This window comes from Microvirga sp. KLBC 81, from assembly GCF_003075415.1.
Lineage (GTDB): Bacteria > Pseudomonadota > Alphaproteobacteria > Rhizobiales > Beijerinckiaceae > Microvirga.
The window spans coordinates 1-57,127 of the sequence record NZ_QDAH01000021.1 but is presented as its reverse complement, the minus strand read 5'-3'; the positions used below and the strand labels follow the sequence as shown (position 1 = coordinate 57,127).

Here is a 57,127-nt window from a genome sequence, read left to right as displayed (position 1 = left end):
CTATGAGGTTTATATCGTGCCGGGCTTGGCCGGGATGATGCTGCTGTTTCACGGGATGCAGGGCTCCCTCTCCATGGTCTATGACCGGGAGATGGGCTCCATGCGGGTCCTTCTGACTGCGCCGCTGCCGCGGTGGTGGCTGCTCGGGGCCCGGCTTCTCGCAAACACCGTCACGGTGCTGCCTGTTGTCTATCTGTTCCTGCTGCTCGCCCGCTTCTGGGACGTACGGCCGCCGCCTCTGGGCTATGTGGCGGCCCTGCCAGCGCTCACCATCGCTGGATTGACGCTCGCCGCTTTCGGCCTGGCGCTCTCGTCCATGATCCGCCAGCTCGAGAATTTCGCGGGTGTGATGAATTTCGTTATCTTCCCGCTCTTCTTCGCCTCGACGGCGCTCTATCCTCTCTGGCGCCTGGAGGAGGTGAGCCCGGCACTGGCGGCCATCGCCTGGCTCAACCCGTTCTCTCATGCTGTCGAGCTGGTCCGGTTTGCGCTCTATCTCCAGTTTGAGCCGGTGGCATTTGCCGTTTGTGTTTTGGCCTTGGTCGTCTTCTTAGGGCTCGCGGTTTGGGGCTACGATCCTGGCCGTGGCTTCTGGGCGCGCCGGGTGGCCGAGTGATCTTGATCGCTCTCCATGGAACACGGGCCTGGCTTCCCGGTTGCATCCAAGGGATGAATCTCACGGATGATCGACGATGACGGAGCCAGCCGGCAGCTCGTTGCGAAAAGACTTCCGCGTCTTTCGCGATCCAGGTTTCCTGGTCACGCTGTTCCTGATTGGATTCCTGATGGCCATCGGGGCTTATGTCCTTGTCCACGCATCCAACGAGTACGGCATCCCGGTTCAGGACTATTGGCGATGACGGCTCACCCGTCCGAGATCCGTTCCATCCATTCTTGATCACGTTTTCGGGAACATAGTGGAAGCGCGGCGATTAGAATCGAGCCGATGCCGAGGCGGCGCGTCCTGGCGTTCCGGAGAACACATTTTGGGTGGAGCTCGTCTTGCCCTCGTCTTGGCAGTCTCGCTGATCCTTCAGCCGGCCACTCCGATTCTGGCCCAACCGACCCCATCTCAGCCCGCCGCACCTTCCTTCGCCACAAGTCCCGAAGACGGGCAGTGGACCATTCCGCAGAAGAATTTCGCCTCGACCCGCTACAGCGATCTCTCGGAAATCAACACCGCGAACGTGAAGAGCCTCCAGGTGGCCTTCACCTTCTCGACCGGTGTGAACCGGGGGCAGGAATCCGCACCGCTCGTGGTCGGCGGTACGATGTATGTGCTCTCGCCCTATCCCAACATCCTCTACGCTCTGGACCTGACCCAGCCCGGGGCGCCGATGAAGTGGCAGTACAACCCGAAGCCGGCCGCGGCCGCGCAGGGAGTGGCGTGCTGCGATGTGGTCAATCGCGGTCCGACCTTTGCCAACGGCCGGATCTTCTTTACGACCCTCGATGCCCACGTCGCGGCCGTGAATGCCGAGACGGGAGAGGAGGTCTGGAAGACCAAACTCGGCGACATCAACAGGGGCGAGACCATGACCATGGCGCCCCTGATCGCGAAGGACAAGGTGATAGTCGGCATCTCCGGCGGTGAATACGGGGTGCGGGGCTGGATCCAGGCCCTCGACATCGATGACGGTACGAGCGCTTGGAAAGCCTACAGCACCGGCCCCGATCAGGACGTGAAGATCGGTCCGAACTTCAAGCCATTCTATGAGAGTGACAAGGGAAAGGACCTCGGCGTCACCACGTGGCCGGCGGATGCATGGCAACAGGGCGGGGGAACGGTCTGGGGCTGGCTTTCCTACGATCCGGACCTGAACCTGCTCTATCATGGCACCGGCAATCCGGGTCCCTGGAACCCCAACCAGCGCCCCGGCGACAACAAGTGGACTGCCGGCATCTTTGCCCGTGACGCCGACACCGGCGAGGCGCGATGGTTCTATCAGACGGCGCCCCATGATCTTCATGATTGGGACAACATCAACGAGATGATCCTGCTCGACATGGAGTGGGAAGGGCAGCCCCGCAAAGTGCTCGTGCATCCGGGGCGGACCGGCTTCGTTTATGTCATCGATCGGACGACTGGGGAGGTACTGTCGGCCAAGCCCTACCATGCGCTCACCGCCGTGACAGGTGTCGACGTCAAGACCGGGCGCCTTCAATACAATTCTGAAAAAGAGCCGGTGAACAACCGCGTGATCCGCGACATCTGCCCGACGGCACCCGGTGCGAAGGACTGGAACCCGAGCGCCTTCTCCCACAAGACCGGGCTTCTCTACATCCCGCATATGAACATGTGCATGGACTGGGAGAGTGTCGAGCCGAACTACATCGCCGGGACGCCCTATGTCGGCGCAGAGGTGCGCATGTATCCCGGACCGGGCGGTCACATGGGCGAGTTCACCGCCTGGGACATTAGGGAAGGCAGAGAGCTCTGGACGATCAACGAGCGCTTTCCGCTCTGGAGTGGTGCGCTCGCAACAGCGGGAGATGTCGTCTTCTACGGCACCATGGATGGCTGGTTCAAAGCCGTGCATGCGCGCACCGGCGAGGTGCTGTGGCAGTTCAAGGTCGATTCCGGGATTATCGGACAGCCGACCACCTATCGCGGGCCTGACGGGAAGCAATACGTCGCCATCCTGTCGGGCGTGGGTGGCTGGGCGGGGGCCATCGTCTCCGGCGATCTCGACCCGCGCGACGGCACGGCTGCCAAAGGCTTCGTGAATGCCATGCGCGAGTTGAAGAACGTCACGACCAAGGGAGGAACGCTCTATGTGTTCAAGCTTCCTTAGGGGGGCCGTTCTTGCCGGCTTGGTGATTGCTGGAGGCGTTCAGGCGCGTGAGCTTCGGGTCTGTGCCGATCCCAACAACATGCCGTTCTCCAACGAGGCGGGCGAGGGGTTCGAGAACAAGCTCGTTTCCTTGATTGCAGACGAGCTCGGGGCGGAGGTTCGGTACACGTGGTGGGCGCAGCGCCGTGGCTTCCTGCGCAACACATTGAAAGCCGGGGCCTGCGATCTGGTGCCCGGCCTTCCGGCTAACCTCGAGGGTGTGCGCACGACAGCGCCTTACTACCGCTCGTCTTATGTCTTCGTGACCCGCCGCAATGGTCCCGAGATCAAGTCCTTCAACGATCCGGCTCTTCGCGACCTGACGATCGGCGTTCATCTTATCGGCGATGACGGTTCGAACACGCCGCCGGCTCACGCGCTCTCCCGCCGCGGGATTGTCGGGAACGTACGCGGCTACATGATCTACGGCAACTACAACGATCCCAATCCGCCGGCACGCATCTTGAAGGCCGTAGCAGATGATGAAATCGATGTGGCTGTCGTCTGGGGACCTCTCGGCGGATATTTTGCGGAGCGTGAAAACGTGCCGCTCAAGGTCATGCCTGTGCGGCCGATCTTCGACGGGCCGCAGCTTCCCATGGTGTTCGATATTTCCATGGCCGTGCGCAAGGAGGACGAGGCGTTGCGCCAGGAGATCGATGCGGCGCTTTCCCGCAGGCGGACAGAGGTGAATGCCATCCTTGCAGCCTACCGAATTCCGCGTCTCGATGCTGGCCTGGAACAGGCGGGGCGCACCCGATGAGGCGGTTCCTGATCCTATCCACGATCGTACTGATCCTCGCCGCTTGCGAGCGGGAAGATCGTGAGTTCCGGGCCAATCCGGTGACGGCCGAGACGCAGGAGAAGATCGCCCTTGCACCTCTCTCCGCCGGGCCGGGCGGACCGACGGAACAACGCTCGGGCCTTGGTAAAGAATACGAGGAGAACGCCTATCACATCTCGCAGGGCCAGCGGCTTTACACCTGGTTCAACTGCAACGGCTGCCACGCCAATGGCGGCGGCGATTCCGGGCCTGCGCTGATGGATGACCGCTGGATCTATGGCGGGCAGATCGAGAACATCGTGCAGACGATCCGCGAGGGGCGGCCGAACGGCATGCCGTCATTCCGCGGCAAGATCCCGGATGACCAAATCTGGCAGATTGCCGCCTATATCCGCTCGATGGGGCGCAATGTGCCGAAGGCCGCCGCACCTGGTCGCAGGGACGACCTGAGTCCGGGACCAGCCGAGCAGCGCCGACCGCCAGGCGAGGTGATCGATGGAGGCCAGATCCCACCTTCCGCCCAGATGCCGCAGTGAGGAAGGGATGAGGAGAAACGTCCCATTTCTTCTGCTCATGGCTCTGCCTCTGGGAGGTTGCCAGGGCTGGCAATCGGCTCTCGATGCTCACGGACCTGCGGCGAGTAGCTTGGCCCGCATGTTCTGGATCTTCGTCGCTGTGCTGGTCACGGTGTGGGCCCTGACCATGATCGCGCTTCTCCTGTCACTGCGCAGGCGGCGCCCCGCTGATGCTGATCCGCTCGCAACCGATCCTCGGACAGAGCGGCGCATGACCATCACGGTTTCCGTGGCGATCGGTCTGACGCTTCTGACCGTCATTTCCCTAACGGGCCTGAGCTACGCGGCCCAGAAGGTGCTGTTCGCCTATAAGGATGGCACGCTGACGTTGCTCGTCACGGGTCGCCAATGGTGGTGGCAAATCACTTACGAACATTCAGAGTCGAACCGCGTCTTCACCACGGCTAACGAGATCCACATTCCGGTGGGCGAGCCGGTGCTGATCAAGCTCGAATCCTCCGACGTGATCCACTCGTTCTGGATCCCGAGCCTCACCGGCAAGATGGATGCGATCACAGGGCGACAGAACCAGATCCAGATTCAGGCGGATCGTCCAGGGATCTACCGCGGCCAGTGCGCCGAATACTGCGGCCTCCAGCATGCGCATATGGGCCTGCTCGTCATTGCAGAGAGCAAGGAGGATTTCGAGCGCTGGCGGGAGCACCAGACCGCGTCCGCCATTCCGCCGCAGGACGAGGAGCGCCAGCGTGGCATGGAGATCTTCCTCTCCAAGCCCTGTGTCATGTGCCACCAGATCCGTGGCACGGATGCTGGCGGCAAGGTCGCTCCGGATCTTACCCATGTGGGCAGTCGCCGCACCATTGGTGCCGGAACTCTGGAAACAACGCGCGGCAACATCGCGGCTTGGATCGTCGATCCCCACGGCGTCAAGCCGGGTGTGAACATGCCGACCATCCAACTCGAACCTGACGAGGTTCAACCTCTCGCAAGCTATCTGGAGGGGTTGAAGTGACCCGAGCCATTACCTCGCATGAATTCGATGCCGTTCCTGAGGTGAGTCGCCTCGCCACCGGTGAACGTGGCGGTCTTCCGGGCGTGCAGAGCGAGGCGGATGTGCCGCCGAGCCCGGATGAGCTGCGCGACGACCAAGTCGATGGGCCGGAACTATCGGCGCGACTCGCCAAGACCTGGGGCACGGACAAGGGACTGATCGGTGCGCTCTCCACGGTGGATCACAAGATCATCGGCCGCCGCTACATCATCACCGCCATCATCTTTCTCTTTCTCGGCGGCCTGTCGGCCGTGGCCATGCGCCTGCAGCTGGCTCAGCCCGAGAGCAAGCTGATCGGGCCGGATCTCTACAACCAGCTCTTCACGATGCACGGTACGACGATGATGTTCCTCTTCGGCGTGCCCATCGGCGAAGCCTTCGCGGTCTATCTCGTGCCGCTCATGGTCGGCACCCGCAACATCGCCTTCCCGCGCCTGAACGCCTATTCCTATTACGTGTACCTGTTCGGCGGCCTCATGATCTGGGTCGCCTTCATGCTGAATATTGGGCCGGATGTCGGCTGGTTCGCCTATGTGCCTCTGTCCGGGCCCGAATTTTCCCCGGGCAAACGAGCAGACTTCTGGGCCCAGATGATCACCTTCACGGAGGTGGCAGGCATCGCCGTTGCGATCTCGGTCATCACCACGGTGTTCAAGCTGCGTGCGCCGGGCATGACGCTCGACCGGATCCCGCTCTTCGTCTGGGCCGAACTGGTGAACTCATTCGTGATTGTCTTCGCCCTGCCGGCGGTGGTGACAGCCTCCGCCATGCTGATCCTCGATCGGCTCGTGGGCACGCATTTCTTCAACCCTGCGGAGGGCGGAGACGCGCTGCTTTACCAGCATCTGTTCTGGTTCTTCGGCCACCCGGAGGTCTACATCATCTTCCTGCCGGCCACGGGCTGGGTCTCCGCCATCGTGGTCACCTTCGCCCGGCGACAGGCTTTCGGCTACATCCCTTTGGTGCTCTCCCTTATTGCGACAGGCTTCCTCTCTTTCGGCCTGTGGGTACACCACATGTTCACGACGGGCTTGCCACAACTAGGAGCCAGCTTTTTCACGGCGTCGAGTATGCTGATTGCCATCCCGAACGGGATCCAGATCTTCTGCTGGATCGCGACGCTCTGGGACGGACGGCCCGTGTTCCGCACGCCGCTCCTCTTCATCATCGGATTTTTCTTCATCTTCGTCGCGGGCGGCCTGTCGGGGATCATGCTCGCCTCCGTGCCTCTCGACACCCAAGTGCACGACACCTTCTTCGTCGTGGCGCATTTCCACTACGTGCTCATCGGCGGCAATGTCTTCCCGCTGCTTGCCGCCGTCTATTACTGGTTCCCGAAATTCACCGGTCGCATGATGAGCGAGCGCATTGGCAAGTGGCATTTTGGGCTCGCCTTCATCGGCTTCAACGTGGCGTTCTTCCCCATGCACATCACGGGCCTGATGGGTATGCCGCGGCGGGTCTATACCTATCTTCCCGAAATGGGCTGGGGGAACCTCAACCTGATCTCGACCATCGGTGCGGTCCTGTTCTTCGCAAGCTTCGTCCTCTTCCTCTACAACATCGTCTCGAGCGCCCGCCGCGGTCCCCTGGCGGGACCGAACCCGTGGGATGCAGGAACCCTCGAATGGGCAGCCGCGTCGCCGCCGCTGCCCCAGAATTTCGACCGCATTCCCGTCGTGACGAACCGGGAGCCGCTCTGGGCCAATCGCGGCAGCCTGCCTGTCGTGGCCGGATTGAGCGTCGAAAACCGGGAGCAGCTCGTGTCTACGATCACCCACGGCCGCGCTGATCTCAGGGAATCCGCGCCTGAACCCTCGATCTGGCCGTTCATCGCGGCGGTGGCTACGGCCATTCTCTTCATCGGCTCGATGTTTACCCCCTGGGCTGTGGTGTGGGGCAGCGTGCCTCTGGCCGTCGCTTTGTTGGGATGGTTCTGGCCGAAGGCGAGCACGGAGGATGAGCGATGACGGCAGGCCCTTCTCACTCTGATCCCGGCGGGGCGCCTCTGCCGCACAGAATCGTGCTGAATGCTCGTCATATGCCGAGCTACGCTTATGATCACCGCAGCCCGATCTGGTGGGGAACCCTCGGCTTCGCGGCGGCCGAAGGCATGGGCTTCGCGCTGGCGATCGGCGCTTATTTCTATCTCGTCTTCATCAACGGTAATTGGCCTCTCAGTGCGCCTCCGCCTGATCTTCTCTGGTCGAGCCTTTTCACCCTTGTCATGCTCGCCAGCCTTTGGCCAAACCACATGGCGAAGCGGGATGGCGAGCGGGAGGATCTCGCCCGTTCCCGCCGTGATCTCGTGATTATGAGCCTGATCGGCCTCGCTCTCGTGGGCCTGCGCGTCCTGGAACTCGGCTTCCTTCACGTGCGGTGGGATCAAAACGCCTATGGCTCGATCCTGTGGTTCCTTCTCGGATTGCACACGCTGCATCTCGTCACAGACCTCGGCGATACCATCGTTCTGGCCGTGCTGATGTTCACGCGACACGGGCACGGCAAGCGCTTCTCGGACATCGGCGACAATGCCTTCTACTGGTACTTTGTCATTGCCTCGTGGCTGCCGATCTATCTGCTCATCTATTGGTTCCCCAGGTGGTGGTGAGATCATGGCGGCATGGCTCTCCCGCGGTATTCCGTCGGCTGGCATCTATGCCGGACCGGTGGCTTGGCTGATCGACACGCAGTTCAACTACGCTGCCGTGCCTTGGGTCTGCGCCCATCAGGTGCCGCTTGTTCCCATCTTCGCTATCGCCATGGCTGCGGTAAGCCTCTTCGGCGGCTTTCTCTCCTGGCGTGGCTATGCCACTGCCACGCCGACGCCGAGACCAGACTCGACGGGAGCAGGCCGGCCGCACCGCTTCACGGCGCTGATCGGCATCGCGATGGCCGCCCTGTTCACGGTCATCATTCTGCTCCACGGCACGGCAGGCCTCGTCTTCCACGGATGTGAACGATGAGAGCCCTTGCCATCCTCCTTGCGCTTGTCGTTGCCACCGAGGTCAATGCCCATGCTGGCCACGTGCACTGGCTGGATACCGGGACGACCTGGACATGGAGCCCCTGGGTCACACTCCCGCTTGCCGTGTCAGGCGGGCTCTATCTGTCGGGCGTGATCCGTCTGTGGCAACGGGCCGGCATCGGGCGGGGCGTGAGGCGCTGGCAGGCTTCCTGCTTCGCCGGCGGATGGGGGCTTCTGGTCCTTGCCCTCGTCACGCCGCTTCACTGGCTCGGCGAGCGCTTGTTCGTGGCTCACATGATCGAGCACGAGATCCTCATGGCTCTCGCTGCGCCACTCCTGGTCGTCGGCCGCCCAGTCGCCATGCTCTGGGCCTTGCCTTCCTCCATGCGGCACAAGGTTGGAGGCATCGGTCAGAAGCCATCTGTCGCACGGTCATGGCGAGCGATGACCAATCCACCCGTCGCGACTTTGATCCATGGCGCCGCGCTCTGGATCTGGCACGCTCCCGCGCTCTATGAGGCTGCCCTGGCGGATTCCCAGGTGCACTGGCTGCAGCATCTCAGCTTCTTCGTCACGGCCCTTCTGTTCTGGCGCGCGCTCCTGCAGGGGCGGGAGCAGGCATATGGACCTGCGGTCTTCTACCTGTTCGTCACTTCGCTTCACACGGGCTTTCTCGGGATCCTGCTCGCCTTCCTCCGGCGCCCGATCTATCCGACCCAGACCTCGGGCGCCGCCAAGTGGGGCCTGACGCCTCTCGAGGACCAGCAACTGGCCGGCCTCTTCATGTGGATCCCGGCAGGGATCGTCTATGCCAGTGTAGCCCTCGTTCTGGCCGGTCTGTGGATCGCCCGCTCAGGACATTCCCATTCAAGAGGAGGGCAGCATGCCGGCGCTGCGCGGTAAAGCTCTCATTCCTGTGGCCGCGGTGCTGATCCTGCGGGTTGTCGGGATGGTGCTGGGCCTCGGAGGCCAAGTCCCCTCAGGACGGACAAGAACCGCCCGTCGCGAGGAGTTCGATGCGCATGCTCACCTTGCCGGCGTGCTTCTACCCGAGCCGAGCCGTGTCGGACGCAGATCCGTTCTCATCGGCGTTGCTCTTGTTCTTCTGGCCGGTGCAGGCATCTATGCGGGTTATCAGATCAAGTTTGCTCGCGAGGCTCGGGCCCGCGCCATTGCTCTGACGGATGGCGATCCGGATCTTGGACGTGATCTGACCCAGCGCTATGGTTGCGCCGGTTGCCACACCATTCCCGGCGTTCCCCGAGCACAGGGCAATGTCGGCCCGACCCTTCAGGGCTTTGCAGCGCGGGTCTATATCGGTGGCGTGGTGACGAACTCGCCGGAGGCTCTCATCCAGTGGATCGAGAATCCACGTTCCATCGATCCCAAAACGGCCATGCCCATCACCGGCATTTCCCGCGCCGAGGCGCGGCATGTCGCAGCTTACCTGTACACGCTGCGCTAACCGCACCGCTCTGGCCAAATAGGAGTCGGAAAGCGGCAGGGCTGCCGATTATCGGATCGTGTGGATTTCACTCGTTCGAGTTGATTCCGAGTTTGCCCAGCACGGCCTCCGTGATCCTGGCGCAGCGGGTGCCGGCACATGGGAAGACATCCACCAACGTGGAGGACAGCCTTTCATGCAGTGACTGCCGCAGGAGACGCCGGGCGCGATGGAGTCTGGTCTTGACCGTCTCAGGGCGCAGGCCCAGATGCGATGCGGTCTCCTCGATGCTCATCTCCTCGATGTCCCGGAGCACGAAGACCATGCGAAATGGATCGGGCAGCTGGTCCACCGCGCGTTCGAGCAGACGTCGCACCTCGGCCCGAGTGGCTGCGGCTTCCGGGTCGCTGTCCTGGCGCGCCGTCGGCAGGTAGATCACGCAGGTCTCTCCTTGATCCTTGATCGCATCAATGTCCTTCAGACCGACTGTGAGACGTCGTCGTCGGAGTCGACCCAGCGCCTCATTCAGCGCAATGCGCGTGAGCCAGGTTGAGAGCTGTGACTCACCGCGGAAGCCGTCCAGATGGGTGAAGGCGCGAACGTAGGTCTCCTGAACCACATCCTCGGCTTCAGCATCATCGTGCAGGACACTGCGGGCAACACGGTAGAGCCGGCGGTTGTGTCTCTGCATGATGAGCCGAACCGCTGTCCCGTCCCGTTTGCGGGCCCGCTCAACCAAAGCTCTGTCATCGAGCCCATCCAATCCTGTTGCCGCAACGGCTGCTGTTTGCATGGCCAAGCTCCCATCTCCGGCTATTAGATAGGTCATTCTCAGAAAGGTTCCCGAATCGGACGGAGAATGAGGATCCTTTTCAGCGTGACGGGCGACCGGAGGAGGGGAGCCGCCGAAGCATCCTCGTCTGGGCCGCCGCCTCCGGTCCCGGACAGAGGGACGCCAAGCGTGATCGGTTCTCCAGGCTCACATGCAGATGACGGTGGATGAGGGGGAACACCACACCCGTTACCAATCCCCAGAGCAGCTGGGCCAGCAGCAATCCAGCAGCGGGGTAGCCACGCAGGATGGGCTGGTCCGGCAGCCATTGCAGCAGCGGGACCGGCCCCAGCATCCAGAGGACGAAACCATACGCCATCCCGAAGAGCCAGCCGCCCTGCACATCGTTGGCCGCCCGCTGGAACAGCCAGCCATAAAGGATTCCGCCGAAGAGCATCAGGGCGGCATAAGCGAGACTGGCAGAGAACACGGACGTGCCGGCGGCCTTGGCAGGCGCGTCGAGCGCCTGGAATCCAGCGAGGATCGCCAGGGCCGGGAGGGCGGCAATTACGCCCGCTGTGGCACCTGCGAAAAGCGGCCGTTGGGTTGGGCCGGCATCAAGGCCATGGGCCCGGAGCATTCTAAGCATGGTGTCGTTTCGCCTCCCGTGTTGCGATCTCCGAGGTTGCCTCCAGGGCCGCCTCGATGGATGGAGCCTCGCCGAGGTCAGCCTGGAACAGATCCACCAGGTGCTGGTAGGCGAGGCCCACGGTTCGCGGATCGCGGTTGAGGTCGAACAGCCCGACCGGATTGACGTTGCCGAGCGGCTCCCGCAGCGCGATATCCCAATCGACCTGATCCGTGAGCGAGTACCAGGTGAAGCCCACGACCGGCACGCCTGCCTGACGGATCAGCTCCACATTGTGCCACTGCCGCCAGAGCCAGCGTGGCCCGTCGCGGGCGTCCATGCGGTTGGTCTCGGTGTGCATCATCGGCCGCCGGTAGCGCTGGTAGTACTGGCTGGCGATGGCATACCACCCGAACAGCTCACCCAGCGTCTGCGCATGCCCGTTGCTGTCGATGAGCTTTTCGTTCCACTCGTAATAGTCGACACCCAGAATGGCCCGCCTGCGCACGTCCTGATGCATGAACCACGCGTATTCCTCAGCTGGCATGCCGTGCTGGAAGAGATAGGCGCGCGTGTCCTCGTGCACGGGATGAGCATAAAGGAGGTCCAGCGGCAGGAAGCGCCGCTCGTTTTCGAAGGCGGCGATGCGGCGGATTTCGGGATCGGGGCAGCAGGGCTGATAGAACTCACCGCTCTCGCTGTTGACGAAGATCGCATCGGGGCGCTCGTCCGCAATTGCTTGCATCATGAGCACACTGGCCCTGGCGAGATGGCGCACAGCTGTGACGAAGGCGCGCTCGTCTCGGCGCTGCTCGTTCCACAATCCTTCGAGGGCGCTCAGCTTGGCGCAGACATACATCTCGTTCACGGGAGTGTAGAACCGCACCCACGGATAGCGCCGGGTGAAGGCCCGGGCATAGTCGGCAAGCGCCTGCGGCACCTCCGGGTTCTGGAAATTCTGCAGCCAGTCGGGCAGGCCGAAGTGGCACAGGTCCATGATCGGCACGATTCCGAGCCGCTGCATCTCGGCGGCAACCTCGTCCAGAAAGGCCCAGTCATACTGGTCGGGGCCGCGATGGATGAGATGCAGGGGAGGACCATAGCGTAAGTATCGAAGGCCGAGGTCCCGCGTGAGCTGTAGGTCGGTGCGCCAGTGGCGGTAATGGCCGCAGGCCGCCATCTGATCCATGCGCCACCGCCCGCCCTCAAGGGTGGGATAACTGCACTCGATGCCGGTAGCAAACATAAACCGGTGATCGACCGGTTCGGGAGCTAAACGGCAGGACGGCCCTGAGCCGCCGGGTCGGGGGCTCAGTCGCAGGGGCCGATCCACCGGGTAGCCGACGGGCCGGGTGTAGAGCAGGCCCAGCACGGTGCCCCAGATCAGGTGGCCGGCGGCAATGGTGAGCGGCTCGTGCGCCCCGCCGCTCAAACCGAACAGTCCGGAAGAGGGCAGCTGCCCGCTCTGGACGAGCGGGTGCATGAGGTCGAATTGCGGATGCATGATGAAAATCGCCAGGGGCATGGGCACGAAGGCGAACACCAAGCCCTGGAGAGCAGGGCGCAGCGGCAAGACGGACCAGAAGAAGTAGGCGTAGAAGACGGCCCAGATTGCGCCGACCAGCAGGTGCAACAGCATGCCGACGGTCCAGGATGCCCAGGCGCCTGCGTGCGGCAGAGCCAGGGATCCGAGCGTGCCGACGATGTCAAAGACCGGCAGGCCGGCCCAGATGAGAAGTCGGGCCACGACTTCCCAAGCCATTGCGCCTGCCATGCCGGCGAGAACCGCCTTTGAGTAGGCAACCGAGCGGATCATGGCGCCCTCAGGTGTATTGGCCTGCCTTGGCTGCTTCCGCACCGGACGCGGGCCCAGCGGCTGGCCATTGGATCAGCGAGGACCCGGAAGGTTCCCGCCGCTGTCCGGTCGGCCATTATACACGCTTGATAATGCCTCTGCGCATGATCTCATCGATGGACGGGAAGGCACGGAGTGCGATTTCGGGAACTGGTTCTCCGCCCGCTGCTTGCGCCGACAAGCTACTGGATCGGGACCGGTCGGGTCGGCCGACGACAATCCGCCCGACCATCCCGGCATGCTCGTGCGGAACGCAGAAGAAGTCGTAGACGCCTTCCACGGTGAGCGTGACGGAGAAGGTCTCATTCGGCAGAAGGTAGTCCGAGTTCCATGGCTCGGCTCCTTCAGGAATGCGCAGTGGGCGCTCGAAGTTCTCTGGGTGGTAGGCTGTGGCTGTGTGGGAGTTACCGGAATCCAGGTTAACCCAGCGGATGGTCTGACCAGGCTCGATGCGCAGGCCGATAGGATCAAACCACACGTGCGACCCATCTGTGTTGCCCTGCATCCGGATCTCGACCGGTTCACCGGCGAGCGGGGATCGAGGCCCTGCCAGACCGGCAAGGAGTCCCCCGCCGATCCGCAGGAAGTGTCTGCGCGAGATCATCACTTCGCGGCCACCCGCATCTCGTCGGCCTTCGGAACATGCCACAGGACAATGTGCGCATGAGGCTTCTCGACGCCGGGATGGCCGGCGTTGAAGTAGACGTCCACGTGGTCAACCGTGCCGCCAGGCGCGGCGAGATCATCGAAGCGCTTGTCCTTGTTGGAGAGGTCCTCGACAGGAAGCATGTAGACCGTGCTGACGAGACGTCCGTCGCGGTCGTAAGCCAGGAACGGGCCGGCAGGCAGGGTTTTCGGATCGACATAGAGCTGGCCGAGGCCCGGCAAGAAATCGGGCAGCTTCACGAGTTCGCTCACCTTCTTGTACGCGCCTGTGGGCGGGGCTTTCTCGACTTGGTCGGCAGCCAGGGCCGGAAGGCTGAAAGCGGCGACCAGGGCAAGTGTGGTGACAGCAGTCCTCATGGCATCCTCCGTTGACACGCCAGACCTGTTTTGGCCTGCGCGTCCTCATTGGATGGGGGCGAACCCGAAAGGTTCCCGAGTTATTACTTACCGTGCGGCCGAGGATGCGCGCGTGTTGGCTCGTGCCATGTCGGCTGCAAGCGCTGACCAGCTGCGCAGATCGCGTTGAGCGCTCCTGTAGCTCTCGACCATACGACCGGCGAGGGCGGACGTGGAGGCGATCTCGGAGAGGAGCTCCACCGAGGCTGTCTGAGCCGCGTCCATGATGGACCGGGGGAATGCTTCGAGGCTTACCGGATACTTGCCGAGAATTTCCGTGAGGGCTACCGCGTTTGTCTGATATGCGTCGGCGAGACCGAGCGTGTGTTCGGCTCTGCAGGCTTCCATGATCACTCTCTGCAGATCCGGCGTGAGACGATCCCATGCAGCCAGCGAGATCAGGAGCTCGCTGGCACCGTTCGGCTTGTTGAACCCAGGTGCGTAATAGAAGGATGCGTATTTCGGCAGGCCGGTCTCCAGATCCGTCGCCGGCGCCAGGAACTCCGCAGCATCAATGGAGCCTTTTTCAAGGGAGGGCAGGAGGTCTCCAGCGGAAACGGTCATGGGCACCGCGCCGAGCTTGGCATAGATTTCGGCTCCCAGGCCCTGCACGCGCAGACGCATGCCCTTCAGATCCTCTACGCCGTTCAGCCTGCGCCGAAACCAACCGCCCATAGATGGACCCGTGTTGCCTGCCAGAAACGCGCGAACGCCGTGAGGGGCATAGAGCTCGTCCCAGAGTGCCTGCCCGCCTCGCAGCTCGATCCAGGCCTGATGCTCGATAGGCCCGAGACCGAACGGAACACTCGTGAAGAAACCCGCCGCAGGCATGCGGCCTTGCCAGTAGAGTGAGGCCGTATGGCCCATCTCGACAGTGCCGTTCGAGACAGCATCGAGCACGGCGAAGGGCGGTACGATCTCGCCGGCTGCAAAGAGATCGATCTGCAATCGTCCGCCGCTCATGGCATTGATCCGCTCAACGATTCGCTGCGCGGAGATGCCGGGGCCGGTGCGGCCTTTCGGCCAGGACGTGACCATGCGCCAGCGCAGAGTCTGAGCGCGAACAGCGGTCGGTGCAGCGAGAGCCGCTACCCCGATGCCGAGCGTTATGCGGCGTGAGAGCTTAGGACCAGTGGGCATGGAAGTGATGCACGGGTCCATGCCCGCGCCCAATGCGAAGTTGATCGGAGGCACCGAGGGCGGCGCTGATGAAGCTCTTTCCGGCCGTTACCGCCTCATGCAGCGGCAGGCCTCTGGCGAGTCCTGCTGTGATGGCGGACGACAGGGTACAGCCGGTGCCGTGTGTATTGCGCGTATTGATGCGAGGAGCCGCAAAACGCTGCATGCCATGCACGTCAACGAGAATGTCGATGCTCTCAGGACCTGTTCCATGGCCCCCTTTCACCAGAACGGCCCTGGAGCCCAAGGAGAGAATGCGTTCAGCCTGCCGACACATGGCCCTCTCGTCGCAGGCCAGAGGCTCGTCTAAGAGGGCGGCAGCCTCGGGAAGGTTGGGAGTGACGAGGAGCGCCTTCGGCAGCAGGATCCGACGCAAGGCGTCGACAGCTTCCGGCGCGAGCAGCCGATCACCGCTTGCCGCCACCATGACCGGATCAAGAACGACTTGCATAGCGCCATGGCGTGCAAGCCCTTCTGCCACGGCTTCAATGATGGCGGGCCGGGAGAGCATGCCGATCTTCACAGCATCGACGGCAAGATCGGAGAAGACGCTGTCGATCTGCTGCGCCACGAAGTCCGGCGGAACATCATGAATGCCCTGAACGCCGATGGTGTTCTGTGCCGTCAGGGCCGTGATCACGCTGGCGCCATAGACACCGAGAGCCGAGAAGGTCTTCAGGTCGGCCTGAATGCCGGCCCCGCCGCCGGAGTCGGAGCCCGCGATGGTAACTGCGATAGCGGTCATGAGGAAATGCTCCGCAATGTTAGGGACTGATCCACCATGTGCCGCAGCTTCTGAGCCTCAGCCTGCGGATCGGGCGCCATGAAAAGAGCGGATATCACTGCAATGCCATCGGCGCCGGCTTCGATCACGGCTTGTGCATTCGATCGATCGATGCCGGCAATGGCGCCGATGGGGCCACGATATGCGTGCTTGGCTCGTGTCAGGACCGTTCGAAGCCCATCAAGACCAATCGGTGGAGAAGGGTTGTTCTTGCTGACGGTGGTGAAGACGCCGCCGATGCAGCCGTAGTCGACAGGCATCTGCGTCATTGCACCGGCCTGCTCCGGCGTTTTGAGCGTCAGCCCGATGATCGCGTCTGGACCAAGGAGATTGCGAGCGTCGATGGGATGCATATCGTCCTGCCCGAGGTGAACACCGTCCGCACGCGCGGCCAGCGCGACATCCACTCGATCATTGATCAGAAGCGGCACACCTGTGCCGTCAAGCACGGTTTTCAGGGCTCTTGCGAGCTCCACGAAGCGACGGCCCTCTGCCTGCTTGTCTCGGTATTGGATCAGCGTCGCGCCACCGGCAACGGCTTGCCGGACGAGTTCGACGGGGTCCCGGCCACCTGTCCGTTCCGGATCGATGATCCCATAGAGCCGGAGATCGACTGGTTTCATGCAGCCCTCCCGTGGGTGACAAGGGTTGAAAGGTCGAGAGTGAAGAGCACATCGAGGAACGCAGGCTGGAACGTGCCTGGTCCTTTCGCATCACGTGCAGCGATCTCACCTGCAACTCCGGTGACGAGAAGCGCTGCCGCGGCGGCTTCGATGGCGCTGCCATGCAGGGCGGTGAAGGCTGCTACCAGAACCGTTGCGGCGCAACCCATGGCCGTCACGCGAGTCATGAGTGGATGACCGTTGCCAATGCGAAAGATGCGTATGCCGTCCGTGACCAGATCCACTGCACCGGTGAGTGCAACGACAGTGCCGCGAAGTTTCGCAAAATCCTTCACGGCATCAGGCGCGGCAGGGGTGCCCGCGAGAGCTGCAAACTCACTTGCATTGCAGCGTAGGACCGTCGGTTTGCTCGCGAGGCACGCGCGGGCGAATTCCAGGCGGGCTGAAGAGGCATCAACAAAGACGGGGTCGAGGACCCACACCTTGTTCTGGGCGTGAGCAGTGGCGATGGCCTGGAGGATAGCCTTCCGTCTCTCGGTGTCGAGTGTTCCGAGATTAACGAGCAGGGCGGCTGAACTGCCCGTAAAGGCAGAGACCTCTTCTGGGGCGAAGGTCAACGAGGGAATACCGCCTGCAGCCAGAAGGAGATTGGCAGTGAAGGTCTGGGCTGCGGCGTTCGTGAGCGCATGCACACGCGTGTGCTCACGACGAAGACGATCGAGCAGAAGTCCTGCCAAATGTGGAAGATTGTGGGCGTCGCAATTGGACGCTGGTGCGCTCGTCATCTCGCAATCCCTCCGCCGGCATGATCCGGATCAGGTTCGATGGGTTGATCTCGAAAAGACCTCTCAGCCCGGATGGGCACCCCAAGGAGATGACTGTGAGATAAACTCCCGGCGATGCTTTGGCAAGGACTGATCTCATTCACGTACCTGTTGACAGGCGCGAGTCTCTCGCTGACTATTCGCCTCGTTCCGAGGGGAGCCCTGTGAGGGGCTGAGAGTCGGCTGATCCGCCGTGACCCTTGAACCTGATCCGGGTCATACCGGCGGAGGGACTGGAACTATCGAGCACGACAAGAATCCCTCAGCTCGCTTTGCCCGGATCTCCCTTTGTCCAAGAGGAGAGATCCAGTGACCGTTCATATCGACAAGCCGAAAGGCGCTCCGCAATCCGTCACCACCGGCCCGATCCAAGGGTCGCGCAAGATCTATGCCACACCGGCGGGCCGGCCGGACATCCGTGTGCCTTACCGCGAGATCGTGCTGACCGATCCCAGCGAGGCGCCCGTGCGCGTTTACGATCCTTCCGGCCCCTACACGCAGGACGATGCAGCCATCGATCTTCGTCAGGGGCTTCCACTCGTGCGCGAATCCTGGATTGCAGCGCGACATTGTGCAGCGGTTGAGCCGAGGCCAGTGAAACCTGAGGACAACGGAAATGTCTCGGCGGACGCGCTCGTGGCGTCATGCCCGGCCGAGCGTGTCGTGCGTCGTGCCGCGCCCGGTCAGATCGTGACGCAGTACGAGTTCGCCCGCGCCGGGATCATCACGGAGGAGATGATCTACGTTGCGCACCGCGAGAACCTCTGTCGCGAGGCGATGCTGTCGGAAGCGGAGGCGAAGATTGCCGATGGTGAGAGCTTCGGGGCCGCCATCCCGCCCTTCATCACGCCGGAATTCGTACGTCAGGAAGTAGCCCGGGGGCGTGCCATCATTCCGGCCAACATCAACCACCCTGAACTGGAGCCCATGGCGATCGGGCGGAACTTCCTGGTCAAGGTCAACGCCAATATCGGCAATTCCGCCGTGGTCTCGACCGCAGCCGACGAAGTGGAAAAGCTGGTGTGGGCGATCCGCTGGGGCGCCGACACGGTGATGGATCTGTCTACCGGCCGCAATATTCACAACATCCGCTCCTGGATTCTGCGCAACTCGCCGGTGCCCATCGGCACGGTGCCGATCTATCAGGCGCTGGAGAAGGTGGGCGGAGATCCGGTGAAGCTCGACTGGGAAGTGTTCAAGGACACGCTCATCGAGCAGGCCGAGCAGGGCGTCGACTACTTCACCATCCATGCGGGCGTTCGCCTGTCTTATGTCCCACTCACTGCTAACCGCGTCACCGGCATCGTTTCCCGTGGTGGCTCGATCATGGCGCGCTGGTGCCTGGCGCACCATAAGGAGAGCTTCCTCTACGAGCGCTTCGACGAGATCTGCGAGATCATGCGGGCCTATGATGTCTCGTTTTCGCTGGGCGACGGGCTGCGTCCCGGCTCTATCGCCGATGCGAATGATGCGGCACAGTTCGCAGAACTGGAGACGCTGGGCGAACTCACCAAGATCGCATGGGACAAGGGCTGCCAGGTCATGATCGAGGGGCCCGGCCATGTGCCGATGCACAAGATCAAGGTGAACATGGACAAGCAGCTCCGTGAGTGCGGAGAAGCGCCTTTCTACACCCTTGGCCCGCTCACGACGGATATCGCACCTGGATACGACCACATCACGTCTGGCATCGGGGCTGCCATGATCGGCTGGTACGGCACGGCGATGCTCTGCTACGTGACGCCCAAGGAGCACCTGGGGCTGCCGAACCGGGATGACGTCAAGACCGGGGTCATCACCTACAAGATCGCGGCCCATGCCGCAGATCTCGCGAAGGGGCATCCGGCCGCGCAGATCCGGGACGATGCGCTGTCCCGAGCACGCTTCGACTTCCGCTGGGAGGATCAGTTCAACCTTTCTCTCGATCCGGATACGGCGCGCGCCTATCATGACGAGACCTTGCCGAAGGACGCGCACAAAGTGGCTCACTTCTGCTCGATGTGCGGGCCGAAGTTCTGCTCGATGAAGATCACGCAGGATCTGCGGGCGGAGGTGGCGGCGATGAGCCCAGAGGCTCAGGCGCAGCTGGCCGGCATGCGGGCCAAGAGCCACGAGTTTCAAGCTGGTGGCGGCAAGCTTTATGTTGATCAGCGGTAAAACCGTGCCTGCGGTGGACACGGACGCCTACGTCAAAAGTCCGTGTCCATATCGTTCGCCTACGCTCCGACCCTTTTCGGTCAGCTCAGGGTGGCGACGCTCATGTCCCCCTGCTCAGACAAGCGTGGCCCGAACTGCGAGGTGCTGACCGTCGGGCGGCCCGTGATGAGTTCAGCGCAGCGGCTTCCAAGCATCATGGCAGGCGCGTTCGTATTGCCCGCATTGATGTTGGGCATGGCGGACAGGTCGCAAACGCGCAGGTTCTCGATCCCGCGAACGCGGAGCCTGGGATCGAGTACCGCCATGGGATCGTCGGACGTACCCATCCGGCAGGTGCCGCTCGGATGATAGTTGGTTTTCACAAACCTGCGGCAATGCTTCATGAGCGCTTCGTCGCTGAGATCGTTCGGATCGGGAATCGCAATGCGCTCGATCCGCTCGGCGAGCGGAGTGGTCTGGAAAGCCCGAAGGAAGAAGCGCTGCCCATCGATCATGGTGCGGGCATCGGTCGGGTCCTTCAGGAGATTGGGCGATACCAGAGGCATATCGTCCGGGTTGGCGGAACGAAGGCGGACGAAGCCACGGGATTTCGGTTTTATAAGAACCGTTGTGATCGTCAGCCCATAAGTGTCCTCAACGAGGCCAAGCGTGTCACGATCGAGATAAACGATCGGCACGCAGAAAGCCTGGATAGTCGGTTCGCCGTCAGGGTCTGCCGGGTTGACGAAGGCGCCGGCTTCGACCCCTGCAGAAAGGATCGGACCGGTGCCGAACAGCCTGAAATGGATGCCGTTGAGCAGCATCCGCCAGCCGACACCCTGCCTGTAGTAACCATAGGGCCCATTCGCCTTTGCGATCATCGGGACTTCCGGATGATCGATCAGGTTCTCACCGACGCCAGGGAGGTCGGCTATGCAGGGAATGCCATGTTTTCGTAATTGGTCTGCGGGACCGATACCAGACAACATGAGAAGCTGTGGGGTGACGAGCGCTCCGGCGGCCATGATGATCTCGCCCTCCGCATAGACCTGATGGTCCAGGCCCTTGGCGTCGCGGTAGGTCACGCCGATTGCTCGGCCATTCTCGATCTCGATCTTGCGCACACGAGACTGCAGGCGGATCACCAAATTCGGGTTGTCGGCCAGCGGAGCCAGGAAGGCGTAGGCCGCGCTGCTGCGCTTTCCGCGCCGGTTCATGAACTGGTAGAAGCCGACGCCGCGCTGCTTCGGGCCATTGAAGTCGGGATTGAACGGCTCGCCCAATGCCTGGATGGCCTGCACGAACCAGCGCGACATGTCGTTGATGTGCCCAGGGTCAGAGACAAGAAGCGGGCCATCAGCGCCGTGCAATTCGTTGTAGAACCTGTTGTTGCCCTCCATGGTGCGGAAGTGCGGCAGCACGTCTGCCCAGCTCCAGCCTGGATAGTCATTCTCGCCGCGCAGCATCTCGTGCCACTCGTCGTAATCGGACGGCCTGCCGCGCATGTAGACCTGGGCATTGACCGATGACCCGCCGCCGAGAACGTTGGCTTGCGGAATGTCATGCACGCGGCCATCGAGATGCTCCTGCGGCACTGTGTGGTGATACCGCATGTATTTGCTGCCGTTGATCATCTTGAAGATGCCGGGTGGCATGTCCAGGAGCGGGTGGCGATGGGAATAGCCGCCTTCAAGCAGCAGCACGCGCGCGCCCTCGTTGACCAGCCGGGCCGCCGCCACTGAACCGGAAGAGCCTCCGCCGACGACGATATGGTCAAACCGTTCCTTCATTCCTGCACCCATCGTGAAACCCATTCGCAATCAGACGGTCCAACCGCGTGGATGAGGTCAGGCCCTGATCCCCTCAAGTCCCTGCCAGTCGAACTCGATGCCATGGCCGAGGCGATTGGGTGCCAGGGCAAAGCCGGCCTGGATCGTGAGCGGCTCGGCGATGTAGTTATCGAGCCCGAAGCCATGAGCCTCAAGATACGAGCGGTTGGGGCAAGCGGCGAGAAGGTGCACGGTCACATCGTGCGCGCCATGGCTCGTGACCGGCATGTTGAAGGCCTCCGCCAAGTGGGCGATCTTCATGAACGGCGTTATGCCGCCGCAATTGGTGACGTCCGGCTCCGGATAGGTCACGCCGCCGTCAGCGATGTAGAGCTTGAATTCCCAGAGGCTGCGCAGGTTCTCACCCGCCGCGACAGGCAGGCCGCCCTCGCGCACGATGCGAGCGTGACCGGCCGGGTCATCCGGAATGGTGGGCTCCTCGAGCCATGTCAGATCGAAGTGCTGAAGGGCGCGGGCGGCCCGGATGGCACCATCGACGCTCCACTTCATGTTGGCATCCACCATCAGGGGGAAGTTCTCGCCGAGATGCTCGCGCATCGCCTTCACGCGTTCCACATCCTCGAAGAGATTGACGCGGCCCACTTTCATCTTGATGGCGCGAAAGCCCTTTCCGAGATTGTCGTCCGTCTGGCGCAGGAGCTTGTTGAGGGGCAATTCGAGATCGATGCCGCCGGCATAGCAGGGCACGCGCGGATCATAGCCGCCGAGCGCCTTCCAGAGCGGGAGATTGGCCCGCTTCGCCTTCAGGTCCCACAAGGCCATGTCGAAGGCAGAGATTGCAAGGACGGTCGGTCCGCCACGTCCGCCGTAATGGAGCGCCCACCACGCCTTGTGCCAGAGGCGTTCGATCTCGTCGGCCTCCTCGCCGTCCATGATCTCCGGGAGTTCGCGGGCGAGGACGGTGTCGATGGCGGCCCCATTGCGGCCAACCGTAAAGGTGTAGCCAACCCCCTCCGCGCCATCGGCATCACGAATGCGCACCGTATTGAGCTCGAAAGCGCGCATCTCGCCATGCATGGAGTCGGTCAGAACCGTCGGGAGCGGGATGCGATAGAAGCCGGGTTCGATGGAGGTAATCCGAGGCATGGTTTGTCCCGTCCGTTGTTGTGCGTTGTCGCAGATCAGGCCGTCTCTTCCGTGCGGACGCTCAGTCGGGCCTGAATGGCGACCACGAGCAGCAGGAACAGGCCGCGGATGACGGATTGCCAATAAGCGGAGAGGCTGATCCAGCCGAGGCCGTTTTCGAAGTTCAGGATGTTGAAGATCAGGCCGAGCAGCAGCACGCCGGCAAGCGTCGAGCTGACCGATCCGACACCGCCGGTGAGAAGCGTGCCGCCGACAACCACGGCTGCGATGGCAAACAGCTCCCAGCCGACGCCTTCGATGGGCTGGCCCGCGCCGAATTGCGCCGCGAGGATGACGCCCGCAAGGCCAGCGAGGCCGCCGCTCGACAGATAGACGATCGCCTTAGCGCGGGTTGCCGGAAGGCCCATGAGCCGCGTTGCATCTTCATTGCCGCCCACCGCCAGAACCGTCCGGCCGAACGACGTGAGATTGAGAACGAGTGAGCCGAGGAGATAAGCGACGATTGCGATCCAGGCGGGAACGGGAAATCCGAGGAAGTCCCCCTGACCCAGTTCCGTGAAGCCCGATTCATAGGAGACCGAAACGGATTGGTTGCCGGCAAGAAGGAGCGCACAGCCGCTTGCGGCCAACATGGTCGCCAAGGTGGCGACGAAGGGGAGAATGTTGAGGCGCGTGATGATGAGGGCATTGCACGCGCCAACAATGAGCCCGGCGCCCAGACCGGCGAGAAGGCCGGGCACGGCACCGTAAGGTGAAGCCAGCGCAGCCACGACGCTGCCAAGAGCTGCCGTCGAGCCCACCGAGAGGTCGATTCCCCCGGTGATGATGACAAAGCCCATCCCCAAGGCGACCAGGGCGAACATGCTGTTGTAGCGCAGGACCGAGAGCACGTTGTACGTGCCGAGAAAGTTGTCGTAGCGCAGCCAGCCGAACACGATGAGCGCGATGAGGGCGATGAGAACGCCGAAGCGACCGATGGTCTGGAGCGTCTTGAAAGTCATGGCGCCGCTCATGGTCGATCTCAGCGCTGTCCTTGTCGCTGCAGCCAGACGGCCAGCACGATGATGCCCGCCTTCGCCACAAGGGCAGCCGCATCCGGTACGCCATTGGCGAGGAGGGTGTAGCGGACGAGTTGGATGATGAGTGCGCCGACCAGCGTTCCGATGACCGTTGCACGCCCGCCGGTGAGAAGCGTTCCGCCGACTGCCACGGCGGCGATTGCATCGAGCTCCATGCCGAGGCCCACGAGATTGGCGTCAGCGGCGGAGTTGCGAGCGATCACGATAAGTCCCGCGATGCCGGACAGAAGACCGCTGATGAGATAGACGCGCTGCTTGACAGACGCCACAGGAATGCCGGCAAGCCGCGATGCACGCTCGTTGCCTCCGACGGAAAGGATCTGCCGGCCGAACACAGTACGTCTCAGCATCCATGCCGCGGCAGCGACGATCACACCCATCAGAATGGCTTGGAACGGAATGCCGAGAACGCGTCCAAGCCCGATGAACTGAAATTCCGGCAGGTTGAATACCTGAAGATTGCCGTTGGTGAACACCTGGGCAATGCCGCGCCCCGCGATAAACAGGACGAGCGTGGCGATAATCGGCTGAATGTGAAGATGCGTGATGAGCCAGCCATTGAACCAGCCAAGGAGGGCAGTCACGACCACCGGCACCACGAAGGCAAGCGCGATGCCGACCGCAGGAGAGGGCAGGGGGAAGAGCTTGCCGAGGAAGATCAATGGAGCAAGAGCCCCCGAAATCGCCATGAGTGCGCCGACGGAGAGATCAATGCCGCCGGTTGCGATCACGAGCGTCATGCCGACGCCGACGATCACGATGGCGCAGACCTGGGTCAGATTGACGTTGAGCGTCTGCCATGTGGCGAAATTCGGGGTGATGGCGAGATTGACCAGAATGAGAAGCGCCAGGGCGATCCACGATCCATAACGGGTCAGAAAGCTCTTCAACTCGAACCGGGGCGCCTCTTGCGCCGGTCTCGGCGGCAGCGTCGTTGCAGTCTCAGTCATGGGCAGCCTCCCGGTTGCTCTCATGCCCATGCGCCATGGCGGCCATCACTGACTGTTCATTCAGGGCGTCACCTTCGAGTTCGGCCACGGTGCGCCCGTCGCGCAGGACGAAGATGCGGCTTGCCGCCTCCACGATTTCCTCCAGCTCGGACGAGATCATCAGAACGCCGAGTCCTTGCCCGGCCAGTTCCCGGATTAGACTGAGGATTTCGGCCTTGGCGCCGACGTCGATGCCGCGCGTCGGCTCGTCGAGAATGAGAAGCTTCGGGTTCATACAAAGCCAGCGGGCGAGGAGCACTTTTTGCTGGTTGCCGCCCGACAATTCGCGAATACGCTGCTCGGGTCCTGAGCAGCGAATGCCGAGGCGCTTGATGAACTGGTCGACGATCTCGCGGCTGCGCGCCTCGTCCACGATACCGCGTCGAGCGAGTTGCGGCATGAGCGCGAGTGTCAGGTTCTCGCGTACCGACATATCCGGAATGATGCCCTCGAGCTTGCGATCCTCCGAGCAGAAACCCATACCGGCCCGGATGGCGTCGGCAGGCTCGGTCATTGCCTTATCGGAGCCAGCGAACCGGATCGTTCCCGTATCGGGCCTGTCCGCGCCGAACACAGCGCGAGCGGACTCGGTGCGTCCGGCACCAAGCAGCCCTGCAAGGCCGACGATCTCGCCGGGACGAACCTCGAAATCCACGTCGCGGACCCTGCGTCCGATGGCGAGATCCTGGACGGTGAGGATTGGCGTCCGTGTATCCGCAGCATCGTCAGCCTTGTGGCCATCCTGCAGAACCTGGGTGAGCTCGCGCCCGAGCATGGTCGTTACCAGATCGAGCCGCGACAGTTCTGCCATCGGCGCAACCTGCACCGTTCGACCATCCCGCATGGTGGTGACGCGGTCGCAAACCGCGTAGAGCTCGTCGAGCTTATGGCTGACGAAGATCACGGACACGCCCGCTGCCTTGAGCTGACGGATCACGTCGAAGAGCACTTCGACCTCGCGCTCGTCGAGGGAGGAGGTCGGCTCGTCCATGATGACGAGCTTGGCTTCGAAGCCAATCGCGCGGGCAATCGCCACCATCTGCTGCACGGCGGTCGGATAAGCCATGAGCGGGCGACGGACATCGATGTCGATGTTGAAGCGAGTCAGAAGCGCGCGGGCCTCCGCGTGCATGGCACGCCAGTCCAAAAGGCCGAAGCGCCGCTTTTCTCGGCCAAGACAGATGTTCTCTGTCACCGATCTGTACGGCACCAGGTTGATCTCCTGGTAGATCGTGCTGATGCCGGCACCTTGCGCTTCCTGGGGCGAACTGAAGGTCACAGGCTTCCCGTCGAAGACGATCTCGCCCGAATCCCTGGTGTAATATCCGGTCAGGATCTTGATGAGGGTCGACTTGCCGGCCCCGTTCTGGCCGATGAGCGCATGAACCTCGCCCTTTTCCACCACGAGTTCGGCAGCGCGCAAGGCCGGTATCCCGGCAAAGCGCTTGTTGATCCCGTGCATGCTGAGAAGCGGCGCCATGAGCGGTCCGTGTCCATCCTGTCGAGGAGACAAGAGACGCTGCCCGCCACGGCGGGCAGCGCTGCACCATCAATACGCGTCGGCAATGAGCTGAGCGGCGTTCGATTTGTCGAAGAACCGGTCGGTGTTCACCACCCATGGCTCGATCTGTTCGCCCTTGGCGTAGCGTTCGAGGGTTTCGAACGCCTTCGGGCCAAACTTCGGATTGCACTCGACAGTGGCGAGCATCTTGCCGTCGATGATGGCCTGAAGCGCATCGCGCGTGCCGTCGACGGACACGACGATCACGTCCTTGCCGGGCTTCTTGCCGGCTGCTTCGAGGGCAGCAATCGCGCCGATCGCCATCTCGTCGTTGTGCGCATAGATGGCAGTGGCATCGGGATGCGCCTGCAACAGGGTTTCGGCCACTTGCCGGCCCTTGTCACGGGCGAAGTCACCCGACTGCGAGGCCACGATCTGCATGCCCGAATGGGCCTTGATGTAGTCCTCGAAGCCCTTGCGCCGGTCGTTTGCAGGCGAAGAGCCGGTGGTGCCTTCGAGCTGGATGATCTTGGCCTTGCCATCCATTGCCTTCGTCAGGGCCTCGGCTGCCCGCTTCCCTTCCTCGACGAAGTCGGAGCCGATGAATGTCACGTAGTCACGACCTGCCTTAGCGAGGCTCTGATCCACGTTGCGATCGAGCAGGATCACCGGGATTCCGGCCTTCTTGGCGGCCATGACGGCGGGAATCAACGGCTTCTCTTCACGAGGGGCGAGGAAGATCAGGTCGACACCCTGAGCGATCATCGAGTTGACGTCCGCCACCTGCTTGGCAGCCGAACCGGCTGCGTCCGTGTAGACGAGCTGATCGCCGCGCTTGGCGGCTTCCGCCTTCATGCTTTCCGTCTGCGCGATGCGCCACGGGTTGTTGGATTCAGTCTGGGCGAAGCCGACTTTGTAGTGATCTTTTTTCTTCAGCTTCGGCAACTCCTGCGCGGATACACAGCCGAGCCCCAGCCCGATGGCTGCGACGCCCGTTGCGAGCGCAAGGAAAGTCCTTCTGAGCATCATGTTCGTTTCCTCTCCAGTGGTTTCGCCCCTTGTGGGGTTCTTCGTGTCTATTGCCGCAGCCGTTTGTCGCTGCAGGTCGTCACCAGCGGACGTAGGTGGTCTGCTTCCGCAGGTACCCGTCAAAACCGTATTTGCCGTCCTCCCCGCCGAGGCCTGAATGCTTCCAGCCTGTATGGAACCCTTGGACGAGCTCGCCGCATGGACGGTTCACATAGAGCTCGCCGAAGGACAGCTCCCGCGAGAGGCGCATCACCCGGCGCAGATCGTGTGTGTAGACGTAAGCCGACAGGCCGTAGCTCGTGTCGTTGGCAAAGCTCAGTGCCTGCTCGAAGCTGTCGACCGTCATCACAGGCGCGACGGGGCCGAAGATCTCGCGCTGCATGACGTTCGCTCGGTTGGAATCGACCCGCAGGACCGTCGGCTCGAACCAGTGCCCGCGCGCGAACTCGCCGTCTTTCAGGCGGTGGCCGCCGGCGAGAACCTCCGCGCCGGACGCGATGGCCTGGTTCACCATCTCCTCGACCTTTTCGACCTCCGGCCGGTTCACCTTGGGCCCCATGTCGGGGTTCGTCATCGGATCGGCGAGCCGCATGGTCTTCACGCGGGAGACGAACCTGTCGAGGAAGGGCTCCGCGATGTTCCGGTGCAGATACATGCGTTCATTGCAGGTGCAGATCTGCCCGCAATTGGTGAAGCGCGAGACGATCGCCGCTTCCACAGCTGCATCAAGGTCGGCGTCGTCGAGCACGATGAAAGGCGCCTTGCCGCCGAGTTCGAGGCGCACGACCTTCAATTCATGCGCGCCCGCCGCATAGATCTCCCTGCCTGCGCGCACGCTGCCCGTCATGGTGATCATGTCGCTCAGCCGTGAGCGCACCAGCGCATCGCCAACGGTACGTCCGTCACCAGTAACGACGTTGAGCACACCCTTCGGCAATCCGACCTCATGTGCGAGACGAGCGATCTCCAGAGCTGAGAGGGGCGTGGATTCATGTCCCTTCACGACGATGGTGTTGCCGGCCACGAGAGCCGGACCAATCTTGCGGGCCGCCAGTGCTGCGGGATAGTTCCAAGCGGTGAGGCCCACGACGACGCCGAAGGGAACGCGACGGATCCAGACTTCCTCGTTCTGAAAATCGGAAGGCATGATGTCGCCTTCGATGCGCCGCGCGCTCTCGGCAGCGAAAGTCAGGAACGTGATGGTGGCGTCGATTTCGCCTTCGGCCTGGTTCAGAGGCTTTCCCTGTTCCAGCACCACGGTCCGGGCGAGGCGATCCTTGTCCCGCCTGATCGCTGAAGCGAGGTCGGACACGTAGCCGGCGCGCACGATGGGCGGCAGGGCAGCCCAAGCCGGTTGCACGCGTTTCGCCGCTTCGAGGGCTGCCACCGCGTCCTCGATCGAGCCGGCCGGGACCGTGGCGAAGACGACTTCGTTCGCAGGATTTTCGACCTCCGAACGAGCCGGGTTGCGGCCATCTGTCCAGGCTCCGTCGATATACATCTGGTAGTGGGTGACTGCTTCGGCGGGATTGGCTGCAATAGACGTCGTCATAACCGCGCCTCGCAGTGACCTTGGCAGGGCAGGTGCGAAGCAGAGCGCGGCAGCGTCGAGCCTGGGATTGGCGTCACTGATTTCCTCCAGGATGCCCCCTGGAGCCTTGTCAAACCAAACGCCATTTCATGGTCTATTTGGTACGACCGGAATCAGAATGCTGGCACAAAGGTTGGGTGTCAAGGGGCGTACCATTTCACGTAATTCGCGCAATTAACCTATAAAATCTCTAGACCTTTGCGCCAATGCGCCCAAAATGATCCGCTCCAACCGGATGGTTGGTTCGACCAAACATCTGGTGTCAATGGCTCTCAAGGAGGGCGCTCGATCACCTGTGAGAAAGATTTGACTCATTTGGAGCAGCAAGGGGAGATGACGGATCAGGGCCTGAGACTTCACCGTCGAGAAACAGAGTCGGGTGCCGCGCGGCGGTCGGACGCTGTGGTTGCGGATCTCGTGCGGCTGATCCAGTCCGGCAGCCTTCAGGAAGGGGAACGCCTGCCGGCCGAACGGGACCTGATGCAACGTTATGGGGTCAGCCGGGCCGCCGTGCGTGAGGCCATCGTCTCCTTGGCGAACCGGGGCCTTGTCGAAACCCGTCTCGGCCATCGTCCCGTCGTGCGCAAACCCGGCTATGAATTCGCTGTCGATCAGGTCGGAAACTTGGTTGGCCACCTTGTGGTGGATCGAGAAGGGGTTTGGAACCTCTTCGAAACGCGCATCTTCATTGAATGCGCGCTTGCCCGATGGGCCGCGAACCATGCACGGCGCGATGATCTTGAAGAGCTGCGGGCAGCACTCGATGCCAATCGTGCGGCCATCGGCCATTCAATTGCTTTCGACGATACTGATGCTGCTTTTCATGCAGTGCTCTACCGCATTCCGGGAAACCCGATCTATCCCGCCGTTCACAAAGCCTATGTGGAATGGCTGACTCAACATTGGCGCTCGATGAAGCGCGGAGCGGACATCGATCAGATGAACCATGCGGGCCACAGAGCGGTCTTCGATGCCATTGCCGCGCGTGATCCGGACAGTGCAGAGGAGGCCATGCGACGCCACCTGGTAGCCGCATGGGAGTTCGTGCGCTCGACCTTTCCGACCGAAAGTTAGACGATGAATGGCACGAGCTTGAGGAAATAGAGCTTCCTTCAGCGGAGCGTGAATTGTGATCTCAGGTCATTTGCTGCCGTTCAAGGTAAGGTAAGAACGGATCACTTGGCTATCGTCTGCTGCTCCTTCTCCGCGTCCGGAAGCAGCAAGGAACATCTGATGGGCTGCCGCAGCCAAAGGAAGTGCCGCCTTCGTGTCCCGCCCCGCATCAAGGACGATTCCGAGATCCTTGACGAAAATGTCTACCGCGCTCGTCACCTCGGGATCTGGCTCGAGCATGCGCGGTCCGCGATCCTTCAGCATCCAGCTCGAAGCCGCTGATCCACTCATGATCTCGAGCAGGATCTTGAGATCGACGCCGACCTTGGTGGCGAGCGCGAAGGCTTCCGCGACGACGGCGATGTGCACGCCGCAGAGGAGCTGATTGACGGTTTTGACCATGGCGCCCTGTCCGAGGCGTTCGCCGACATGAAACACCTTGTCGCCGAGCGCATCGAAGACCGGCTTCACACGATCGAAGGTGTCCCGGGTCCCTGCGGCCATAATCGTGAGTGTCGCGGCCTTCGCGCCGGCAACCCCTCCCGATACAGGGGAATCGATCATCCGTCGGCCAGCCTCGCGTACGCGTTCCCCGATCGCTTCCACAGCCGCGGGAGGGCAGGTCGCCATCAGCGCGACGACTCCGTCGGTGCGGAGAGCGTCGAGGGCGCCGCCCTCGAACAGCACTGCCTCGGCTTGGGCGGCGTTCACCACCATCAGGATCAGGACATCCGCCTCGGTCGCAGCTTCGGCAGCCGACCCTGCCCGATGTCCTCCGGAGCTTTCGAGAGAGTCCAGGGCTTTCGAACTCAGATCATATCCGCTGACAATGAACCCTCTCGCCAGGAGATTCGTAGCCATCGGTAGTCCCATGGCGCCAAGGCCGACAAAAGCAACGCGGGTCATTTCGTTTGTTCCTCCCTCTGTGATGATCTACTCATCACTGGCTTGATTGGTCCAGAGAGATGAGGCGTCCCACTCTTGTTCAAGCAGGTCGCCTCTCGCCTCAGTAAAGCGTAAGGGCGGGAATGTAGCTCACGGCAAGGAGGACCAGCATGGCCACACCGAAGAATGGCCAGAGCTCTCGGGTCGTGTCGGCCAGTGACGACTTGGCGATCGACGAGGAGATAAAGAGCGTGGTCCCGATTGGAGGCGTGTAGAGCCCGATACCCAGGTTGAGGACCATGATGATCCCAAGCTGCACCGGATCCAGCCCGATCGTTGCCGCCAGGGGGACGAAGATCGGACCAAGGAGCAGGATCGCCGGGGGAAGGTCGAGCGGCATGCCCACGATGAGCAGCAGAATGTTCATGGCCAGGATCACCAGGAGCGGGTTGCTGATCGTGGACGATACCCATTCGGCGAAGCGTGTCGGAACTTGATCGAAGGTCAGGATCCAGCCGACGATCGCACTGCCCATGATCACGAGCAGGACGACTCCGGTGGCGATGCCCGACTCGATAAGGCTGTGATAGAAGCGTTTCCACGTCAGGTCGCGATAAAAAAAGGCGCTGAGGGCAAGCGCATAGACGACCGCCAGCACCGAGATCTCGGTGGGCGTGGCGATGCCGAAACGCAGGCCGAGCAGGATCAGGATCGGCATCAGGAGGGCAGGGCCGCTCAATACCGCCAGCTTGAGGAGCTCCAGTCTTCCGACAGCAGGATCTTCCGAATGGATGCCGCGCCACCGTGCGATGAGGCTACATGTCAGGATGAAGCCGCCTGCCATAAGAATGCCGGGGAGAATACCCGCCGTGAACAGATCGGCGATGCTGACGCCGCTCACGAGGGAGTAGAGGATCAGGGGAATCGAGGGCGGGATCAGAATATCGATGACCGCCGATGTGGCGTTGTTGGCGGCGCACAGCCCGGCCGGATAGCCCTGCCGCTTCTGCCATGGAATGAGTACCGATCCGAGGGCGCTGGCATTGGCGACTGCACTTCCCGAGACGCCGCCGAAGACGACTGAGGCCACGACGGTGGTCGAGAGAGGTCCCCCACGCCAGCGCTGCATCGCCTTGGTGGCGAAGCTCAGGAGCTCCTGCCCCAGCTTGCCTCCGAGCATCAGGCTGCCTGCCATCATGAAGAAGGGCAGGGCCAGCATCGGGAAGGACTGCGTCTGCTGGTACATCTGCTGCGCGATGATCATCAGCGGCAGCTCTCCCTGCCACGCCAACGTCACGCCTGATGCAATGACGAGAGCATGGCCGACCGGAATCGCCAGGAGCATGAGGACCGTGAAGGCAATGACGAGAACGATGCTCATATGCCCGTCTCCTCTGGATCGGGGGTCGGCATGGCCTCGGGCCCGAGCATGGCGACCCGCAGCGCGAGCGCGAATGTGGTCAGAATGACCGCGGCACAACCGAGAGCGAGCGCGTAGTAGCTGTAGCTGCTGGACAATCCGAGCACGGGGCTCGTCTCGATGGACACGATATCGGCGACTCCAATCGCCTCCCATCCCAGGATGGCATAGGAGACGATGATGATGGCATGGCCGATGAGGAGCATGATGCGCGCCCCGTTTCGGTTCAGACGGGATAGAACGGATTCCACGGCCATGTGGCCGCCCTTCTGAACTGCGAGCGCCACGCCCGCCATGATGAACCAGGGAAAGAGGCGTTCGGGAAGCTCCTGCGCGAAGCGAAAACCGCCGCTCTCCAGCACATAGCGGGCAATGACATTCGCCGTGAGGATCGCAAGCAGTGCGATCCCCGTCAGTAGAATTAGTGCTCGGCAAGCAAGACCGACCACGTAGTCGATCATGTTGGCCACGGCGATCGCGCCGCCCCCCGTGGCTATCGCTTGATCATCATGGTGAGGCAGGGGAGAGACGCGGGTCATAACATCAGCCCCGGGCTGCCTTAACGAGCTGATCGACGAAGTCGCCGAAAGGTTTGGCACGCCAGGTGTCAACGACATTGGCGGAAGCTTCTCGGAAGGCGGCTTTATCAACCTCGTTGACCGCGAGGTTCGGATTGGCTCGGAACTCGCTGTTGTACTTGGCCTCGTTCTCGGCAAACAGCTTGCGTTGCAGATCGCCTGCCTCCTTGGCAGCGGCCCTGACGGTCTCCCGATCGGCAGCAGGCAGCCGGGTCCAGGTGATCTGTGAGATTAGGAAGGGCGAGACCTCCCACTTATGGCCCGATAGGCTGATGAACTTGTTCACTTCGAAGAGCTTCGAGCTTGCGATGTTGGTCAGCGGGTTCTCTTGGCCGTCCACCACACCTTGCTGGAGCGCGATGTAGAGCTCTCCGAAGCTGATCTGCTCGGTACTGGCGCCGAGCGCCCGGAAGATGTCGATCGTCATCGGATCCGGCGGTGTACGTATCTTGAGGCCCTTCAGGTCCGCCGGCTTCACGATCGGCCGCTTGCTGTTGGTGATGTGGCGGATGCCGTTGTCCCACCAGCCGAGGGGCACCATCTGGACCTTCGAGAAGCGCTGCCCCAGCGCCTCGCCGACCGGACCTTCCAGGACCTTGAAGGCAGCGGCGCTGTCCTCGAACAGGAAGGGCAGGCCAAGGGCCGCGATTTCCGGCACAAGCGCCGACGTGGATCCCTGACTGTTGACCGTCATGTCGACCGCGCCGGTTCGCAGGCTGGTGAGCAGCGATTGTTCGTTGCCGAGCTGCTCGGAGCCTGCGACGCGAACGCTGATGCGCCCGCCAGACCGTTCCTTGACCATCTCGCCGAAACGTTCGGTCGCGATGCTCCGCGGATTGCCTGGGGCTGCGTTGTGGCCCAGGGTAAGGTTGGTCGCGGCGCTCGCGCCGCGGGGCAGCGTCAGGACAGCCGGGGCCGCGAAGGCGCCGGCGATGAGGGTACGGCGTGAAATCGAGTTCTTCATGTGCGTTCTCCTTCTGGATCCTGCCCGTTAACCGGGCTTTTTGATCGTTGTGGTGCCGGGCAGTGGCTGATGAGCCATGCCTGGACCTCGGAGCGGGTCGCCCCGAGGCAAGTCGTTCTAAAGCCAGCCCTTGATGCTGCGCGTCACGGCGCTGACCGAAAGCCCGTAGCGGTCGTGGAGGGTTGGCAGAGCGCCGGCATCCAGGAACTCGTCGGGCAGGGCGATCTGGCGGAATGCGGGCGGGAACACGCCCGAGCGCATCAGGAGGCCGGCAACGGCCTCTCCCAAGCCGCCGACGATCGTATGGTTTTCCGCTACGACCACCATCCGGCCGGTACGTGACGCTTCCTTCAGGATCGTCGCCTCGTCGAGAGGCTTGATGGTGGGCACGTGCAGCACGCCGACATCGACATCGTCGTTGGAGAGTGTCTCTGCGGCCTCGAGCGCCCGCATCGTCATCAGGCCGGACGAGATGATCAGGACATCATTGCCGTCCCGCAGCATCTTGGCCTTCCCGAGTTCAAATTTGTAATCGTACTCGTCGAGAACGAGGGGTACGTTGCCGCGCAACAGGCGCATGTAGACCGGACCGTCATGCGCCGCGATGGCCGGCACGGCCTGCTCGATCTCATGGGCGTCGCACGGGTCGATGATGGCGATATTCGGCATGCCCCGGAAAATCGCGATATCCTCCGTGGCCTGGTGGCTCGGCCCGTAGCCGGTCGTCAGGCCGGGCAGGGCGCACACGATCTTCACGTTGAGGTTTTCCTCGGCGATGGCCATGCAGATGAAGTCGTAGGCTCTTCGTGCCGCAAACACTGCGTAAGTCGTGGCGAATGGCATGAAACCTTCCCGCGCCATCCCGGCGGCGGCGCTGATCAGGAGCTGTTCCGCCATGCCCATCTGGTAGAAGCGGTCAGGATGAGCCTTCGCGAAGATGTGCAGGTCCGTATACTTCGCGAGGTCCGCCGTCAGCCCGACGATCTCCGGCCGGCTCTCGGCCAGAGCCGCGAGGGCGTTGCCGAAGGGAGCGGGCTTCGTGCGCTGGTCCGGGCCGGCGAGCGAAGCGATCATCGCGGAGGTTGTCAGCCGCGGCTTGTCCGCCGTTCCTTGTCCTCCTTCGCCCTGCTCCCCAAGCCAGGTTGGCCGCGTGTATTTCGAGCGCCTCATGATGTCCTCCCGGCGTCAAGCAGTTCGAGGGCCTTCTGCCATTCATGCGGTTCCACCCGCAGGAAGTGGTTGCGTTCACGCTCTTCGAGGAACGGAACGCCCTTGGCCATCTTGGTGTCGCAGATGATGATGCGCGGCTTCGGCTCGGCGTATGCGCGGGCTGCGTCGAACGCCGCCACCAACGCATCGATGTCGTTGCCGTTGACCCGCTGCACGTGCCAGCCGAACGACTCGAAACGTGCTTCGAGTGGCTCGAAGCCCGTGACCTGGGAAGCCGGGCCATCCGCCTGCTGGTTGTTGACGTCGACGATGCCGATCAGGTTGTCGAGCTTCCAGTGGCTGGCTGACCAGGCTCCTTCCCAGATAGAGCCCTCACCGAGCTCTCCATCGGAGAACAGGCAATAGACGAACGAGCTTGATTTCTTGCGCTTCAGCCCGAGGCAGAACCCGACGGCGAGCGCCAAGCCATGGCCGAGCGATCCGCCCGTGATCTCCATGCCCGGCGTGTAGGCTGCCATGCCTGACATCGGCAGGCGGCTGTCGTCGGTCCCGTAGCTTTCCAACTCGTCTTCGGGGATGATCCTGGCTTCGATCAGTGCCGCGTAAAGAGCAATGGCGTAGTGGCCGATCGAAAGAAGAAAACGATCGCGTTCCTCCCATTCCGGATCCTCGGGACGATAGCGCATGGCATGGAAGTAGGACACCGCCAGGACGTCGGCGACGCCGAGGGCTTGGGCAATGTAGCCCTGGCCCTGCACCTCGCCCATGCGGAGCGCATTGCGGCGGATGCGATAGGCCCGGTCTACGAGGGAGACATTGGACCTGGCTGGTTGGGAATCGCGCGGCACAGGTTCGCTGCTGCTGGTATTCATCGATCTCTCCAGTTTTTGGAGGGCGCGAGCGGACTGGCGCCCATTGCGCCGATCAATGGATCAGCATCCCGCCGTTCACGTCGATCACGGCGCCGGTGATGTAGGCGGACAGATCCGAGGCGAGGAACAGGTAGGCGCCAGCCACATCCTCCGCATTGCCGAGACGGTTGAGCGGGATTCCTTTCAAGATGTCTTGGCGCATCCCGTCAGTGAGCTTGCCGCCCGTGATGTCTGTCTGAATCAGGCCAGGCGTGACGCAGTTGACGCGGATGCCGTCCGGGCCGAGTTCGCGTGCCATGGCTTTTGCGAGCCCAAGAACCCCGGCTTTCGCGGCGGAATAGTGCGGTCCGCCGAAGATCCCGCCACCCCGTTGGGCCGAAACCGAGGACATGCAGGCGATCGAGCCCTTACGGCGGGAGCGCATGTGGGGAATGAAGGCTTGGCTCAGGTAGAGGACGCCGGTGAGGTTGACATCAAGGATGCGGCGCCAGCTTGCTTCGTCGATCTCCATCGTCTTCACGGGCTGTGTGACGCCGGCATTGTTGAGAAGGATGTCGATATGGCCGAAGGCTGTGATGGCCACATCCGCGGCGTGCTTGCAGGCATCGAGATCCGTGACGTTGCACCCGATGCCGACATGCTCCGGGCCCAGAGACGCGGCAGTATCCTTCGCACCTTGTTCATCAAGATCGAGGATAGCGACCTTGGCGCCGTGCGCCGCAAAGAGACGGGCAGTCGCAAGCCCGATCCCACGTGGACTGGCCGCGCCGGAAATGACGGCGGTCTTGCCTTCAAGAAGCATCGTTTTCCTCCAGCAGAAACTGTCGTTTTTTGGTTTTGTTGAAGGAATTATTTTCCAACTTGTGCTCTTGGACAAACGCGATGTTTACACCCTCTGTTGAATCTGATTCACTAATCCGATGCTTCAGCAGGTGCCGCTCTCCTTTCTCCGGGTCTTTGAAGCGGCTGGCCGGACCGGATCCTTCCGGGCGGCCTCCGCGGAGCTGAACCTGACGCCAAGTGCGGTCAGCCACGCGATACGGAAGCTGGAGCAGGCTCTCGGGATACCCCTCTTCGAGCGTGACACCCGCAATGTCCGCCTGAGTTACGAGGGTGAAGCACTGATGCGCCACGTCAGCCGGGCGTTCGATGAATTGCGGCGCGGCACGGAGGTCGTCTCGACCCGCGGACCCAAACTCCTGCGTTTGCACTGCGCACCGAGCTTCGCGGCCCAGTGGCTGACTCCGAGGTTGGCCAATTTCCTGAAACAACATCCAGGCGTGGAACTCCGTTTGGCGGCCGGAGTCGATTACACGCGGTTCACCTCCGATGAGTTCGATGCGGATATCGTTTATGGCCCACCGCGCGTGGAAGGGCTGATCGTGGTGCCCCTTGGGGAGGAAGCGATTGCACCGATGTGTGCGCCTGATCTTGCGGAGACGATCACCACCCCGTCGGATCTCTTCAACCACGTGCTGATCCAAACGGACAGCAAGCAGATCCAATGGGCGGATTGGTTCAATGCCAATGGCCTGGTCGCGCCTCCTCCGAACGGGAGCCGGTTCGACCGCAGCTTCCTTGCGATTGCGGCAGCAGCCGAAGGGCTTGGCGTCGCCCTGGAGTCCACACGCCTGGCGGAGAGGGAACTCGCATCAGGCCGCCTCGTCATGCCATTGGACCAAAAGTCGATCCCGGTCCGTTATGTCGGGCATAACTTGGTTTTTCCCCGCTACGTTCGGCAGCGTCGTCCCCTGACGGCCTTTGCCGAGTGGCTGCTGGCCGAACTCGGGGTGAAGGCCCAGCTTCCTCCCGGCGGGATCTAGGCGGGTGCTTTCCGTTGGCAGGAAGGATTGTATCAGGACACCTGCTATGTATCAGGATATCTGCGGCCTCATAACCTCTGGCAAGCGAAAGCGCAGGCCTATTCCGGGTCATGAGTAGGCTGTAGCAAGATCGTTCGAAACCCGACAGCACTTAATGACCAGAGGCAGCACCATCCCGACCAACGAGCCTTCCATCAGCCGCGATCGTCCATTGCGAGGCATTGCTCTCATGATCGCGGCGCTTGCGTTCTTTTCCTGCTCGGATGCCGCATCCAAGCTCATGACTGCCTCGCTGCCTGCGGTCGAGGTCGCTTGGCTCCGCTTCTGCGCCTTCACGTTTCTCATGCTGGGGGCAGCTACTTTGACGGGACGCCTGCACGATCTACAATCCCGGCGTCCGCGCCTGCAAACACTCCGTGCCTTGGGTGTGTTGGGGTCGTCTGTCTTCTTCATCATGGGACTGGGTTTCCTGCCGATGGCGGAAGCAACCGCCATCGCCTTTGTCTCACCCGTGATCGTGACAGCTCTTTCAATTCCGATCCTCGGAGAGGTTGTCGGTTGGAGGCGGTGGAGTGCGGTTGCGGTCGGCCTGCTGGGCGTCCTCATCGTCGTGCGCCCGGGAACCGGGGCATTCGACACCGCCGCGATTTTTCCGATCCTGTCGGCTGCAAGCTGGGCCGTTGCCTTGGTGGTGACGCGCAAGATGAGCGGGTCGGATGGACCCCTGACCTCCCTGACCTATGCGGCCATCGTCGGTTTGCTTATCACCTCCGCCATCGTGCCGTTCGGGTGGGTCACCCCCGGCTGGCGCGAGATCGGGCTCGGGTTCGTGACAGGCGTTACATCAACGATCGCACAGTGGCTGGTCGTATTGGCGTTCCAGCAGGCGCGAGCGTCCGTCCTGGCACCTTTTTCCTACAGCCAACTCGTCTGGTCCGGACTGCTCGGCTATCTCGTTTTCGGCAACGTGCCAGACGAGTGGACGCTGATCGGGGCTGGCGTGATCATCGCCAGTGGCCTCTATACGGCTCATCGTGAGCGGACGGTCAGGGTGTCGTCCGCTCTTGCAAAGTAGGCGGGCCGTGAGGTTGGGGCATTTTCTTGCATCGATTGGCTTTCGACCACAAACTCTCCGTGTGAAGGCCGTTTTGCAAATGACGTGAATGGCCGGAAAAGAGCCCTTAACAGACTTTAATTAAGGGCAGCGGAACTTCGCAGACTGGCCCGAACCGGATCTTAGAGCATCGGACCCAAAAGTGGATTTGCACTTTTGGGACCGATCCGATGCTTTCTCCTTCAATGAGAGCATCGTTGAGAGCGGAAAACCGGATCCACTTTTCCGCACGATGCTCTAGAGCATTTTTCGGTGAAGTGGCTCCGGCTCACCGTTCAAGAATGCGGCTGAGCAAAGAAGAGAGCTGATTCCATGCCAATGGAAACAGCTCTAGCTCCCCTGGATTTTTGAACCGAGCTATCGTCTGATCTCCCGGCCGAGTAGTTCGCCTGCTCGTGGAAGGGGTTCAGGCGTTGCGCTCCGCATAGGAGCGCGCCAGAACTGCGCAAACCAGCAACTGGATCTGATGGAAGAGCATCAGCGGCAGGATAATCGCCCCGATCATGCTGGCTGGGAAGAGAATGCTCGCAATCGGAACGCCGCTACCGAGGCTCTTCTTGGAGCCGCAGAACACCAGGGCGATCTCGTCGCGCCGTGAGAATCCGAGCAGCCGGCTTGCCATGGTCGTGATGACGAGGACGGCGCCGAGGAGCACGCAATTGAGGAGCACGAGGAGCATGAGATCCCTCGGCTCCAACTGGCGCCACAGGTTGTTCATGGCAGCCTCGCCGAAGGCGTAGTACACGACGAGCAGGATCGCGCCGCGATCCACGATGCCTGTGAGCGGCCTGTGGCCTTCCACCCATCGGCCTATCCAGGGGCGCATCAGATGCCCTGCAACGAAAGGGACCAGGAGCTGCAATACGATCTCGCCGATGGCATCCAGCGAAACGCCTCCCTGCGTTTGCATGAAGAGTCCCATGAGCAGCGGGGTGAGGAAGATGCCCAGGACATTCGAGGCCGATGCGCTGCACACGGCGGCTGCGACATTCCCGCCGGCCAGCGACGTGAAGGTGATCGAAGATTGGATCGTTGAGGGAAGAAGGCAGAGATACAGAACACCCAGCGCGATGCCCGGCGCCAGATAGGATTGCAGATAGGTCTTGGTGAGCAGACCGAGTACGGGAAACAGCAGGAAGGTCGCGGCGAACACCATCAGGTGAAGGCGCCAGTGCACCGCGCCCTGGATGATCGCTTCGCGTGATAAGCGGGCCCCCTGGAGAAAGAACAGGAGAGCGATCGAGCCGACGATGCCCGCCTTGAGAATCGGCCCCGCGGCTCCAGTGGCAGGCAGGATCGTCGCGATGATGGCCGTTGCCACAAGGGCAACGGTGAAGCGGTCTGGGCGCAGAAGGGGCAGGAGGGACATGGGCGACAAACTCACATGAGGCACTTAAGCCTGCGACTCGAAGAATCGCGCATCCTGATCACGGCGCAATCGCATCAGGGTGGATCCGTCCTGCAGTTCGAGATCGCCCAGCCGAATGACCTGTCCTCTGGCAACCGGCGCGGCCAACCGGCAATCGGCTGCGAGGTAGAACGGAGCCGGTGCCGTCGCCGAAAGAGGCGCGGCGGGGCGGATCTCGGCTGTGACGCCGGCGATGGTATGGTGATGTCCTCCCATGGACAGGGTCGTGCCGGCGGCGAGATCCTCGGTCGCCACGGCGATCAGGTCGTGGCGCGGCCGGTAGTCGGAGCCATAGCCGGACATCCGGTGAACCGCCGCGTCGAGGACGCTGGTGGCGGCCTCGAGCCCCAGCAGATGCCGCGGCAGGAACACCATGGCGGTCGCGCCCGTTCGGCTGACGATGTGCCCCTTCTGGGCCAGCATGTCCCAGCTTTTCGCATCGTCGCAGCGCACCACGACGAAGACGCCGCCCGCGAAGCTGATCTCGTCCGGCTTGCGCATGCAATGGAACACGTCGAGACGCCGATCCCCGGAGAGAATGCCGCCATCCTGTCGATGCGCGAAGATCGTAGGAACCTCACCGATGCGAGCGAGCGGAGCATGAAGGTCGAACCGGTCGGGCTGCAGACCGGTAGCATTCGCAACCACCATGAGCTCGCACAAATCTGGCACGGCCCGCTGCGGGAAATGGGCGATGGCTGCGCTTCGCGCTTCGAGCAGCTCGCCGACATTCCGCTCGCCGAGAGTCCAGTTGCGCGCGAGATCCACATCGTCGGCGAACCGCTCGTTGCTGGTGAGACGGCCTGAGACGGGATCGAAAACGAAGTCGTATTCGCTGGATTTGCCTGCGGCAATCAGATGAAAGCCCATGACTTCCGCCCAAGTGGCGAGACCGATAAGAAGGCTCGGCTGGTCGCCGTCGGCGGTCGTAACGATAAGGCCGCGTTCGGATGCGAGAGCTTTGAGGCCTGGCCCGACGACGCTGTCGAGTTCTTTCGTGACAAGCGCGATGTGCTTGTCCGCTTCGACCGCGAGCAGGGCGTGGTGAGCCGCCGCTTTCGGCTGCCCGGTTGCTTCGACAACGACGTCGAAAGGAAGCTCGGCAACGAGCGAAAAATCGCCTGTCGCGATGTACTCTCCCCGATCCCACGCGGCCCTTGCATCCCGGGCAGATTCGCAGATCTGAATTTTGCGCGGCTCGACTCCTGCGGCTCTCAAGCCCGATGCCGCGGACTCCGCTGTGACATCCACGGCGATGCGCGCATTCATCAGAGGAACGCGCTGAGCCTGGGCCAGAAAGCTCTGCCCGAAACCGCCCGTGCCTACGACGCAGGTTTCGACAGGCCGGTCTGCTTTGGCATAGTAAGTGTGGTAGTTCACGGCGCGTGTCTCCCTTTTCCGATGCGCCTCGCGTCATCGGCGTGCTTGATGTTTGGTGGTGCAGGCCTCTTTTCGGCCTACCGAAGCATCGTCCAGGCCTTCAGGAAGAAGTCCGGAGCGCCGAAATTGCCTGACTTGAGCGCGAGTGCGAGGTCGGTGCCTCCGAGCGAGCGGGTCCATGGGACGCCCGGATCGATCTCCGGCCCGATCGCGAGCGCCTCAACGCCAAGCGCGTTCACGACGGCCCCCGATGTTTCGCCGCCAGCGACGATGATGCGTGTAATGCCGAGCGCCGGAAGAGTTCGCGCAATCTGCGCGAGAGTGTTCTCGACGATCTCACCGGCGTTCATGCGACCGAGCTTGCTTTGAACGGCCTGCACATCCTCGGGCGTCGCCGTGGAATAGATGAGAACCGGCCCGGTTGCATCTTGCCCGGCGAGCCAGTCGAGAGCTGTTTGGGCGGTGACGTCCCGGGTCGCGAGCTCCGTGGGATTGAGCCGGAACGCCGGAATTCCTGCCTCGATTGCCGTCTCGACCTGGCGCTGCGTCGCACTCGAACATGATCCGGCCAGGATGATGCTACGTCCTGCGGGAGCATCGAAGGATCTCTCCGTTGAAGGCGACGCATCGGCGGCGCTCCGCCGGTAAGCCGCGGGCAAGCCCATTGCGACTCCCGATCCGCCGGTGATCAGTGGGAAGTCGGCCGCCGCAAGCCCGATGGCTCTCAGATGCTTGTCGCTCAAGGCATCAACGATCACGATCCGGTGCCCGGCGGCCTTTTCGCGCTCGAAGGCGGCGCGAATGGCATCCGGTCCACCTTCCACATCCTCATAGGAAATCAGACCGACGGGGAGTTTCGTCTGTCGCTGCAGAACCCGCACAAGATTGGAATCCCGCATGGGCGTGAGCGGATGATCCTTCATGCTGCTCTCGTGCAGCGGCACGCCGTTCACGAACAGATGGCCCTTGTAGATTGTGCGGCCGTTGGCCGGAAAGGCAGGGCAGGCGAGGGTGAAATCACTGCTCGTCAGGTTGAGCAAAGCCTCTGTCACCGGCCCGATATTGCCCTCATCCGTGGAGTCGAAGGTGGAGCAATATTTGAAGAAGAGGTTTCGTGCGCCGGCCTTCCGGAGAGCCTGCGCGGCTGCGAGCGATTGATCGATGGCGTCCTGTGCCGAAATAGTCCTGGATTTCAGGGCCACGACGACGGCATCCGCGCCCGAAAGATCGAGGTCTGCCCGCGGAACACCGATCGTCTGAGTGGTCCGAAGCCCTTCACGGGCCAGCATGAGTGCGAGATCTGTGGCTCCCGTCAGATCGTCCGCTATGCATCCGAGCTTCATGCCGCACCTCCAAGGGAACTTGAGAATGATCGATCCTGGGTCCACGCGGAGAGCCAGCCGAGGCCATCTTCCGTTCGTCCGCGCGGTTTGTATTCGGCCCCGATCCAGCCGTCATATCCGAGGCGGTCAAGGATCCGGCAAATGTAGCGGTAGTCGATCTCTCCCTCGTCGGGCTCCGCCCGGCTTGGCACCGCTGCGATCTGCACATGGCCGATCAGGTTCAGGTAGTCCTTGAGCCTTCTCGTCAGATCGCCCTGCATGATCTGCGTGTGATAGCAGTCGAACATGATCCTGACATTGGCACGGGCGACCTTTTCGATGATCGATGCAGCCTGCTCGATACGATGTAGGAAATAGCCAGGTTTGTCCCGGTGATTGATCGGTTCGATCAGGACCGTCATCCCGGCCTGCGCAGCCTTGTCCGCAGCCGCCGTCAGGTTGGCGACGAACATGCGCTCGGCTTGCGCCGCCGCATCCACGGACACCACGCCTGCCATGCAATGGACAGCCGACGCACCGATCACGGCTCCGTAGGACAGAGCCTGGTCGACAGCTTGCTGAAATTCCTCCTCCCGGCCCGGCAGAGCTCCCAGGCCGAAGTCGCCCGCGGCAGCGTTGCCGACAGGCGTGTTCAAACCGAGCATCGCCACTCGGCTCCGGGCGAGGGCATCGCGCATCTGCGTGGCGGGCACTTGGTAGGGCCAATGCATTTCCACCGCCTTGAAGCCCGCCTTGGCAGCTGCCGCGACGCGCTCCAGTTCGGGGAGCTCGGAGAAAAGAAAACCGAGATTGGCCGAGAAGCGGGACATTGGCTCACTCACCCTTATGGACATGGCAATGGGGCTCGGAACAGAGGCCGTGATCGTGCTCGGCGTCCTCGACAATCGCTTCATCCAGTTTGAAGTGCGTGACGAGGTCTCGGACTTGCGCCCTGGTCAGCAGACGGGGATTGAGGCCATGCAAAAGCAGCCGCAACTTTGCGGTTTCCTCCAGCTCCTCCGTCGCATAGACCGCCGCCTCGAGATCCCGGCCGGCCACGACCGGCCCATGATTGGCCAGCAGGACCGCGCTGTAACGTCCCGCCAGTCCGCGGATTGCATCGGCGACCGCAGGATCCCCCGGCCGGTAGTAGGGGACGAGCACGGTCCGCCCGACACGCATGACATGATAGGCGGTCAATGGCGGGAGAACATTGGCTGGATTCACGTCCGGCAGCATTGAGACCGCGACCGAGTGGGTCGAGTGCAGATGGACGATTGCACCGGCATCCCTGCGGGTCTCGTAAAGGGCCGAGTGGAGCGGAAGCTCCTTCGTGGGGGCGTCGCCGGAAACAAGGCGGCCATCCGGATCGAGGCGGCTCAGCCCAGCTGGGTCGAGGAAGCCGAGGGAACTGTTTGTCGGTGTCGCCAGCCATCCCCCGTCGTTCAAGCGAACCGAGATGTTGCCGGACGATCCGGTCGTCAGGCCGCGTTCGAACAGAGAGCGGCCGAAGCGGCAGATCAATTCGCGGAGATGGCTTTCATCGCTCACGTCAGGCCTCTCGGAGGTATTCGGGGTGGAGCGGATCGGGCGGCAGCGAGGCGGGATGTTCTCAGAGGGAGTTTCTGACCCGCTCCCAGGTTTTCTCCATATGGGCTGTCAGCACCTTGCTCAGACGCTCGGCATCCCGCGCCTCCAAGGCCGAGATCATCTCTTCGTGGTCCGCCACGGCGCCGGCCCATTTTTCAGGCCCCTCGTTGCCGATGTAGCGGATGCGCCGCAGGCGGGCCTGCAAGATGCCATGCACGTACGCCAATGCCTCGTTCTTGGACAGGCGAAGAATGGCCGAATGAATGTTCTGGTTCAGCTTGAAATAGGGTAGGCGATCCCGCCGCTGGTACATCTCGATCATACGATCGTGCAGCTCGCGCACGTCCCGGATCTCGTCGTCCGAGGCGTGCTCGCAGGCAAGGCGACCTGCAAGACCTTCGAGATTGCCAAGAACCACCAGACTGTCGTGAACGTCTTTCGCCGTGAACTGGCGCACCACAGCGCCTTTTCCGGGGGAGAGCTCAACCAGCCCTTCGCTCGCCAGAAACTTGAGAGCTTCCCGCAGGGGCGTTCGCGAAACCCCGAGCTTACTGCCGAGGTTGCCTTCGTGAATCCGGCTCCCGGGAGGGAGCTCGCCCTCGATGATCATGTCTCGGACCCGAGTCACGATGGCATCATGAAGACTGGGGCGGGCAATGGGTCCGCGCCCGTCGAGATCCTCAGCCAGCAGATCTGTCATTCCGGTTGCCATTGATTGATCCATGCTCAGCCACCTGTCTGTCCCAATGGTTTCGGGTCCATACCGCCTTTCATAAACTTTATTCTGAGTTTCCTCAAACAAAATTCTGCATACAGCATACTTGCGTACTGAATTTTTGGCTGTTACCGTCCGGTTAACGTTGAGGAAGAGGTTGCCGTGAGCGCGAGTTCATCATCTATCCCCCAGGCCAAGCCCACCATTGCCTTCGCGATGGGGGATCCTGCAGGCATCAGTCCGGAATTGGCCGCAAAGCTGATCGCGTCCGATGAGTTCCGCGAAGGCGCGCATCTCGTGATCTTCGGCGACCTGCGGATCCTGGAGCAGGGCGCAAAGGTTGCGGGCGTCGGTGTCGATGTGGAGGTCGTCGCGTCGGAGCAGGCCGTTCCCGAGCGTGCCCTCCGGCCTGTCTTCATCGATCTGAAGAACCTCAGTCCCGATCAGGTGACGCCCGCCACCGCTACTCTCGAGGGCGGCTTGTTCGCCACCGAGAACTTCCGGCGCGCCCTGCTTCTGGCGCATTCCGGGCGCGCGGATGGCGTGTTCTTCACCCCGTTTAACAAGAAGGCCATGCGCCTCGCTTACGACGGCTACGACGACGAAATCCGCTTCGTGCGCGACGTGCTGAAGACGCCCGTGGCGGCAAGTGAATTCAACGTACTGGGCAGGCTCTGGAATGCCCGCGTCACCTCGCATATTCCGCTCGCGAAGGTATCCTCCGCCATCACGGAGCAGTCGATCCTGAGGTCTCTCACCCTGGCGGATCAGTGCATGAGAGCCGCCGGCTTCAACCCGCCGCGCATCGCTGTCGCTGGGCTCAACCCGCATGCGGGTGACGGCGGCAACTTCGGCAGTGAGGAGATCGAGGTCATCGAGCCCGCTGTCCGCAAGGCTCTTGCGCAAGGCTTTGCCGTCGACGGTCCGTTCCCGTCCGACACCGTGTTCCTGCGGGCCAAAAACGGTGACTTCGACGCCGTTCTGACGATGTACCACGATCAAGGTCAGATCGCGATGAAGCTGATGGGGTTTGATCGCGGCGTCACGCTGATCGGCGGCTTCCCGTTCCCGATCTGCACCCCGGCTCATGGCACGGCCTACGAAATCGCCGGGCGCGGAATCGCCAATCTCGGCGCAAGCCGTGAGGCGCTTTCCCTCGCCATTCGCATGGGCTCCGAGGTGCGTGCTCGCAGAGCCCAAACGGAGGTTGCAGAAAACTTCGCCGCAGCCGTCAATTCCTAAGAGCTAGATCAGCACAACAAGATCGGCATCCAAGCTGACGCCATCGATTGGAAACACTCAAAGGGAGAAAGAATAATGCTCAAGAAAACGTCATGGTTGGTTGCGACTGCCCTCGCGGTCACCCTCGCAGGAGGGGCGCAAGCTGACTGGAAGCCGACCAAGCCGGTGGAGTTCATTGTGACGTCAAGCCCAGGCGGCGGCACGGACAACTTCGCTCGCGTCGTGCAGTCCATCATCTCCAAGTACAAATTGATGGACCAGTCGATCGTCGTCACCAACAAGGGGGGCGGCAGTGGCGCCGAGGGATATGTCTACACCAAAGTCGCTGCCGGGGATCCCCACAAGCTGACGTTCGGAACGAACAACGCCTATCTCCTGCCATATGTGGCGAAGCTCGCATACAAGGCGGACGAACTAACGCCGGTTGCGGCCATGGCGCTTGATGAGTTCCTGCTTTGGGTCAACGCAAGCTCGCCCTATAAGGATGCGAAGAGCTTCATCGAGGCGGTAAAGGCGAAGCCTGATACTTTCAAGATGGGCGGAAGCCAGTCGAAGGACACGGATCAGACGCTCACAAGCCTGATTCAGGACGCGACGGGCGCGAAGTTCATCTACGTTCCGTTCCAGGGCGGTGGTGCGGCTGGTGTGCAGCTTGCTGGTGGCCATATCGACTCCAACACCAACAACCCGAACGAGAATGCCGGCCAGTGGAAGGCCGGAGCGATCACCCCGCTCTGCGTGTTCAGCCCGACGCGTCTTCAATCAGGCCAGAAGGTGACGGCCACCATGGGATGGTCCGACATCCCCACCTGCAAGGAAGCAGGAATCTCCATCGACCAATTCCAGATGCCGCGCACCGTGTGGCTGCCGGGCGGTGTTCCTTCCGAAGCTACCACATATTATGCAGATGTGCTCAAGAAGGTCAGCGAGACGCCTGAGTGGAAAGAGTATGTCGAGCGTACGTCCCAAACAGATCGCTTCCTGGCCGGTGAGCAACTGAAGAGTTTCGTTGCGGAAGACGAAGCCAAGAATCGCAAGGTCTTCGAGAAGGAAGGCTGGATCGTCCGCTGAGCGTGATGCTTCCGGTGGCCAGCGCGGCTCTCGTTCGCGCTGGCCCATCCATACGGCGCTCACCAGATCAGGATGAACATCATGATTTCTCGTTTTGCGGCTGAACTCGGTACGGCGACTTTGACGGCAGGCTTGGGCCTCGCAGCGGTTGTCGGTGCTCTGGAATTCGGTATCGGCTGGGGTGATGCGGGGCCGGAGCCTGGCGCGTTTCCATTCTACATCGGCCTGCTGATCATTGCCGCAAGCCTCGGCACGGTGGTGCAATCGATCGTCGGGCGACAAGAACTGCGATCAGTTTTCCTCGGCCGCGAACAGGCGAGGCGTGTTGCATCGTTCTTTATCCCGATGGTCGTCTTCGTGGTGGTCGCCCGTCTGCTTGGGCTCTATGTGGCGGCAGCCCTCTACCTCACCTTCGTCATGTGGGTGCAAGGAAAGTATCGCCTCATCATATCGGCCGCTTCAGGTGTTGCTGCGGCCATTGCTTTTTACCTCGTGCTGGAAGTGGCATTTCAGGTTCCTCTCCTGAAAGGTCCGCTCGAAGCCGCTCTGGGCCTCTATTAGCCTCCAACCCTGACGGAGACAGGCCGTGGAAAATTTTGCATCGCTTCTTCAAGGCTTCGGCGTCGCACTGACGACCTACCATGTCATGCTGATGATGGTCGGAGTTCTTCTTGGAATCCTTGTGGGCGTCCTCCCGGGGCTCGGCGCGCCCAATGGCGTTTCGCTGCTTTTGCCCCTGACCTTTTCGATGGATCCGGTTGCTGCCATCATTCTTCTCACCAGTATGTACTGGGGCGCACTCTTTGGCGGATCTACCACATCTATCCTCTTCAACATTCCGGGCGAACCTTCCTCTGTCGCGACGACATTGGATGGCTATCCGATGGCTCAACAGGGCCAGGCCACGCAGGCATTGACGCTTGCGTTCCTGTCGGCCGGCTTCGGTGCCTTGGTCGGCGTGATCCTGATCACGGTTCTTTCGACCTGGGTGGCGAAATTTGCCCTTCGGTTCAGTTCGCCCGAGTACTTCGCTGTTTACTTTCTGGCTTTCGCCAGCTTCATCGGACTTGGTGCGGCATCTCCTTTCAAGACCGTTGTCTCGATGGGGCTAGGCTTCGCCTTCGCGGCGGTGGGTATGGATACGGTGTCGGGCGGACTGCGCCTTACCTACGGGTTCAGTGAACTCCTGTCGGGGATCAGCTTTCTCATCGCGGTCATCGGCCTCTTTGGGATTGGTGAACTCATGCTCACCATGGAAGAAGGACTTCGCTTCGAGGGTATCAATGCGCGTGTCCGGGCCCGGGACGTGCTCAAGACCATTGCGACTCTTCCGCGCTATTGGGTGACGCTCCTCCGCAGCAGTGCGATCGGTTGCTGGATGGGGATCACTCCGGGCGGTCCGACAGCGGCTTCCTTCATGAGCTATGGTTTGGCCAAGCGCCTCTCCCGCCGCAAGGAGGGGTTCGGCAAGGGTGAGCCGGAAGGAGTCGTGGCTCCAGAAACGGCAGATCATGCTGCAGGCAGCAGCGCCATTCTGCCAATGCTCGCCCTTGGCGTACCTGGATCCGCAACCGCCGCGGTTATGATGGGCGGCCTGATGATCTGGGGTCTCAATCCCGGGCCCATGCTGTTCATTGAGCGTCCTGACTTCGTGTGGGGGCTGATTGCCAGCATGTATCTCGGCAACGTGGTTGCCGTTCTCCTGGTGCTCGCGACCATCCCCCTTTTCGCATCGATCCTGCGCATTCCATTCGCCATCATTGGTCCAGTGATTGTGATCGTGTGCTTCATCGGTGCCTACACCGTTGCAGGACGTCCTTTTGATCTCTGGTTGGCGTTAACCTTCGGCATTGTGGGATACTTGTTCAAGAAACTGGATTATCCGGTTGCTCCGCTCGTGCTGGCGATGGTGATCGGAGACAAGGCAGAGGACGCCTTCCGACAGTCCATGATCATGTCGAAGGGATCCTTATCGATCTTCTGGTCGAACGGGCTGGTCGCGACGCTCATGGCAATCGGTCTCTTGCTTGCCTTCGGCCCCGTTCTCAGCAGCCTGATGAGCAAGTCCGCACGACCAAAGACGTCGTCCGTCGCGGCATGAGGCCAACGTTATGTCTCGCCTGATGAAAACGAGGCAAATGCAAGGAAATTGGAATGAAAGCATCCAGTTCAACCGCCGTGACGTTCCTCGGCATTGGCCTTATGGGATCCCGACAAGCCCGACGGCTGCTTGAAGCCGGTTATCAACTGACTGTCTGGAATCGTTCACGGGAGAAGGCTGAAGCGCTTGTGCCTCTGGGGGCGCAAGTCGCTGAGACAGCGGTCGAAGCCGTCCAAAGGGCAAACGTCATCATTCTCATGCTGGAGAATGGAGCCATCGTGTCCGATGTGCTGTTCTCCCAGGGATTTGTGGATGCCTTGCGGCCGGGGAGCATCATCATCGACATGAGCTCCATCAAGCCCGCTGAGGCTCAGGACCATGCAAGGCACCTGGCCGAGCGCGGCGTTCAGCACATCGATGCGCCGGTGTCAGGCGGTACGGTCGGGGCGGAGCAGGGAACCCTGGCCATCATGGCTGGCGGGAACGAGCAGGCCTTCTCCCGTGTAAAGCCGATACTGGAGGTTATGGGTCGCCCTGTTCATGTCGGTCCACACGGAGCCGGGCAGCTTGCGAAGCTCGCTAACCAGATCATTGTCGGTGTGACGATTGGTGCTGTCGCTGAAGCGCTTCTCCTTGCGCAGCGAGGAGGGGCGGATCCGGCCAAAGTCCGAGAGGCTCTGCGAGGTGGCTTCGCAGAAAGCAGGATTCTCGAACTTCACGGTCAGCGAATGGTGGAGCGAGATTTCATCACCAAGGGCCGCTCGGTGACACATCTAAAGGATCTTGATAATGCACTGGATGCGGCAGAGCGGCTTGCCCTCGAAGCCGTGCCATATACCGCCCTCACAGCCGATCTCTTCCGCGGCCTCATCGAACACGCGGGTGATCTCGATCACAGTGGACTGCTCGTCGAACTTGAGCGCAGGAATGTTGCTGCTCGCTGACTAACAGCAAGACGAAACGCGATGACGAGCAAGTAGCGCCTTAATGCGCGTCGCCATTCTCGCTGCAACACCCGGGAAGGCCGGATCTTATGCTTCGGCGGCGTCGGCTGATGGCACATCAGGGACATTGCGTGTTGGTCGGTTCTCAGGCGCCAAGCGGATTTGAGAAAGGGCAGGGGGACGTCTCAAGCTGACCCGGAGGGGCGCTCCCTTTGGCTAACCAGCGCCATAGCGGCTGCACATTTCCATCCGAACCTGAACGGCCAGCCGATCGGAATCCAAGCTCACGTCGTCTTCCGTCACTACGGATCCCGAAGCAATGTCCCGGGTCAAGCGTACGCCATGAGCAAGGCCGATCGGCAGCATGCGCTGGGTCCTGCTACGAGCCGCGGGCACCAAGCGCCCATAGACTTGTGTATCCGCCTTCGCCATCAAGGGTCTCGCCAGCCTTGAGATCGCGCTTCGCCACCGCATCGCCACGCCAAACCCGGCTGGAGCCAGTCGGTTCGCCGCGTAGGACCGCGCTCAGAACCGAAATCGACAACTCGAGGCCGATCAGGTGAAACGGCTTGTACATGGCCGTGTAGAAGCCGGTAGAATCCGTGGGAAGACCGTACTGCCTGAAGCAGGCCGCCGCGTAGTCATTGGGTACTTTGAGCACGACATAAACGCCCCAGCGCAGATCGCGGAACACGGGCCGGCCATCGCGCTCCAGGGAGGACACAACCTCCACCATGCCGTCATGATCAAGATGCCCGCCAACAGCTCGGGGGCGCAGGATATGGGTGAGATCGTCGGTGCCACAAGGGGGAAAGCCTAGCCCGTGCTCCGGCACGTCAAGGTCACAGGCATTAGGCCTGCTTCATGTGTATAGTATTATTCTGCCGGTCTCACGGGGCGATCAGCCGGCACTGAATGCCTAAGTTTTGAGCAGAATACGCGCGAGGCCGAACGTCCCCTGCGAGGGGTTTTGGCCTGAAACTTGCATGCTGCTCACCCAAGCATTGGCATCGAGAGCTCTCAATACCTTGGCTAAAGATACTCAGACAGGTCAGCGGCCACTTCGCGTTGCAGTCATCGAGGAGAATAGCATCAGGGCTGCTATTCTGATCGATGGCCTGCGGGATGCTGGAATTGCCGACGTGGAGATCATCGAAACGATGACACATATGCTTCGTCGGCTGAGCACCATCGATCCTGATGTGATCATCATCGGAATCGAGAATCCCAGTCGTGACGTGCTCGAGCAGATGTTCCAGGTTTCCAAGCTGGTCTCCCGACCAGTGGCAATGTTCGTGGATCACTCTGACGAGGGCATGATCCAGGCTGCCGTCGAAGCCGGCGTATCGGCTTATGTGGTCGACGGATTGCGCAAGGAACGGGTGAAGGCGATCGTGGACATGGCGGTCAGCCGGTACAATGCGTTTGACCGTCTGCAGCGTGAGTTGGTGGCCGCGCGCAGCGAGCTGGCGTCCCGCAAGATCATCGATCGCGCAAAGGGAATCCTCATGAGAACCCGGCAACTCTCGGAGGAGGAGGCCTACGGGCTCCTACGCCAAACAGCCATGAACGAAAAAAGAAAGCTCGTCGATATCGCGCAGAGCGTCATCACGGCGGCTTCCCTTCTGGAGAAATAATCGCGTGTGGGAATCGCAAGCATTCGGAAGCCATTCTCTAGACCAAACCGGTTCGTCAGAGGGGACGCCCGCGCCAACGGCAGGTCGCCCCTCGCCGGAGCGGCTCGTGCGCGTGGGGTTCATTCCGCTTGTGGACATGGCAGTGCTTGTTGCTGCGGCAGAACAGGGTTTCGCCCGGCGAGAGGGAATCCGTCTCGAACTCATCAGGGACGTCTCCTGGTCGAACATTCGAGACCGGCTGGCCTTCCAGCAGTTCGATGTCGCCCATATGCTGAGTCCAATGCCGGTTGCCTCCCAGCTGGGTCTCGGCTCGAACCCATACCGCTGCTTCACGCCATTCGCTCTGGGACGCGGAGGCAATGCCGTCACGCTCTCATTGGCGTTGTACCATGAGATGCAGGCGGTCGCCGGCCTCGATGGGTCGGAGAATGCTCTCGCAAATGCCATGGCTCTAAAAGCGGTTATCGAACGGAGAAGGCGCAACGGGCGTAAATCGGTCGTATTTGCCATGACCTACCCGTTCTCATCCCACAATTATGAATTCCGCTTTTGGCTCGCGGCTGGCGGCATCGATCCGGATCGCGACGTGACGATGACAGTGGTGCCGCCTCCGCTGACGGTCGATGCCATGTCGGCGAATGCCATCGATGGCTTCTGCGTCAACGCCCCCTGGAACATGATTGCCGTGGAGAAAGGTGTCGGCCGCATCGTGGCCACGAAAACTGACATCTGGCCGTCCGCTCCCGAGAAGGTGCTGGGCGTCAGCCCGATCTGGGCGGAGAAGAACCCGGAGATTCTGTCGCGCTTGATCGTGGCGCTGGATGCCGCGGCCCGCTGGTGCGACGATCCGGGCAACCATAGCAGTCTAGCTGATATGTTGGCCGATCCGGCTTATGTCGGAGGCGGGTCGGACACGATCCTCCGTGTGCTGCAGGGTGAAATTTCCGTCGATCCCGACGGGAGGACGCGGCGGATTGAAAATTATATGATGTTTCATGGGCAGACCGCGAACTTTCCCTGGATCAGCCAAGCCTTATGGATTTACAGCCAGATGGTTCGCTGGGGGCAGGTCTATTATAATGAGGCTTGCATTGCGCAGGTCGAAACCGCTTACCGTCCCGATATCTACCGCCGGGTGCTTGAAGGCTCGGCGACCGCTGTTCCCACAATTGACATCAAGATCGAAGGTGCAGAGCCCGGCTCGATCACCGTTCCCAGCAATGGTGGAGACATCGTCCTCGACCAGCATCCCCTTATTGATCAGCGCGCTTTCGATCCAAGCGACATTCCGGCTTACGTGGATGGCTTTTCCATCGCATCGAAGTCTCCACGCTGGCAGCAAAATATGCAATCAGACGCATAGAATAGGCGCATCCTGCACAAACTATCGACTTGAGTGAAGGGAGTGCACGGCGTAATTTTTCATTCAAGGTTAGGTCAGACAAGGAAGTCGCAGCCGACCTTGATGAGCAGAGCCGATCAATGGTGATCGGCCGCGCCTGCCTTTGACAAGGCTCCATTCCGACAACGACGTCGCATGGTTGATTGTAGTGCCGTTGCGGCGGCATGCAGTTCATCACGCGGCGCTTTTTGTGTTCGAAGGTCTTTGCAAGCACGAACTGTGGCTTCCGCCGTGACGAATTCCAGAGGGTCATCGATGTTGCAGCCGTTAAGAAAGCCCTCTGAAGCAGAGCCGGAGCGCTTAGGCCGTCTCGCCAAGCTGCCGGTGTTCTTCGACCTCCGCGGCAAGCGCGCCGTGCTCGTCGGCGGAACACCGGGGGCGGCCTGGAAGGCGGAGCTGCTGGCATCTGCGGGAGCGCTTGTTGATGTTTACGCGACCGATGTCTGTGCTGAAATGGAGGCACTCATCGCTCGTGGGGCATCGGACGGTTGCTTAACCCTGCATCGCTTGAGCTGGTCGCCCCAAATCCTGCACGATGCCGCTCTCGCAGTCGGCGACTTTGAGGAGGAGAGCGAAGCCGAAACCTTCGCCTCAGCCGCGCGTCGGATTGGAGTTCCGTTGAATGTCGTCGACAAGCCTGGATACTGTGATTTCCAGTTCGGTTCAGTGGTCAACCGTTCGCCAGTCGTTATCGGTATCTCCACTGATGGTGCTGCACCAATTGTGGGCCAGGCGATCCGACGTCGCATCGAGACGCTGCTTCATCCGTCGCTGTCTGCCTGGGCTTCGCTCGCCAAAGCCATACGCGAGCGCGTCATGGAGCAACTGCCTGCGGGATTGTCTCGCCGCACGTTCTGGGAGCGCTTCGCCGATCTCGCGTTTCAGGGCTGCCCGCCAGAGGCGATGGGATCGAGCGTCGACACCGTGCTCAGACAAATCGCATCTCAACCGGTCAGGACGGTGGGACGCGTCACGCTTGTCGGCGCAGGACCGGGCGATTCAGAATTGCTGACTCTTAAGGCCGTGCGGGCGCTACAGGCTGCGGACGTCATTCTCTTCGACGACTTGGTTTCGGAGGATGTGCTCGAGCTTGCGCGCCGCGAGGCAAGGCGCCTCATGGTGGGAAAGCGGGGCGGGCGCGCATCCTGTGCGCAGGATGACATCAACGACCTCATGACTCACCTTGCTTTGCAAGGAAAACATGTGGTTCGTCTAAAGTCTGGCGATCCGATGATCTTTGGGCGGGCTGGAGAGGAGATCGAACACCTGGAGCGTGCCGGCGTTCCCGTGGATGTGGTGCCGGGCATTACTTCCGGCATCGCTCTGGCATCGGCGCTGGGTGTTTCCCTTACCCATCGCGAAATGGCGCAGTCGGTTCGGTTCGTGACAGGATGCGCAAAGACGGGGCGCCTCCCGGACAACCTGGATTGGCGAGGCCTAGCCGATCCCCGGACGACCATGATTTTCTACATGGCCGGAGGAACCGCGGGTGCGATCGCGGCGCGATTGGTTGAAGAGGGCTTCTCGCTGGACACTCCCGCAGTGATGGTGTCGAACGTGTCCCGGGAGGACGAGCGCTGGGCAGGGCCTCTCTCTGGCCTCGACGAAGCCAGCGCACGGCGTGATCGCTCGAAGCCCGTCATTATCGGCATCGGCCGCGTCTTCGGCAGAGCTATCCAGTCGCGGCGTGAACATAACCCGCTGCTCGCACTTCAGGCAAATGCCTAAGCAAAGGACGTGAGATCATGCTGCAAGGGCGGAGGATTGCTGTGCCGGAGAGCCGCGAGCTTGATCTGTTCGCGAGCATCCTCGAACGCTACGGCGCGGCTGCAGTCCGATGCCCTCTGGTATCGATTCATGATGTAGAGGATGCCGCACCAGTTCAGTCATGGCTCACACGGTTTGCCGAGGGGCAGCACGACAGCCTCGTTCTGTATACGGGGGAGGGGCTCGCCCGTCTCTTAGGGTTCGCCCGCCGAGGCGGCGTCGAGGTCGATGTGATCGCCAGTCTTCGACGAACACGTAAGATCGTCCGGGGGCCAAAGCCTGCTAAGGTGCTGCGCAGCATCGGGCTCAGCGCGGACGTAACGGCGGAGCAGCCCACCACCGCCGGCTTGATCAAGACCCTATCTGCACTGGATCTGAACGGCAGTTGCGTCGGCGTGCTGCTTTATCCCGGAGGCGAGGATTTGCTGACGGGGTTCTTGAAAGTGGCAGGTGCCAAGCCCGATCCCATCCTGTGCTACCGCTATGCTTCGAACGAGGAGGACGAACGGGTTGCTCACCTCGTCGATCAGCTTGTCTCGGCGGACATCGAACTTATCGCCTTCACCAGTACGGCGCAGGTGCGCCGCCTTCAGGAGGTTGCGCGACAGGTTGGCAGAGAATCGGAACTCGATGCGGCGATGCAGCGGGTTTTGATCGCGGCTGTCGGTCCCGTCACCGCTCAGGCTGTGGAAGAGGCCGGCTGGCCCGTTGCAGCGATGCCGCAGGACAACTTCCATCTTAAGCCCATGGTCGTTGCGCTCGGCAAGAGGCTTTCGGGCAATGCTGGCGCTATTCCTCTCCCATAGTATTTCCACCCAGGGATCGGACGCCCTCGCCGGAGGCGTACAGCGCATCAAGGCCCTCACGATAGGTGGGGAAGCGAAGCCTCACGCCCAGCTCATCCTTGATCCGCACATTTCGCACACGCTTGTTGTCCCGATAGAAGGAGCGCGCCATGGCATTAAGAGTGGCCGCTTCGAACGATACTTCTGGAGGTGGCTCGAGACCGAGAAGTCGAGCCGCATACGTGATCACGTCCTGAGGAGGGCCAGGCTCGTCGTCGGCAACATTGTAGATCGCGCTGCGGCTCGGGTGCTCGATGGACGCCATCAGGACCTGTGCGATGTCGGCAGTATGAATACGGTTGAACACTTGTCCGGGTTTGATGATGCGCCGCGCCGTTCCATCAGCGACTTTCCGGAGAGCGTTGCGCCCAGGCCCATAGATGCCCGCAAGGCGGAAAATCTGAACGGCGACCGATCCGCGCTTTCCAAACGCGAGCCACTGCCCCTCGGCGGTTACACGATGACGGGAGCGTTCATTAACTGGTTGGGTCGGAGTGTTCTCGTCAACCCATGCGCCTTGTGCGTCCCCATAGACGCCGACGGTTGAAAGATATCCAATCCAGCGGAGGCGCGGTGCTGTCATGATTGCATCGGACAATGACCTCAGGACCGGATCTGAATCGAAGGCCGGTGGTATAGAGACAAGCAGGGCATCCGCTTGCGCAACTTCCCCGAGAATATCAGGATCATATCTCTCCGCGTCGAAGTAGTAAGGAACAACGCCGGATGCCTGAAGTGCTCTGGCCTTGGAGGTAGAGCGAAACGTGCCGCCGATCCGGGTAAACCGATCCCGGCAAGTCTGTACAAATTGCTGAGCAGTATAGCCGGCGCCGAAAATGAGAAGGTTCATGGAGAAAGCTACGATTGGCGTCAGAGGCGCGATCTTATCGAACCGGCGGAACACCCGCAATTCATTGATTGGTGAACATCAAAATGGATTCCTTCAGTCGTCCTCTCCGCGAAACGGCAATGACGCATGCTCGGTGATCACGACAAAAGCAAAAAGCTGATCATATGATAGCCAACGTGCACAAAGTATAATCTTGAGCAAAAACTAGTCACTTATTAGCTTCATAGCTAATGCGGGTCGCGACAACGAAGTCGCGTGTCTCCGCTGAAGTGTCTGATCAAGGACGATCGGACCGCTTCGCCTCTCATC

54 protein-coding genes, 1 pseudogene and 2 riboswitches (1 of these 57 cut by a window edge) are annotated in these 57,127 nt (G+C 61.7%); of the genes and pseudogenes, 24 read left to right on the top strand and 31 right to left on the bottom strand.

The features are described from left to right. The 11 genes from DC522_RS15045 to DC522_RS37265 all read left to right on the top strand — a co-directional run. On the top strand, positions 1-616 hold the 3' portion of the coding sequence (locus DC522_RS15045; RefSeq protein ID WP_116529494.1) for an ABC transporter permease. Its footprint begins 188 nt before the window's first position; only the last 616 of its 804 coding nucleotides appear in the window; its start codon lies off the left edge, out of view; the stop codon is at positions 614-616. 76 nt (positions 617-692) lie between these two features. Next, entirely contained in the window at positions 693-860 is a 168-nt protein-coding gene (locus DC522_RS34815) for a hypothetical protein (RefSeq protein ID WP_165820166.1), read from the top strand. Between the two features lie 126 nt (positions 861-986). Then, positions 987-2,795: a methanol/ethanol family PQQ-dependent dehydrogenase gene (locus tag DC522_RS15040; RefSeq protein WP_116529493.1), complete on the top strand. Its 1,809-nt coding sequence runs from the start codon at positions 987-989 to the stop codon at positions 2,793-2,795. After that, positions 2,776-3,597: a substrate-binding domain-containing protein gene (locus DC522_RS15035; protein WP_116529492.1), complete on the top strand. Its 822-nt coding sequence runs from the start codon at positions 2,776-2,778 to the stop codon at positions 3,595-3,597. Before DC522_RS15040 ends, DC522_RS15035 begins: the two co-directional genes overlap by 20 nt. Beyond that, positions 3,594-4,154 (top strand): c-type cytochrome, encoded by a 561-nt coding sequence (locus DC522_RS15030; protein ID WP_116529491.1) that lies wholly within the window; start codon positions 3,594-3,596, stop codon positions 4,152-4,154. The genes DC522_RS15035 and DC522_RS15030 overlap by 4 nt, the downstream gene beginning before the upstream one ends. A 7-nt stretch (positions 4,155-4,161) precedes the next feature. Continuing rightward, complete coding sequence (coxB, locus tag DC522_RS15025) at positions 4,162-5,166, top strand: cytochrome c oxidase subunit II (RefSeq protein ID WP_116529490.1); 1,005 nt, start codon at positions 4,162-4,164, stop codon at positions 5,164-5,166. A 101-nt stretch (positions 5,167-5,267) separates the two neighbouring features. Next, a complete protein-coding gene (gene ctaD / locus DC522_RS15020; protein ID WP_116529522.1) occupies positions 5,268-7,175 on the top strand; it encodes a cytochrome c oxidase subunit I in 1,908 nt (635 codons plus the stop codon). Positions 7,176-7,246: 71 nt separating this feature from the next. Further along, entirely contained in the window at positions 7,247-7,816 is a 570-nt protein-coding gene (locus tag DC522_RS15015) for a cytochrome c oxidase subunit 3 (protein WP_245444180.1), read from the top strand. Positions 7,817-7,820: 4 nt separating this feature from the next. Beyond that, the gene (locus DC522_RS15010) at positions 7,821-8,171 is read left to right on the top strand and encodes a hypothetical protein (protein ID WP_116529488.1); all 351 of its coding nucleotides are present in this window, start codon (positions 7,821-7,823) and stop codon (positions 8,169-8,171) included. Beyond that, positions 8,168-9,076: a cytochrome c oxidase assembly protein gene (locus tag DC522_RS15005; protein WP_116529487.1), complete on the top strand. Its 909-nt coding sequence runs from the start codon at positions 8,168-8,170 to the stop codon at positions 9,074-9,076. The genes DC522_RS15010 and DC522_RS15005 overlap by 4 nt, the downstream gene beginning before the upstream one ends. Beyond that, positions 9,057-9,638 (top strand): cytochrome c family protein, encoded by a 582-nt coding sequence (locus DC522_RS37265; protein WP_371679637.1) that lies wholly within the window; start codon positions 9,057-9,059, stop codon positions 9,636-9,638. Before DC522_RS15005 ends, DC522_RS37265 begins: the two co-directional genes overlap by 20 nt. A 67-nt stretch (positions 9,639-9,705) precedes the next feature. Here the strand turns inward: DC522_RS37265 and DC522_RS14995 are convergent, their stop codons facing one another. The 9 genes from DC522_RS14995 to DC522_RS14955 all read right to left on the bottom strand — a co-directional run bounded on the left by DC522_RS14995 (position 9,706) and on the right by DC522_RS14955 (position 17,305). Further along, positions 9,706-10,410: an RNA polymerase sigma factor gene (locus DC522_RS14995; RefSeq protein ID WP_116529486.1), complete on the bottom strand. Its 705-nt coding sequence runs from the start codon at positions 10,408-10,410 to the stop codon at positions 9,706-9,708. A 79-nt stretch (positions 10,411-10,489) separates the two neighbouring features. Further along, positions 10,490-11,038 (bottom strand): hypothetical protein, encoded by a 549-nt coding sequence (locus tag DC522_RS14990; protein ID WP_116529485.1) that lies wholly within the window; start codon positions 11,036-11,038, stop codon positions 10,490-10,492. Then, positions 11,031-12,833: a family 1 glycosylhydrolase gene (locus DC522_RS14985; protein WP_245444178.1), complete on the bottom strand. Its 1,803-nt coding sequence runs from the start codon at positions 12,831-12,833 to the stop codon at positions 11,031-11,033. The genes DC522_RS14990 and DC522_RS14985 overlap by 8 nt, the downstream gene beginning before the upstream one ends. Before the next feature lie 115 nt (positions 12,834-12,948). Beyond that, positions 12,949-13,476 carry a plastocyanin/azurin family copper-binding protein gene (locus DC522_RS14980; protein ID WP_116529484.1) on the bottom strand — a complete coding sequence of 176 codons (528 nt, stop codon included), beginning with the start codon at positions 13,474-13,476 and terminating at the stop codon, positions 12,949-12,951. Next, a complete protein-coding gene (locus DC522_RS14975) occupies positions 13,476-13,895 on the bottom strand; it encodes a DUF5602 domain-containing protein (RefSeq protein WP_116529483.1) in 420 nt (139 codons plus the stop codon). Before DC522_RS14975 ends, DC522_RS14980 begins: the two co-directional genes overlap by 1 nt. 87 nt (positions 13,896-13,982) lie before the next feature. Then, the gene (locus tag DC522_RS14970) at positions 13,983-15,074 is read right to left on the bottom strand and encodes a TRAP transporter substrate-binding protein (protein WP_116529482.1); all 1,092 of its coding nucleotides are present in this window, start codon (positions 15,072-15,074) and stop codon (positions 13,983-13,985) included. Beyond that, positions 15,058-15,858, bottom strand: a complete 801-nt coding sequence (gene thiD / locus DC522_RS14965) for a bifunctional hydroxymethylpyrimidine kinase/phosphomethylpyrimidine kinase (protein ID WP_116529481.1) — start codon at positions 15,856-15,858, stop codon at positions 15,058-15,060. Before thiD ends, DC522_RS14970 begins: the two co-directional genes overlap by 17 nt. After that, complete coding sequence (thiE, locus tag DC522_RS14960) at positions 15,855-16,520, bottom strand: thiamine phosphate synthase (RefSeq protein WP_116529480.1); 666 nt, start codon at positions 16,518-16,520, stop codon at positions 15,855-15,857. Before thiE ends, thiD begins: the two co-directional genes overlap by 4 nt. Next, positions 16,517-17,305, bottom strand: coding sequence for a hydroxyethylthiazole kinase (locus DC522_RS14955; RefSeq protein ID WP_116529519.1), 789 nt, complete (start codon positions 17,303-17,305; stop codon positions 16,517-16,519). The genes thiE and DC522_RS14955 overlap by 4 nt, the downstream gene beginning before the upstream one ends. Then, positions 17,296-17,399, bottom strand: a riboswitch (TPP riboswitch). It overlaps the preceding gene by 10 nt. 88 nt (positions 17,400-17,487) lie before the next feature. Further along, positions 17,488-17,595: riboswitch (TPP riboswitch) on the top strand. A 58-nt stretch (positions 17,596-17,653) separates the two neighbouring features. On the opposite strand from DC522_RS14955, the gene thiC reads away from it, so the two are divergent. Further along, positions 17,654-19,501, top strand: a complete 1,848-nt coding sequence (gene thiC, locus DC522_RS14950; RefSeq protein WP_116529479.1) for a phosphomethylpyrimidine synthase ThiC — start codon at positions 17,654-17,656, stop codon at positions 19,499-19,501. 80 nt (positions 19,502-19,581) lie between these two features. Here the strand turns inward: thiC and DC522_RS14945 are convergent, their stop codons facing one another. From DC522_RS14945 to aldA, 7 genes are all read right to left on the bottom strand, one after another. Further along, on the bottom strand, positions 19,582-21,270 hold the full coding sequence (locus DC522_RS14945) for a GMC family oxidoreductase (RefSeq protein WP_116529478.1): 1,689 nt from the start codon (positions 21,268-21,270) through the stop codon (positions 19,582-19,584). A gap of 57 nt (positions 21,271-21,327) precedes the next feature. Beyond that, complete coding sequence (locus DC522_RS14940) at positions 21,328-22,416, bottom strand: mandelate racemase/muconate lactonizing enzyme family protein (protein ID WP_116529477.1); 1,089 nt, start codon at positions 22,414-22,416, stop codon at positions 21,328-21,330. 35 nt (positions 22,417-22,451) lie between these two features. Beyond that, on the bottom strand, positions 22,452-23,417 hold the full coding sequence (locus DC522_RS14935) for an ABC transporter permease (RefSeq protein WP_116529518.1): 966 nt from the start codon (positions 23,415-23,417) through the stop codon (positions 22,452-22,454). Positions 23,418-23,437: 20 nt separating this feature from the next. Further along, positions 23,438-24,445 carry an ABC transporter permease gene (locus DC522_RS14930; protein WP_116529476.1) on the bottom strand — a complete coding sequence of 336 codons (1,008 nt, stop codon included), beginning with the start codon at positions 24,443-24,445 and terminating at the stop codon, positions 23,438-23,440. Beyond that, a complete protein-coding gene (locus DC522_RS14925; RefSeq protein ID WP_116529475.1) occupies positions 24,438-25,964 on the bottom strand; it encodes a sugar ABC transporter ATP-binding protein in 1,527 nt (508 codons plus the stop codon). The genes DC522_RS14930 and DC522_RS14925 overlap by 8 nt, the downstream gene beginning before the upstream one ends. Positions 25,965-26,033: 69 nt before the next feature. Continuing rightward, positions 26,034-27,014, bottom strand: coding sequence for an ABC transporter substrate-binding protein (locus DC522_RS14920; protein ID WP_116529474.1), 981 nt, complete (start codon positions 27,012-27,014; stop codon positions 26,034-26,036). A gap of 79 nt (positions 27,015-27,093) precedes the next feature. Continuing rightward, the gene (gene aldA / locus DC522_RS14915; protein ID WP_116529473.1) at positions 27,094-28,566 is read right to left on the bottom strand and encodes an aldehyde dehydrogenase; all 1,473 of its coding nucleotides are present in this window, start codon (positions 28,564-28,566) and stop codon (positions 27,094-27,096) included. 372 nt (positions 28,567-28,938) lie between these two features. On the opposite strand from aldA, the gene DC522_RS14910 reads away from it, so the two are divergent. Next, positions 28,939-29,679 carry an FCD domain-containing protein gene (locus DC522_RS14910; RefSeq protein WP_116529472.1) on the top strand — a complete coding sequence of 247 codons (741 nt, stop codon included), beginning with the start codon at positions 28,939-28,941 and terminating at the stop codon, positions 29,677-29,679. 66 nt (positions 29,680-29,745) lie between these two features. Here the strand turns inward: DC522_RS14910 and DC522_RS14905 are convergent, their stop codons facing one another. The 7 genes from DC522_RS14905 to DC522_RS14875 form a co-directional block, all read right to left on the bottom strand. Continuing rightward, the gene (locus DC522_RS14905; RefSeq protein WP_116529471.1) at positions 29,746-30,624 is read right to left on the bottom strand and encodes an NAD(P)-dependent oxidoreductase; all 879 of its coding nucleotides are present in this window, start codon (positions 30,622-30,624) and stop codon (positions 29,746-29,748) included. Positions 30,625-30,724: 100 nt separating this feature from the next. Then, positions 30,725-31,984 carry a TRAP transporter large permease gene (locus DC522_RS14900; protein WP_116529470.1) on the bottom strand — a complete coding sequence of 420 codons (1,260 nt, stop codon included), beginning with the start codon at positions 31,982-31,984 and terminating at the stop codon, positions 30,725-30,727. After that, entirely contained in the window at positions 31,981-32,562 is a 582-nt protein-coding gene (locus DC522_RS14895; RefSeq protein WP_165820165.1) for a TRAP transporter small permease, read from the bottom strand. The genes DC522_RS14900 and DC522_RS14895 overlap by 4 nt, the downstream gene beginning before the upstream one ends. Positions 32,563-32,566: 4 nt before the next feature. Next, on the bottom strand, positions 32,567-33,565 hold the full coding sequence (locus DC522_RS14890) for a TRAP transporter substrate-binding protein (protein ID WP_116529468.1): 999 nt from the start codon (positions 33,563-33,565) through the stop codon (positions 32,567-32,569). 117 nt (positions 33,566-33,682) lie between these two features. Continuing rightward, entirely contained in the window at positions 33,683-34,735 is a 1,053-nt protein-coding gene (locus DC522_RS14885; RefSeq protein WP_116529467.1) for a transketolase family protein, read from the bottom strand. Then, positions 34,732-35,607: a transketolase gene (locus DC522_RS14880; protein WP_116529466.1), complete on the bottom strand. Its 876-nt coding sequence runs from the start codon at positions 35,605-35,607 to the stop codon at positions 34,732-34,734. Before DC522_RS14880 ends, DC522_RS14885 begins: the two co-directional genes overlap by 4 nt. Positions 35,608-35,659: 52 nt before the next feature. After that, on the bottom strand, positions 35,660-36,409 hold the full coding sequence (locus DC522_RS14875) for an SDR family NAD(P)-dependent oxidoreductase (RefSeq protein ID WP_116529465.1): 750 nt from the start codon (positions 36,407-36,409) through the stop codon (positions 35,660-35,662). A gap of 118 nt (positions 36,410-36,527) precedes the next feature. Here DC522_RS14875 and DC522_RS14870 point away from each other — a divergent pair, with 118 nt between their 5' ends. Both DC522_RS14870 and DC522_RS14865 read left to right on the top strand, forming a co-directional pair. Continuing rightward, positions 36,528-37,430 carry a LysR substrate-binding domain-containing protein gene (locus tag DC522_RS14870; protein WP_116529464.1) on the top strand — a complete coding sequence of 301 codons (903 nt, stop codon included), beginning with the start codon at positions 36,528-36,530 and terminating at the stop codon, positions 37,428-37,430. Positions 37,431-37,584: 154 nt separating this feature from the next. Continuing rightward, positions 37,585-38,505 (top strand): DMT family transporter, encoded by a 921-nt coding sequence (locus DC522_RS14865; protein WP_116529463.1) that lies wholly within the window; start codon positions 37,585-37,587, stop codon positions 38,503-38,505. A gap of 445 nt (positions 38,506-38,950) precedes the next feature. On the opposite strand, the gene DC522_RS14860 is transcribed toward DC522_RS14865, so the two are convergent. The 6 genes from DC522_RS14860 to DC522_RS14835 form a co-directional block, all read right to left on the bottom strand. Then, on the bottom strand, positions 38,951-39,913 hold the full coding sequence (locus tag DC522_RS14860) for a bile acid:sodium symporter family protein (RefSeq protein WP_116529462.1): 963 nt from the start codon (positions 39,911-39,913) through the stop codon (positions 38,951-38,953). Positions 39,914-39,937: 24 nt separating this feature from the next. Beyond that, on the bottom strand, positions 39,938-41,332 hold the full coding sequence (locus tag DC522_RS14855; protein WP_116529461.1) for an NAD(P)H-dependent oxidoreductase: 1,395 nt from the start codon (positions 41,330-41,332) through the stop codon (positions 39,938-39,940). Positions 41,333-41,409: 77 nt separating this feature from the next. After that, positions 41,410-42,675, bottom strand: a complete 1,266-nt coding sequence (gene otnK / locus DC522_RS14850; RefSeq protein ID WP_116529460.1) for a 3-oxo-tetronate kinase — start codon at positions 42,673-42,675, stop codon at positions 41,410-41,412. Then, a complete protein-coding gene (locus DC522_RS14845; protein WP_116529459.1) occupies positions 42,672-43,484 on the bottom strand; it encodes a hydroxypyruvate isomerase family protein in 813 nt (270 codons plus the stop codon). The genes otnK and DC522_RS14845 overlap by 4 nt, the downstream gene beginning before the upstream one ends. Before the next feature lie 4 nt (positions 43,485-43,488). Beyond that, on the bottom strand, positions 43,489-44,205 hold the full coding sequence (otnC, locus tag DC522_RS14840; protein WP_116529458.1) for a 3-oxo-tetronate 4-phosphate decarboxylase: 717 nt from the start codon (positions 44,203-44,205) through the stop codon (positions 43,489-43,491). Positions 44,206-44,266: 61 nt separating this feature from the next. Next, complete coding sequence (locus tag DC522_RS14835) at positions 44,267-44,968, bottom strand: GntR family transcriptional regulator (RefSeq protein WP_371679624.1); 702 nt, start codon at positions 44,966-44,968, stop codon at positions 44,267-44,269. Positions 44,969-45,175: 207 nt separating this feature from the next. On the opposite strand from DC522_RS14835, the gene DC522_RS14830 reads away from it, so the two are divergent. The 5 genes from DC522_RS14830 (at position 45,176) to DC522_RS14810 (ending at position 50,317) form a co-directional block, all read left to right on the top strand. Further along, on the top strand, positions 45,176-46,201 hold the full coding sequence (locus tag DC522_RS14830) for a 4-hydroxythreonine-4-phosphate dehydrogenase PdxA (protein WP_165820168.1): 1,026 nt from the start codon (positions 45,176-45,178) through the stop codon (positions 46,199-46,201). Between the two features lie 75 nt (positions 46,202-46,276). Continuing rightward, the gene (locus DC522_RS14825; protein WP_116529456.1) at positions 46,277-47,272 is read left to right on the top strand and encodes a tripartite tricarboxylate transporter substrate binding protein; all 996 of its coding nucleotides are present in this window, start codon (positions 46,277-46,279) and stop codon (positions 47,270-47,272) included. Positions 47,273-47,353: 81 nt separating this feature from the next. Next, positions 47,354-47,833 (top strand): tripartite tricarboxylate transporter TctB family protein, encoded by a 480-nt coding sequence (locus DC522_RS14820; RefSeq protein ID WP_245444176.1) that lies wholly within the window; start codon positions 47,354-47,356, stop codon positions 47,831-47,833. Positions 47,834-47,858: 25 nt separating this feature from the next. Further along, complete coding sequence (locus DC522_RS14815; protein WP_116529454.1) at positions 47,859-49,373, top strand: tripartite tricarboxylate transporter permease; 1,515 nt, start codon at positions 47,859-47,861, stop codon at positions 49,371-49,373. Between the two features lie 53 nt (positions 49,374-49,426). Then, on the top strand, positions 49,427-50,317 hold the full coding sequence (locus DC522_RS14810; RefSeq protein WP_116529453.1) for an NAD(P)-dependent oxidoreductase: 891 nt from the start codon (positions 49,427-49,429) through the stop codon (positions 50,315-50,317). A 216-nt stretch (positions 50,318-50,533) separates the two neighbouring features. On the opposite strand, the pseudogene DC522_RS14805 reads toward DC522_RS14810, so the two are convergent. Continuing rightward, positions 50,534-51,170 (bottom strand): annotated as a pseudogene (locus tag DC522_RS14805) (SAF domain-containing protein); the annotation flags it as partial. A 175-nt stretch (positions 51,171-51,345) separates the two neighbouring features. On the opposite strand from DC522_RS14805, the gene DC522_RS14800 reads away from it, so the two are divergent. The 4 genes from DC522_RS14800 (at position 51,346) to DC522_RS14785 (ending at position 55,929) form a co-directional block, all read left to right on the top strand. Next, positions 51,346-51,954: an ANTAR domain-containing response regulator gene (locus DC522_RS14800; RefSeq protein ID WP_245444174.1), complete on the top strand. Its 609-nt coding sequence runs from the start codon at positions 51,346-51,348 to the stop codon at positions 51,952-51,954. Positions 51,955-51,958: 4 nt separating this feature from the next. Then, complete coding sequence (locus DC522_RS14795) at positions 51,959-53,317, top strand: CmpA/NrtA family ABC transporter substrate-binding protein (protein WP_116529451.1); 1,359 nt, start codon at positions 51,959-51,961, stop codon at positions 53,315-53,317. 294 nt (positions 53,318-53,611) lie between these two features. After that, entirely contained in the window at positions 53,612-55,084 is a 1,473-nt protein-coding gene (cysG, locus tag DC522_RS14790; RefSeq protein WP_116529450.1) for a siroheme synthase CysG, read from the top strand. A gap of 17 nt (positions 55,085-55,101) precedes the next feature. Further along, positions 55,102-55,929, top strand: coding sequence for a uroporphyrinogen-III synthase (locus DC522_RS14785; protein ID WP_116529449.1), 828 nt, complete (start codon positions 55,102-55,104; stop codon positions 55,927-55,929). Here DC522_RS14785 and DC522_RS14780 read toward each other — a convergent pair. Continuing rightward, entirely contained in the window at positions 55,913-56,551 is a 639-nt protein-coding gene (locus DC522_RS14780; protein WP_371679619.1) for an SDR family oxidoreductase, read from the bottom strand. The genes DC522_RS14785 and DC522_RS14780 overlap by 17 nt on opposite strands. Between the last annotated feature and the right edge of the window lie 576 nt (positions 56,552-57,127).

Coding starts and splice junctions, on each gene's coding strand:
- DC522_RS14985 (WP_245444178.1), bottom strand. CDS start 12,833: ATGATCCGCTCGGTTGCCTACTCAAAGGCGGTTCTCGCCGGCATGGCA.
- DC522_RS14935 (WP_116529518.1), bottom strand. CDS start 23,417: ATGACTTTCAAGACGCTCCAGACCATCGGTCGCTTCGGCGTTCTCATC.
- DC522_RS15035 (WP_116529492.1), top strand. CDS start 2,776: ATGTGTTCAAGCTTCCTTAGGGGGGCCGTTCTTGCCGGCTTGGTGATT.
- DC522_RS14975 (WP_116529483.1), bottom strand. CDS start 13,895: ATGAGGACTGCTGTCACCACACTTGCCCTGGTCGCCGCTTTCAGCCTT.
- DC522_RS14890 (WP_116529468.1), bottom strand. CDS start 33,565: ATGAAGAACTCGATTTCACGCCGTACCCTCATCGCCGGCGCCTTCGCG.
- DC522_RS37265 (WP_371679637.1), top strand. CDS start 9,057: ATGCCGGCGCTGCGCGGTAAAGCTCTCATTCCTGTGGCCGCGGTGCTG.
- DC522_RS14955 (WP_116529519.1), bottom strand. CDS start 17,305: ATGACGAGCGCACCAGCGTCCAATTGCGACGCCCACAATCTTCCACAT.
- DC522_RS14785 (WP_116529449.1), top strand. CDS start 55,102: ATGCTGCAAGGGCGGAGGATTGCTGTGCCGGAGAGCCGCGAGCTTGAT.
- DC522_RS14940 (WP_116529477.1), bottom strand. CDS start 22,416: ATGCCTCGGATTACCTCCATCGAACCCGGCTTCTATCGCATCCCGCTC.
- DC522_RS15030 (WP_116529491.1), top strand. CDS start 3,594: ATGAGGCGGTTCCTGATCCTATCCACGATCGTACTGATCCTCGCCGCT.
- DC522_RS34815 (WP_165820166.1), top strand. CDS start 693: ATGACGGAGCCAGCCGGCAGCTCGTTGCGAAAAGACTTCCGCGTCTTT.
- DC522_RS14835 (WP_371679624.1), bottom strand. CDS start 44,968: ATGGATCAATCAATGGCAACCGGAATGACAGATCTGCTGGCTGAGGAT.
- DC522_RS14865 (WP_116529463.1), top strand. CDS start 37,585: ATGACCAGAGGCAGCACCATCCCGACCAACGAGCCTTCCATCAGCCGC.
- DC522_RS14880 (WP_116529466.1), bottom strand. CDS start 35,607: ATGAATACCAGCAGCAGCGAACCTGTGCCGCGCGATTCCCAACCAGCC.
- DC522_RS14885 (WP_116529467.1), bottom strand. CDS start 34,735: ATGAGGCGCTCGAAATACACGCGGCCAACCTGGCTTGGGGAGCAGGGC.
- DC522_RS14820 (WP_245444176.1), top strand. CDS start 47,354: ATGATTTCTCGTTTTGCGGCTGAACTCGGTACGGCGACTTTGACGGCA.
- thiD (WP_116529481.1), bottom strand. CDS start 15,858: ATGACCGCTATCGCAGTTACCATCGCGGGCTCCGACTCCGGCGGCGGG.
- DC522_RS14825 (WP_116529456.1), top strand. CDS start 46,277: ATGCTCAAGAAAACGTCATGGTTGGTTGCGACTGCCCTCGCGGTCACC.
- DC522_RS15015 (WP_245444180.1), top strand. CDS start 7,247: ATGCCGAGCTACGCTTATGATCACCGCAGCCCGATCTGGTGGGGAACC.
- DC522_RS14875 (WP_116529465.1), bottom strand. CDS start 36,409: ATGCTTCTTGAAGGCAAGACCGCCGTCATTTCCGGCGCGGCCAGTCCA.
- DC522_RS14780 (WP_371679619.1), bottom strand. CDS start 56,551: ATGACAGCACCGCGCCTCCGCTGGATTGGATATCTTTCAACCGTCGGC.
- aldA (WP_116529473.1), bottom strand. CDS start 28,566: ATGACGACGTCTATTGCAGCCAATCCCGCCGAAGCAGTCACCCACTAC.
- DC522_RS14895 (WP_165820165.1), bottom strand. CDS start 32,562: ATGACCCGCGTCTCTCCCCTGCCTCACCATGATGATCAAGCGATAGCC.
- DC522_RS14995 (WP_116529486.1), bottom strand. CDS start 10,410: ATGCAAACAGCAGCCGTTGCGGCAACAGGATTGGATGGGCTCGATGAC.
- otnK (WP_116529460.1), bottom strand. CDS start 42,675: ATGAAGCTCGGATGCATAGCGGACGATCTGACGGGAGCCACAGATCTC.
- DC522_RS14930 (WP_116529476.1), bottom strand. CDS start 24,445: ATGACTGAGACTGCAACGACGCTGCCGCCGAGACCGGCGCAAGAGGCG.
- DC522_RS14980 (WP_116529484.1), bottom strand. CDS start 13,476: ATGATCTCGCGCAGACACTTCCTGCGGATCGGCGGGGGACTCCTTGCC.
- thiE (WP_116529480.1), bottom strand. CDS start 16,520: ATGAAACCAGTCGATCTCCGGCTCTATGGGATCATCGATCCGGAACGG.
- DC522_RS14810 (WP_116529453.1), top strand. CDS start 49,427: ATGAAAGCATCCAGTTCAACCGCCGTGACGTTCCTCGGCATTGGCCTT.
- DC522_RS14860 (WP_116529462.1), bottom strand. CDS start 39,913: ATGTCCCTCCTGCCCCTTCTGCGCCCAGACCGCTTCACCGTTGCCCTT.
- DC522_RS14990 (WP_116529485.1), bottom strand. CDS start 11,038: ATGCTTAGAATGCTCCGGGCCCATGGCCTTGATGCCGGCCCAACCCAA.
- DC522_RS14970 (WP_116529482.1), bottom strand. CDS start 15,074: ATGCCCACTGGTCCTAAGCTCTCACGCCGCATAACGCTCGGCATCGGG.
- coxB (WP_116529490.1), top strand. CDS start 4,162: ATGAGGAGAAACGTCCCATTTCTTCTGCTCATGGCTCTGCCTCTGGGA.
- DC522_RS14905 (WP_116529471.1), bottom strand. CDS start 30,624: ATGACCCGCGTTGCTTTTGTCGGCCTTGGCGCCATGGGACTACCGATG.
- cysG (WP_116529450.1), top strand. CDS start 53,612: ATGTTGCAGCCGTTAAGAAAGCCCTCTGAAGCAGAGCCGGAGCGCTTA.
- DC522_RS14920 (WP_116529474.1), bottom strand. CDS start 27,014: ATGATGCTCAGAAGGACTTTCCTTGCGCTCGCAACGGGCGTCGCAGCC.
- DC522_RS14925 (WP_116529475.1), bottom strand. CDS start 25,964: ATGGCGCCGCTTCTCAGCATGCACGGGATCAACAAGCGCTTTGCCGGG.
- DC522_RS14870 (WP_116529464.1), top strand. CDS start 36,528: ATGCTTCAGCAGGTGCCGCTCTCCTTTCTCCGGGTCTTTGAAGCGGCT.
- DC522_RS14830 (WP_165820168.1), top strand. CDS start 45,176: ATGGGGGATCCTGCAGGCATCAGTCCGGAATTGGCCGCAAAGCTGATC.
- DC522_RS14910 (WP_116529472.1), top strand. CDS start 28,939: ATGACGGATCAGGGCCTGAGACTTCACCGTCGAGAAACAGAGTCGGGT.
- DC522_RS15010 (WP_116529488.1), top strand. CDS start 7,821: ATGGCGGCATGGCTCTCCCGCGGTATTCCGTCGGCTGGCATCTATGCC.
- DC522_RS14845 (WP_116529459.1), bottom strand. CDS start 43,484: ATGTCCCGCTTCTCGGCCAATCTCGGTTTTCTTTTCTCCGAGCTCCCC.
- DC522_RS15005 (WP_116529487.1), top strand. CDS start 8,168: ATGAGAGCCCTTGCCATCCTCCTTGCGCTTGTCGTTGCCACCGAGGTC.
- DC522_RS14900 (WP_116529470.1), bottom strand. CDS start 31,984: ATGAGCATCGTTCTCGTCATTGCCTTCACGGTCCTCATGCTCCTGGCG.
- DC522_RS14945 (WP_116529478.1), bottom strand. CDS start 21,270: ATGAAGGAACGGTTTGACCATATCGTCGTCGGCGGAGGCTCTTCCGGT.